57 protein-coding genes (1 of these 57 running past the window's edge) are annotated in these 57671 nt (G+C 34.9%); 21 read left to right on the top strand and 36 right to left on the bottom strand.

Going from position 1 to position 57671, the window contains the following annotated elements; all coding sequences use genetic code 11:
- Window positions 1–64: 64 nt before the first annotated feature.
- Both H510_RS0105640 and H510_RS19835 read right to left on the bottom strand, forming a co-directional pair.
- On the bottom strand, window positions 65–418 hold the full coding sequence (locus H510_RS0105640; protein ID WP_026903424.1) for a helix-turn-helix domain-containing protein: 354 nt from the start codon (window positions 416–418) through the stop codon (window positions 65–67).
- Between the two features lie 17 nt (window positions 419–435).
- Window positions 436–753: a helix-turn-helix domain-containing protein gene (locus tag H510_RS19835; protein ID WP_026903425.1), complete on the bottom strand. Its 318-nt coding sequence runs from the start codon at window positions 751–753 to the stop codon at window positions 436–438.
- Window positions 754–863: 110 nt separating this feature from the next.
- On the opposite strand from H510_RS19835, the gene H510_RS0105650 reads away from it, so the two are divergent.
- The 13 genes from H510_RS0105650 to H510_RS0105710 all read left to right on the top strand — a co-directional run bounded on the left by H510_RS0105650 (window position 864) and on the right by H510_RS0105710 (window position 10464).
- Window positions 864–1136, top strand: a complete 273-nt coding sequence (locus H510_RS0105650) for a hypothetical protein (RefSeq protein ID WP_211226546.1) — start codon at window positions 864–866, stop codon at window positions 1134–1136.
- Window positions 1137–1146: 10 nt separating this feature from the next.
- On the top strand, window positions 1147–1674 hold the full coding sequence (locus H510_RS0105655; RefSeq protein WP_026903427.1) for a hypothetical protein: 528 nt from the start codon (window positions 1147–1149) through the stop codon (window positions 1672–1674).
- Window positions 1675–1734: 60 nt separating this feature from the next.
- Window positions 1735–2970 (top strand): RHS repeat-associated core domain-containing protein, encoded by a 1236-nt coding sequence (locus H510_RS20480; RefSeq protein WP_026903428.1) that lies wholly within the window; start codon window positions 1735–1737, stop codon window positions 2968–2970.
- The gene (locus tag H510_RS0105665) at window positions 2970–3551 is read left to right on the top strand and encodes a hypothetical protein (RefSeq protein WP_026903429.1); all 582 of its coding nucleotides are present in this window, start codon (window positions 2970–2972) and stop codon (window positions 3549–3551) included. The genes H510_RS20480 and H510_RS0105665 overlap by 1 nt, the downstream gene beginning before the upstream one ends.
- A 153-nt stretch (window positions 3552–3704) precedes the next feature.
- On the top strand, window positions 3705–4988 hold the full coding sequence (locus H510_RS19525) for an RHS repeat-associated core domain-containing protein (protein ID WP_051291073.1): 1284 nt from the start codon (window positions 3705–3707) through the stop codon (window positions 4986–4988).
- Between the two features lie 6 nt (window positions 4989–4994).
- Window positions 4995–5510 carry a hypothetical protein gene (locus tag H510_RS0105675; RefSeq protein WP_026903430.1) on the top strand — a complete coding sequence of 172 codons (516 nt, stop codon included), beginning with the start codon at window positions 4995–4997 and terminating at the stop codon, window positions 5508–5510.
- A gap of 12 nt (window positions 5511–5522) precedes the next feature.
- The gene (locus H510_RS20485) at window positions 5523–6245 is read left to right on the top strand and encodes an RHS repeat-associated core domain-containing protein (protein ID WP_281168240.1); all 723 of its coding nucleotides are present in this window, start codon (window positions 5523–5525) and stop codon (window positions 6243–6245) included.
- Window positions 6242–6712, top strand: coding sequence for a hypothetical protein (locus tag H510_RS0105685; RefSeq protein WP_026903432.1), 471 nt, complete (start codon window positions 6242–6244; stop codon window positions 6710–6712). Before H510_RS20485 ends, H510_RS0105685 begins: the two co-directional genes overlap by 4 nt.
- A 343-nt stretch (window positions 6713–7055) precedes the next feature.
- Window positions 7056–8441 (top strand): RHS repeat domain-containing protein, encoded by a 1386-nt coding sequence (locus H510_RS19530; RefSeq protein ID WP_051291074.1) that lies wholly within the window; start codon window positions 7056–7058, stop codon window positions 8439–8441.
- Between the two features lie 6 nt (window positions 8442–8447).
- The gene (locus H510_RS0105695; RefSeq protein WP_155977864.1) at window positions 8448–8873 is read left to right on the top strand and encodes a hypothetical protein; all 426 of its coding nucleotides are present in this window, start codon (window positions 8448–8450) and stop codon (window positions 8871–8873) included.
- A 226-nt stretch (window positions 8874–9099) separates the two neighbouring features.
- A complete protein-coding gene (locus tag H510_RS0105700) occupies window positions 9100–9330 on the top strand; it encodes a hypothetical protein (protein ID WP_155977866.1) in 231 nt (76 codons plus the stop codon).
- Window positions 9331–9332: 2 nt separating this feature from the next.
- Window positions 9333–9824, top strand: a complete 492-nt coding sequence (locus H510_RS0105705) for a toxin-antitoxin system YwqK family antitoxin (RefSeq protein WP_026903435.1) — start codon at window positions 9333–9335, stop codon at window positions 9822–9824.
- Window positions 9825–10110: 286 nt separating this feature from the next.
- A complete protein-coding gene (locus H510_RS0105710) occupies window positions 10111–10464 on the top strand; it encodes a hypothetical protein (RefSeq protein WP_026903436.1) in 354 nt (117 codons plus the stop codon).
- Between the two features lie 261 nt (window positions 10465–10725).
- On the opposite strand, the gene H510_RS18340 is transcribed toward H510_RS0105710, so the two are convergent.
- The 14 genes from H510_RS18340 to H510_RS0105780 all read right to left on the bottom strand — a co-directional run bounded on the left by H510_RS18340 (window position 10726) and on the right by H510_RS0105780 (window position 25576).
- Window positions 10726–11034 carry a hypothetical protein gene (locus H510_RS18340; protein WP_036692078.1) on the bottom strand — a complete coding sequence of 103 codons (309 nt, stop codon included), beginning with the start codon at window positions 11032–11034 and terminating at the stop codon, window positions 10726–10728.
- Between the two features lie 6 nt (window positions 11035–11040).
- Window positions 11041–11631: a molybdenum cofactor guanylyltransferase gene (gene mobA / locus H510_RS18345; RefSeq protein ID WP_036692080.1), complete on the bottom strand. Its 591-nt coding sequence runs from the start codon at window positions 11629–11631 to the stop codon at window positions 11041–11043.
- A gap of 4 nt (window positions 11632–11635) precedes the next feature.
- Window positions 11636–11914: an Rdx family protein gene (locus H510_RS0105725; protein WP_026903437.1), complete on the bottom strand. Its 279-nt coding sequence runs from the start codon at window positions 11912–11914 to the stop codon at window positions 11636–11638.
- A 3-nt stretch (window positions 11915–11917) separates the two neighbouring features.
- Window positions 11918–12430, bottom strand: coding sequence for a molybdenum cofactor biosynthesis protein MoaE (locus tag H510_RS0105730; protein WP_051291075.1), 513 nt, complete (start codon window positions 12428–12430; stop codon window positions 11918–11920).
- Entirely contained in the window at window positions 12390–12623 is a 234-nt protein-coding gene (locus tag H510_RS0105735; protein WP_026903439.1) for a MoaD/ThiS family protein, read from the bottom strand. Before H510_RS0105735 ends, H510_RS0105730 begins: the two co-directional genes overlap by 41 nt.
- An 8-nt stretch (window positions 12624–12631) precedes the next feature.
- Window positions 12632–13576 carry a GTP 3',8-cyclase MoaA gene (locus tag H510_RS0105740; protein WP_026903440.1) on the bottom strand — a complete coding sequence of 315 codons (945 nt, stop codon included), beginning with the start codon at window positions 13574–13576 and terminating at the stop codon, window positions 12632–12634.
- Entirely contained in the window at window positions 13576–14310 is a 735-nt protein-coding gene (locus tag H510_RS0105745; protein WP_026903441.1) for a sulfite exporter TauE/SafE family protein, read from the bottom strand. The genes H510_RS0105740 and H510_RS0105745 overlap by 1 nt, the downstream gene beginning before the upstream one ends.
- Window positions 14307–15764, bottom strand: coding sequence for a rubredoxin domain-containing protein (locus H510_RS0105750; protein WP_036692082.1), 1458 nt, complete (start codon window positions 15762–15764; stop codon window positions 14307–14309). The genes H510_RS0105745 and H510_RS0105750 overlap by 4 nt, the downstream gene beginning before the upstream one ends.
- A gap of 5 nt (window positions 15765–15769) precedes the next feature.
- On the bottom strand, window positions 15770–19291 hold the full coding sequence (locus H510_RS0105755; RefSeq protein ID WP_026903443.1) for a nitrate reductase: 3522 nt from the start codon (window positions 19289–19291) through the stop codon (window positions 15770–15772).
- 8 nt (window positions 19292–19299) lie between these two features.
- Entirely contained in the window at window positions 19300–20607 is a 1308-nt protein-coding gene (locus H510_RS0105760; RefSeq protein WP_036692085.1) for an MFS transporter, read from the bottom strand.
- Window positions 20608–20990: 383 nt separating this feature from the next.
- Window positions 20991–21866 (bottom strand): ABC transporter ATP-binding protein, encoded by an 876-nt coding sequence (locus H510_RS0105765; RefSeq protein WP_081659202.1) that lies wholly within the window; start codon window positions 21864–21866, stop codon window positions 20991–20993.
- Between the two features lie 19 nt (window positions 21867–21885).
- A complete protein-coding gene (ntrB, locus tag H510_RS18350; protein WP_051291076.1) occupies window positions 21886–22674 on the bottom strand; it encodes a nitrate ABC transporter permease in 789 nt (262 codons plus the stop codon).
- 85 nt (window positions 22675–22759) lie between these two features.
- Window positions 22760–23956: a CmpA/NrtA family ABC transporter substrate-binding protein gene (locus H510_RS0105775; protein WP_036692087.1), complete on the bottom strand. Its 1197-nt coding sequence runs from the start codon at window positions 23954–23956 to the stop codon at window positions 22760–22762.
- A gap of 18 nt (window positions 23957–23974) precedes the next feature.
- Window positions 23975–25576 carry an alginate export family protein gene (locus tag H510_RS0105780; RefSeq protein ID WP_081659203.1) on the bottom strand — a complete coding sequence of 534 codons (1602 nt, stop codon included), beginning with the start codon at window positions 25574–25576 and terminating at the stop codon, window positions 23975–23977.
- 526 nt (window positions 25577–26102) lie between these two features.
- Between H510_RS0105780 and H510_RS0105785 the strand changes: the two genes are divergently transcribed.
- The gene (locus H510_RS0105785; protein WP_026903448.1) at window positions 26103–26795 is read left to right on the top strand and encodes a Crp/Fnr family transcriptional regulator; all 693 of its coding nucleotides are present in this window, start codon (window positions 26103–26105) and stop codon (window positions 26793–26795) included.
- Between the two features lie 3 nt (window positions 26796–26798).
- Here the strand turns inward: H510_RS0105785 and H510_RS0105790 are convergent, their stop codons facing one another.
- Genes H510_RS0105790 through nirB form a run of 5 tightly spaced genes read right to left on the bottom strand, consistent with a single transcriptional unit; the run spans window position 26799 to window position 32428 of the window.
- On the bottom strand, window positions 26799–27974 hold the full coding sequence (locus tag H510_RS0105790) for a molybdopterin molybdotransferase MoeA (protein WP_026903449.1): 1176 nt from the start codon (window positions 27972–27974) through the stop codon (window positions 26799–26801).
- A gap of 2 nt (window positions 27975–27976) precedes the next feature.
- Window positions 27977–28927 (bottom strand): bifunctional molybdenum cofactor biosynthesis protein MoaC/MoaB, encoded by a 951-nt coding sequence (gene moaCB, locus H510_RS0105795; RefSeq protein WP_026903450.1) that lies wholly within the window; start codon window positions 28925–28927, stop codon window positions 27977–27979.
- A 2-nt stretch (window positions 28928–28929) separates the two neighbouring features.
- A complete protein-coding gene (locus H510_RS18355) occupies window positions 28930–29466 on the bottom strand; it encodes a molybdopterin-dependent oxidoreductase (RefSeq protein WP_051291077.1) in 537 nt (178 codons plus the stop codon).
- A gap of 25 nt (window positions 29467–29491) precedes the next feature.
- Window positions 29492–29878 carry a nitrite reductase small subunit NirD gene (gene nirD / locus H510_RS0105805; protein WP_081659204.1) on the bottom strand — a complete coding sequence of 129 codons (387 nt, stop codon included), beginning with the start codon at window positions 29876–29878 and terminating at the stop codon, window positions 29492–29494.
- A 45-nt stretch (window positions 29879–29923) separates the two neighbouring features.
- Complete coding sequence (gene nirB / locus H510_RS0105810) at window positions 29924–32428, bottom strand: nitrite reductase large subunit NirB (protein WP_026903452.1); 2505 nt, start codon at window positions 32426–32428, stop codon at window positions 29924–29926.
- Between the two features lie 381 nt (window positions 32429–32809).
- Between nirB and cobA the strand changes: the two genes are divergently transcribed.
- Window positions 32810–33535 (top strand): uroporphyrinogen-III C-methyltransferase, encoded by a 726-nt coding sequence (gene cobA / locus H510_RS0105815; protein WP_026903453.1) that lies wholly within the window; start codon window positions 32810–32812, stop codon window positions 33533–33535.
- On the opposite strand, the gene H510_RS0105820 is transcribed toward cobA, so the two are convergent.
- Complete coding sequence (locus H510_RS0105820) at window positions 33528–34232, bottom strand: NUDIX hydrolase (RefSeq protein ID WP_026903454.1); 705 nt, start codon at window positions 34230–34232, stop codon at window positions 33528–33530. The genes cobA and H510_RS0105820 overlap by 8 nt on opposite strands.
- 113 nt (window positions 34233–34345) lie before the next feature.
- Here H510_RS0105820 and H510_RS0105825 point away from each other — a divergent pair, with 113 nt between their 5' ends.
- Together H510_RS0105825 and H510_RS0105830 are read left to right on the top strand one after the other, a co-directional pair.
- Window positions 34346–35503, top strand: a complete 1158-nt coding sequence (locus H510_RS0105825; RefSeq protein ID WP_026903455.1) for an aldose epimerase family protein — start codon at window positions 34346–34348, stop codon at window positions 35501–35503.
- 72 nt (window positions 35504–35575) lie between these two features.
- Window positions 35576–36634 (top strand): aldose epimerase family protein, encoded by a 1059-nt coding sequence (locus tag H510_RS0105830; RefSeq protein ID WP_051291078.1) that lies wholly within the window; start codon window positions 35576–35578, stop codon window positions 36632–36634.
- Here H510_RS0105830 and H510_RS0105835 read toward each other — a convergent pair.
- From H510_RS0105835 to H510_RS0105860, 6 genes are all read right to left on the bottom strand, one after another.
- Window positions 36631–37482 (bottom strand): N-acetylglucosamine kinase, encoded by an 852-nt coding sequence (locus H510_RS0105835; protein ID WP_026903457.1) that lies wholly within the window; start codon window positions 37480–37482, stop codon window positions 36631–36633. The two genes, H510_RS0105830 and H510_RS0105835, sit on opposite strands and share 4 nt — an antisense overlap.
- A 1-nt stretch (window position 37483) precedes the next feature.
- Window positions 37484–37876 (bottom strand): response regulator, encoded by a 393-nt coding sequence (locus tag H510_RS0105840; RefSeq protein ID WP_026903458.1) that lies wholly within the window; start codon window positions 37874–37876, stop codon window positions 37484–37486.
- A 75-nt stretch (window positions 37877–37951) separates the two neighbouring features.
- Window positions 37952–39262 carry a TolC family protein gene (locus H510_RS0105845; protein WP_036692089.1) on the bottom strand — a complete coding sequence of 437 codons (1311 nt, stop codon included), beginning with the start codon at window positions 39260–39262 and terminating at the stop codon, window positions 37952–37954.
- A 2-nt stretch (window positions 39263–39264) separates the two neighbouring features.
- A complete protein-coding gene (locus tag H510_RS0105850; protein ID WP_026903460.1) occupies window positions 39265–42363 on the bottom strand; it encodes an efflux RND transporter permease subunit in 3099 nt (1032 codons plus the stop codon).
- A 15-nt stretch (window positions 42364–42378) separates the two neighbouring features.
- Window positions 42379–43446, bottom strand: coding sequence for an efflux RND transporter periplasmic adaptor subunit (locus H510_RS0105855; protein ID WP_026903461.1), 1068 nt, complete (start codon window positions 43444–43446; stop codon window positions 42379–42381).
- Complete coding sequence (locus H510_RS0105860; protein WP_026903462.1) at window positions 43443–43916, bottom strand: MarR family winged helix-turn-helix transcriptional regulator; 474 nt, start codon at window positions 43914–43916, stop codon at window positions 43443–43445. Before H510_RS0105860 ends, H510_RS0105855 begins: the two co-directional genes overlap by 4 nt.
- A 173-nt stretch (window positions 43917–44089) precedes the next feature.
- Here H510_RS0105860 and H510_RS0105865 point away from each other — a divergent pair, with 173 nt between their 5' ends.
- Window positions 44090–45838, top strand: a complete 1749-nt coding sequence (locus H510_RS0105865) for a M61 family metallopeptidase (RefSeq protein WP_245584791.1) — start codon at window positions 44090–44092, stop codon at window positions 45836–45838.
- 51 nt (window positions 45839–45889) lie between these two features.
- Here H510_RS0105865 and H510_RS0105870 read toward each other — a convergent pair whose 3' ends face one another.
- Window positions 45890–46381: a hypothetical protein gene (locus tag H510_RS0105870; RefSeq protein WP_026903464.1), complete on the bottom strand. Its 492-nt coding sequence runs from the start codon at window positions 46379–46381 to the stop codon at window positions 45890–45892.
- A 179-nt stretch (window positions 46382–46560) separates the two neighbouring features.
- Between H510_RS0105870 and H510_RS0105875 the strand changes: the two genes are divergently transcribed.
- Complete coding sequence (locus H510_RS0105875; protein ID WP_026903465.1) at window positions 46561–48336, top strand: AMP-dependent synthetase/ligase; 1776 nt, start codon at window positions 46561–46563, stop codon at window positions 48334–48336.
- A 135-nt stretch (window positions 48337–48471) separates the two neighbouring features.
- Here the strand turns inward: H510_RS0105875 and H510_RS0105880 are convergent, their stop codons facing one another.
- The 7 genes from H510_RS0105880 to H510_RS0105910 all read right to left on the bottom strand — a co-directional run bounded on the left by H510_RS0105880 (window position 48472) and on the right by H510_RS0105910 (window position 56051).
- Complete coding sequence (locus H510_RS0105880; RefSeq protein ID WP_026903466.1) at window positions 48472–48657, bottom strand: hypothetical protein; 186 nt, start codon at window positions 48655–48657, stop codon at window positions 48472–48474.
- A gap of 99 nt (window positions 48658–48756) precedes the next feature.
- Window positions 48757–49134: a response regulator gene (locus H510_RS0105885; protein WP_026903467.1), complete on the bottom strand. Its 378-nt coding sequence runs from the start codon at window positions 49132–49134 to the stop codon at window positions 48757–48759.
- A 57-nt stretch (window positions 49135–49191) separates the two neighbouring features.
- A complete protein-coding gene (locus H510_RS0105890; RefSeq protein WP_026903468.1) occupies window positions 49192–49755 on the bottom strand; it encodes a chemotaxis protein CheB in 564 nt (187 codons plus the stop codon).
- Window position 49756: 1 nt separating this feature from the next.
- Window positions 49757–50614: a CheR family methyltransferase gene (locus H510_RS18360; RefSeq protein ID WP_051291079.1), complete on the bottom strand. Its 858-nt coding sequence runs from the start codon at window positions 50612–50614 to the stop codon at window positions 49757–49759.
- Window positions 50607–50984 carry a response regulator gene (locus H510_RS0105900; RefSeq protein ID WP_026903469.1) on the bottom strand — a complete coding sequence of 126 codons (378 nt, stop codon included), beginning with the start codon at window positions 50982–50984 and terminating at the stop codon, window positions 50607–50609. The genes H510_RS18360 and H510_RS0105900 overlap by 8 nt, the downstream gene beginning before the upstream one ends.
- A gap of 22 nt (window positions 50985–51006) precedes the next feature.
- A complete protein-coding gene (locus tag H510_RS0105905; RefSeq protein ID WP_026903470.1) occupies window positions 51007–54588 on the bottom strand; it encodes a response regulator in 3582 nt (1193 codons plus the stop codon).
- 2 nt (window positions 54589–54590) lie between these two features.
- Complete coding sequence (locus tag H510_RS0105910; RefSeq protein ID WP_026903471.1) at window positions 54591–56051, bottom strand: ATP-binding response regulator; 1461 nt, start codon at window positions 56049–56051, stop codon at window positions 54591–54593.
- 202 nt (window positions 56052–56253) lie between these two features.
- Here H510_RS0105910 and H510_RS0105915 point away from each other — a divergent pair, with 202 nt between their 5' ends.
- On the top strand, window positions 56254–56688 hold the full coding sequence (locus H510_RS0105915) for a MarR family winged helix-turn-helix transcriptional regulator (RefSeq protein WP_026903472.1): 435 nt from the start codon (window positions 56254–56256) through the stop codon (window positions 56686–56688).
- A 55-nt stretch (window positions 56689–56743) separates the two neighbouring features.
- Window positions 56744–57671, top strand: partial view of a 3-hydroxyacyl-CoA dehydrogenase/enoyl-CoA hydratase family protein gene (locus H510_RS0105920; RefSeq protein ID WP_026903473.1) — the 5' end (the start) only. 1478 nt of this gene lie beyond the right edge of the window; 928 of the gene's 2406 nt are visible here — the first part of the coding sequence; its start codon is at window positions 56744–56746; the stop codon falls past the right edge of the window.

Genomic DNA, 57671 nt, shown 5'->3' on the forward strand with positions numbered 1-57671 from the left:
AAAAAACAGGAACGCCAGGCTCGGTTTGAGCTGGGCGTTCCTGTATCAAAAAAATTCATCAGGGCTACTTTCCGTTCTTTTCAGCCTGCAGTAGCCTTTCATAAAGTTCCACGATCTTGTCGATGGGGTTGAAAGTAAAAGCTCCGTAAGGGCTGCAAGCACCTTGCCCGCTGTGGTCATGAAAGCTGTTGAAATAATTGAAAATAGCTTCCTCGTTAAAGTTTCTGAGTGCCTCGGTGCTGAGTCCAAGAGCAGTAGCAATCTTCTTGAGCACCTCTTCCTCAATTTCCTCACCCTGTTCCAAACGTGAAATCTGTTGCTGGGAAATGCTCAGCTCTTGAGCGATAGTTTCCTGTTTGATTCCTTTGATCTCTCTGATTCGGGAAATCTTTCTGCCGATGTGTGTGGTCTTGTCCATTTATAAAGGTTTGATGTTTATAGTGCCGCTACGTTGCTGTTAAAAAAATCTTTGAACTTCTTTTTGGTAAGCATGGTATCAATGATCTTGAAAACCACGTTCCTGTCCTCCTCGTCTAACTGACTGATGAGGTTGACCTGCTCAAAATTGGGTCTGTCCTGTATAGTAACCTCCACAGGTCGATCGTTAAAGTGCACTACCTGATCAATGGTCATCCCGAAAAATCCGGCAAAACGTTCCAGTTCGTCAATAGTGATTTCACGGGTACCGTTCTCCACCTTGTTGTAACTGGTGTAGGGGATATTAACTTCGCTAGCAATCTGCTTCTGCAGCAGACGCTCCTGTAGGAGGGAACTTGATAAGTCTAAATCCTAATCAAATTAATAGTTTTATTAATGGCGCAAATGGATTGGATTCCAGAACATTAGGGTTTGGCATGACCTTTATGCATGAATTAACTCATTCTGGATTAGGTGGGGGGTTAACTGACCCACCTCGCTCTGCTGGTTTTGGACCAACCGGTCCAACAGTTGATAGGATGAATATTATTAGGAGTGAGTTGAATGGTAAAGGGGGAAATTATGGTCAAAGATCTTCTTATCAGGCTGTAATGACTACCCCAGGAGGCCCTGCTTATTTACCATTTACTTCTAGTTCATTAAATTCATTACAAAGAGGGATTGTCCCTGCAATTACCGATAAGTTTATTAAATTCTAATATAAAGAGTATGAAAATTTTATCAAGCCTATTCTTTTTGAGTATCTCTTTTTTTGGATGCAACGCTTCAAAGGTAGAGTTATATACTTATAAGCATAAATCAAAGTATGCATTAGCATATAACTATTTAATTCAAGACCAAATAAATCAAAAAGTGGATTTTAATATTGCCGATTCTACAGTTAATATTGATTTGTCTCCTTTTTATGAAGAATTGAGTTTACTATCTCATAAGTCGAAAGAAAAGATGCTGTTTCTACTCGATAGTTTAAATCATTCTAGTTTACATGATCATAGTGTTAATGTAGGTCAGCTAATTCGACCTAAAAAAAATGTAAGAAACGAATCTAACTCTACTATATATTTTTCCAAAGTATATGATGATTTCTTAGGTGCTGAGATTTTAGATGATATAAGTAGTATAAAAGAGAACTATAAAAATGCTACGGTATTTAATAAAGGGATGCGTTACTTATTTTTATTTGATAAGTCGGGCGAAATCAAAAATGTCTATAAAAAAGAAATTCAATACGATTAAATTACCAGCCTAAACAGAGATGGAACAGGAGCAAAGACATATAACTACAGCGCTAACCAATTGCAGAGTGTAACAGGTGTAACAGCCACCAACTATATTTACGATGCCAATGGAAATGCTATAACAGACGGAAGAAACAATAAGACGATAAGTTATAACTATCTAAACCTACCCCAAACCGTAAGTGGAGGATTAAGTTATACCTATGACGCAACAGGTCAGAAACTCACGAAGAACAATAATGGCACATTACGCCATTACTTACAGGGTATAGAATACCAAGGAAGTACGATAGATATTATCCAGACAGAAGAGGGAATAGCCAGACACAATGGAAATAATGCATACAGTTATGAGTATAACTTAACAGACCATTTGGGTAATGTTCGAGTAAGTTTCTACAAGAACCCATCAACCAACAATCTGGACATCTTACAGAGAGATGATTACTATGCATTTGGTAAAAGAAAAGTTGTACAAGGCGGGACAAATAAATATCTTTACAATGGAAAGGAATTACAAGAGGAGTTAGGAGAGCAGTATGACTACGGCGCAAGGTTCTATGATCCGGTGATTGGGAGGTGGAATGTTGTTGATCCGTTGGCGGAGAAGGCATTTTCGTGGACACCTTATAGATATGCATTTGATAATCCATTAAGATATATTGATATTGATGGATTAATTGAGTGGCCTATTAAAGGAAATACCGCAGTAAATAAGGGTAGCGTTCCAAATGGAGGATTCGGACTAAAAAACACTATTGTAAGAACTTCGACATATTTGGATACAAATCGACCTCCTGGAGGGTCTAATCCGCATGTAGGAATTGACTATCGATCAAGTGTTGGAACTGAATTTTATTCTTTAGGAAATGGAGTAGTTTCAGCTATAGGGGAGACCAAGAAAGGTGCTCGTTACATTACAGTTGAATATGGAAATGGAGATAAAATTCGATTTTTACATATACAAATGCTCGATGGTAGTTTAGAGGTGGGGTCAAAAGTTTTTGAAGGGCAACCTTTGGGACTTACAGGTAAATCAGGTACTGAATTTGAACATCTACACGTTGATGGTGTTAATAAAGATGGTCAACAAATTAATCCAGAAAATCAAAATTATGGAACTGTGTCAAATGAAGAATTTTTTAATAAATATGGGGGAGACTACACTAAATTACCTGGTTTTCCAACTCAAAGTTCAGTTCCAATCCCAACATCTGAGTCTGAACCAATAAAGAGGGATAATACAAAAGTTGAATTACCAATATTAGAGCCGAAGAAAAAGGAGGATTTATAATGAAAAAAATCTTTGCAATATGCCTATTACCAATTGTTATTATCATTGCTTGTATAAATCAAAGTAAAAAAACAACTAAGCCTAATCAAGCTTATGTTCAAGATGATAGTATTACTTTGAAATGCAATTATACTATTAATGATCTACGAAGTGACTTTCTAGATAAAGAACTAAATAAAATCGTGAAGAATGATTCTTGTTATACGGTCAGAGATAGTATTCTCATAGGAGAAGATCTAGAATGGAATTCAAAAATTTTTTATAAAAATAACCAGATTTCATTTATGGTTGAAAATAATTGGAGAGACAAAAGAAAAATATCTAGAATCATTATTTTGGATGAAAATTTAAAAACATCTGACGGTTTGGGAATAGGAGAAAAATTTATAAATATTAGAAATTTTGTAAGTAAAAAAATTCCTTCTATGCCTGATGGGTACTTTGCGGTTATAGATGCCAATGAAAGTAAAATTTTTTATCACTTAGATGTAGAAAAATATCCTGATTTATCAAAAGGTCTGATAAATAATATTTATGAAATTCCCGATAGTGTTGAAGTCTCAAGTATCACAATACAATAGTCAATACGATTACCCCCCCCCACTGGTTTAAGTCTTATCGGTCTGAGAAAAAGAAGTGGATGACTTAAATCTTGAAAGTAGTAATTAACCCAAATCACCCATGACGGAACAGGAGCAAAGACATACAACTACAGTGCTAACCAATTGCAGAGTGTGACAGGCGTAACAGCCACCAACTATAGCTACGATGCCAATGGAAATGCCATAACAGACGGAAGAAATAATAAGACGATAAGTTATAACTATCTAAACTTACCACAAACCGTAAGTGGAGGATTAAGTTATACCTATGATGCAGCAGGCCAGAAACTCACGAAGAACAATAATGGCACATTACGCCATTACTTGCAGGGTATAGAATACCAAGGAAGTACGATAGACATCATTCAGACAGAGGAGGGAATAGCCAGACACAATGGAAATAATGCATACAGTTATGAGTACAACCTGACAGACCATTTGGGTAATGTTCGAGTAAGTTTCTACAAGAACCCATCAACCAATAATCTGGACATCTTACAGCGAGATGATTACTATGCTTTTGGTAAAAGAAAAGTTGTACAAGGCGGGACAAATAAATATCTTTACAATGGAAAGGAGTTACAGGAGGAGTTAGGGGAGCAATATGATTACGGGGCAAGGTTCTATGATCCGGTGATTGGGCGTTTTAACACCATAGACAGGTTTGCAGAGAAATATGTTGATATGAATCCTTATCAATATGGCGCAAATAATCCAATAAAAAACATAGACATTAATGGAGATTCAATTTGGGTTTCTATTACAACTACAGTTAATAATGCAGCCCAAACTGATAAATATTATTATGGTCAGGATGCTAAAGGTAATTATGGCTTTATAGATCAAAGTGGGTCAATGTATTCCGGTGGTAACAAATTTATAGGGCAAGTTGGAACTGCGCTTTCTGATTTGAGAAGTGGTAAAGTAGGGGCTGGTTTAGTTAATGATTTAATGACTTCAACTAATAATACAGAAATTGCGCAGCGTAGTTCAAATGCTGCTGATGAGAAAAATGGTGCGTACGTACTTTGGAATCCGAATGGGACAACAAGTGCTCCCGATCAGAATGGATCAACACAAAGACCATCATATATCGGTTTAGGTCACGAACTTGCCCATGTGCAAGATATTTGGAAGGGTACTGTTAATAGGAATACTTGGCAATCAGCAATAGATCCTAATGGAAATCCGATTAGTATTCCGAACGCTGAAATTTATTCGACACATATGGAAAATAGACTTAGAGCAGAACATGGGTTGCCTCTACGTACATCTTATGGCGTTGGGCCAAATGGCAGCTTAGATCCTGGTACGAGAATTATAAGATCAGGTACAAGTCAAAGCATTTACTATGATCAAAACGGGAATACTACTTTTAAAATGTTAAACAGAAAGCAGATACCTTTCACTTATTAATGAGAAATGAAAAAAATAATTGTTCCATTATGTCTTTTATTACTGTTTGGTTGCATAGTACAATCACAATCTTTTATCAATCTATCTAATGGTTTGAGTTCTTGTCAGTTAAAGAATGGAATTAGAAAAAGTGGAACAGACCGATTTAATGAAGTTCGTTTAAAACTTAATTCATTAAATAAACTGGGTTTTGTCGATTCAGCTAGTCAAACATTTTTCTTGGAAACTTATGATTTAGAAAGTGGAATGATTTATGGATTAATTTGGAATTCAAGAGGAAAGTTGATTTATAATTACCATCACGATAAATTTTCTTTTGATAAAAATCTAAGATTTTCTGAATACATGATTGAGCTTGTTGAAAATTGGGATATTGATGCTATAAGAAAAGAAGAAGAATTAAATGCACATAGTATCCCTAATCCTTCTATATATGCGACAAAGATTAATAGGAAAAGCAGTAAAGATGTGAATATAGAATGCATAATGTTTAAAGATTTTTTTAAATTAGGAAGGGATTAATAAAGTGATAGAATAGAGCACCTAGATTACGGAGCAAGGTTCTATGACCCGGTAATTGGAAGGTGGAATGTGATTGACCCATTGGCGGAAAAACACACGGGTATTACACCTTATAACTATGTTCTTAATAATCCATTACTGTATGCAGATGAATTTGGGATGGATACCACAAGGGTAGTTCAGCTAAAGGAAGTTGTTATAACCGCAAAGAAAACGACTGCCATGTTCAATGTTCTTACTCCTGGAGTTCCATTCAACTGGAATAATATCGATTATAGAGAGGCACAAAAGGCAGCTGGAGTTGGCACTAGGGAGGCTCTGAAGTTTGGTGGAGAACAACTTGCGTGGTCACTTTTTCCATGGGGGAGACTTGGAAAATGGGGAAAGACTGGATTTTCGCTTTTGGTACGTGGCGGGGAAGCAGTTCTCCCTGAAGTCGCTATACTAGGAACTCAAAAGATGGTGAAAATAATGAATTCGACACATGCTTGGAGTAAGGTAGCTTCTGGTGGAGAAGCCGAAATAAAATCTATAATGTCTAAAGCTTTATCTGAAGGAGTTGAAATGACGTATGGAAATACAGCAATGGGTTCCGGAAGTAAGATCTTAAATTATAACGGTGAAATAGTTCAGGTAGTTACAAATCAGGTAGGTGGTAAAACTGTAGTAAGCAACGCGTGGGTGATTACTGATCCTGCCTACAAATGGCAAGCGTTGAAACTTTTAAGCAAATGATAGTGATAGATATGAAGTATTACAAAGGTCTGTTAAATGACTTGAAGTTTACAGAGCTTGAGAGATTGTTGGCTGAGAAATCTTTTTCTGAGATGGAAGATATTCTTTATCAATTGGCCTATGATCCAACAACAGAAGAGGTAAACCTATTAGTATATGCTTTTCTGCAAACCCTTTTGTATAAGGGAGAAAGCGCCTCTATACACTTCTCCATTAGTAGATTGATGGGGACAATCCTGAATCATGTCTACAATGCAGAGATGTTAGGATTATTCCATGGGTTAAGGGCGGCTGAACTAGAACCTGAAAACGTGGATATATTAGAATACTTGTTATATTATAATCATATTCCCGAAAGGCTTCTGCAAGACACGCATGCTATTATTTTTGCCCGAAAGGTTATATCTGAGCGTCCTGATAGTAAAGCGGCACTCTTAACTTTGACAAAGGATCGAGGTAGAACTTAGTGGACAAAGCAAAAGTGCCGGAATGACTTAAATCTTTAACAATAACCAAAATCAAAGCCCGGTTCTTTAAAGTGAGCAGGGCTTTTGTTGTTAATGCGAATAAGCCTTCCCCGTTTTAGCATCCTTAAAAATAGTGTTAGCGAGAAACAGGAGTTTATCCTCAATTAAATAACTATAATCCAAGAGGTTGGTTAAAGAGCCAGACGAATACAGGTTTATCCTTCAATATGACTTTAAGTTATGAAGACGGCAGCAGCCCACAATACAATGGAAATATAGCAAATCAATATTGGGGACCATCAAGTAGCCACAATTACACAATTATACCTATCTTTATGATAAGTTGAACAGGTTAACGAGAGGAAGTTCGGATGAGAACTTTAATGAAACCCTAAGTTATGATGTAATTGGAAATATCAGTAGTTTAACCAGAAACCCTATGGGCACCAATACTTACAGCTATACAGGCAATCAGTTAAGTAGCATCAGTGGAGCGCTTAATAGCAGTTATGTATACGATGCAAATGGAAACCAAACATCAGACAGCCAGAAAGGTATAAATATCAGCTACAACTACTTAAACCTACCTCAAACGATAAACAAAGCCTCCACATCAGAAAGTATGCAAAATACGTGGCTATCTAATGGAGCTAAAATAAGGAAAACAGTAGGAAGCTTAATAAGAGATTATGCAGGAGGGATAGAGTATAATAATAGCAGTATAGAGTTTATCCAGACAGAAGAAGGTAGAGCTATCCCTAGTGGAAGCAGCTATAGCTATGAGTATATGATTAAAGACCATTTAGGTAATACCAGAGCGTTATTAAAACAAGACGGAAGTATCCTAGAGACGAATGACTATTATCCCTTTGGTTTACAAATATCCAGAGCAGGGCAAACAGTACCCTCACCAGAGAACCGATACAAATACAATGGTAAGGAGTTACAGACGGAGTTAGGCTTAATGCAATACGATTACGGGGCAAGGTTCTATGATCCGGTGATTGGTAGGTGGAATGTGATTGACCCACTTGCGGAGAAGAATAGAAGCTGGACACCTTACCATTATACAAAGAATAACCCTATAAGTAGAATTGATCCTGATGGGATGGATGATATTTATTATAATTCGAAGGGGGTAAAAACAAAAACAATCGAGCGCTCTTGGTTATTTGAACTTTTTGTAGGTGGGGATAGAAGCTATATAAATGACGATAAAGGAAAGTCTTTTAAATTAACAAATCAGGCGCTGGGGGTTATTAATAGTGGTAAGTTTAAAGGGTTTGAGTCTAATTGGGAAAACTCCGATAGCAAAACAGGCTTTAGTTCTCTTTTAAAAAAAGCAACGGAGCCTAAAGGAAGTGAAAATGCTTTTTTTTATGTTAAAAGGGAGTCTCAAGACGGGGGCGATTTAGATCAAAAGCAAAATCTTGATCCAAACAAGATATATGGTGCTTCAGGAAAGGCAATGAATAGAAATGAAGCCGGTAATTATCTTTGGGGAGCAGCATTAGCAAAGTTTGGTTTTTCCACTTCCGATGCTATAACTCTTGCACATGGCGGCACATTATACCTTGAAACAATATCGAGGCCAAATCGGGAAGGACGCGGTTGGAGTCCGGGCGATATCATTTATAGATTGGGTAGGGCAAGACTTGATGAGGCAGATGAAGTTGAAGCAATTGAAGCGGGATCTGTAAAAGTTCTAGGATATAAATTAGTCAAATAGATAATTATGAGGTTCATTTTAATGCTTTTAGCAATGTTCATTGGTTGTTTTTCTAATAACAACACATATAAGCTTTCCATCCCACAAGAAGCAGACTTGGTGCAGATAATTTCTGGATTAAAGAAACGGGAATTTGTAGGCTCGATTATTATTGATAGCAAAGAAATTAGAAATAGTAGTGCCGAAATTGTGAATTCACCTTTGTCAGATTCAATTTATAAAATTGCATCGAGGTATAGCTTTACGAGAATTGTAATGGAACCTGAGTTTACTTATTTTGTAATAAACGGTTTTAAAGGATCAAATTATGGATTGTTATTTACGAATGTTAAGGAAGAAGATATTAAGGGATTTTATGATGTGAAATTTATTAGACCTTCAAGAAAAGAGGCTATCGGTAAGTGGTACTTTGTAAGTTCTAAACTATATTAGTGTAATGATAATATATAAGTAAACTCGTAAGCTGATGCGTATGGGCTTAAAAGTAAGCTTCCTACTTCTTTTCTGAGCTAGGCTTTTGTTGTATTGTAGAACTCCTACATTCTTTTGAAAAGTTCATAAACCTCTTTTTATTAAGCAGTGTATCCCAGTATGGTGCAATGAGGGGTGAGAAAGAACGATAATCAACGGTTATGTAGATATTTTAAAGGATTTAGCTGTGGGAAAAGCAGCAGGTCCTTCAATGTTTGCAGAACTAAGAGATGTAATAGATTCGCCTCAGACTCTTAGTAGAATGACGGGAGGTAATACCATCGGCCAAAATATTGAAGCAGTTAGTAATCTAATGAAAAATATGATGAATTCTGTCAGTAAGACAGTTGAGGATATTAAGTATAAAACGTTAAGCGGAATACAATCATATCAGAATGGTAATTATAGAGGATTCTAATTATGTGTAAAATACTTTTGCTAACCTTTGTTTGTCTTTCACTTTCTTGTAGGGGTTATAAAACTACACATTATAGTACTGGCGGTAAGTTTGAAAAAGGACGGATGGTAAATGGTAAAAAAGAAGGGCTGTGGTTGGCTTGGCATGAAAATGGTGAAAAGTTGAGTGAATACCATTATAGAAATGGTGAACTTAACGGAGTTGGAAAGCAATGGTTTGTGAACGGGAATGTTCAAGTTATTGCAAAATATCAAAATGGTAAACTCATTGACACTATTAAACGCTACCATTCAAATGGTAAATTAAACTACCTTGCTTATTACAATAATAATGGTTTACGGGATGGTCGGTTTACTATTTGGTATGAGAATGGTAATGTTAGCCAAATCGGCAACTATACTATTGGGAAGAAGGATAGTATTTGGACAACATATTCTGAAACAGGTCAATTAGAATCTAGTTCTCGATTCAAAAACGGAGAAAATGCTGATTAGATGAAGTTTATTTTTAATAGTATAAAGTCTTTATTCAAACCAAATGAGAATGGTCATTATTATTATGGTCAAATATCGATGTGCATTGCGCTTATTGTTCTTGTTATAAAGTTAATTGTTTATTTATTTACGGGATCATGGTCATGGTGAATTGATAGCTTTAACTACGCTTTAAAAGTATAAAATTAAAACAAGAGTTCAACTTCAATCTCTTATAGATGCTAGTACTATATTATGGGAAAGTAGAAATAATGGTTTATACTTAGGCTATACAAATAATGTATACGTGGGTGATGATGATAATAACTTTATTCCTACAATTACAAATTATTATGATGATTATAGTTTTCCCGGTAATATTTTTGGTTTACCCATAAATCAGGAAAGCAACAATGTTAGGGGTCTTTTAACAGCAACAATTTTGGGTACAGCAACTTCAGGTGATGGGGTTTCAAATTATTTATCAGTAAATTACTACGATAGTAGAGGTAGGATAATAAGAATCAAAAGCCAAAACCATTTGAGCGGAACAGATCAAGTAGACAATACCTACAGTTTTGTGGGGGAGCTTTTAACCAGTACTAGAACTCACATCGTGGGAGGTCAATTACAGATTCTTCTAAGCATGAATGAAGCGTAGCAGAATGATGGACTAAAAATATGATGTTTATAAAAATTCAATTCAACCTCATTACAATAAGAGGTTGTTTACAAAATCATATTTGTTACATTGAGCGGACCTTTATTGTCATCCTAAGTGGAGTCGAGGGATAATAAAAGGCTTCGACTCCGCTCAGCCTGACACAAAATGTTGATTTGAGACAACCTTATGCACCTGCACAATTTCTGAGCTTCAAGAATTTAAATAAATTGAATTTACACCTAAGGTTAAACATCAAATTTATGGTGTTTTAGCAGGTTTTAAATCCGATGCTTTGATGTAAATTTTATTGCCTTTACCATCCACATAGTAAATGCGGTCTTTACCATCACGGTAAACGCTTTGTCCGGCTGGGCCAACTTTACCTTTTATTTGTTGGTCTAAGATTTTGGCTCCGCCTTTTACACCTAGCTCAGCAGTTTTATGACCGGCTTTTTTTACACCTTTTTTGATGTCGTTTACAACAGTATCTGTTTTGGTGTTTTTCTCTTGGGCAGATGCAACGCTTACCATGCCTGCAAATGCGATTGTTAAAATTAATTTATTCATAGTCGCTTATTTTCTGCTAGCATCATCCAAAAGAAATGCCAATGATGAAGGGTGGTTGTAGTTTATGAAACTTTCTGGCTGCTGTATATCCAATTTATAGGTTTTGCTTTGGTTTAACAATGCTTGAAAGCTGTGTTTAAATGATGCTTGATCGTGATAGTTTTTTAATGCTTTAGCCGTATAAATGGCACATAAAGGTTCCCAAAATTGTTGGTTATGGTAAGCGTAATAATCATAATCAGGAAACTGTTGATAGCTGTCTATCAGTTTAGTGATGGTCGCTGTTTGCAGATTTATCAAATCGCAAGCTAAAACGATAAAATCTGTTTTAGGGTATAGTTGATGTGCAGATAGTAAGCCGTTTAAAGGTCCTTCAACTTCATGCTGGTCTATGATAAAGCTGGCTGGGCTAAAATAAGCTTGATATTGCTCTAACTGTGTTTTATTGATAGAGATAAAGGCTTGAAGGGCAAAAGGTTTGACTTTATCGGCCATCAAGGTAAACCAAGGCTGTTTACCTTTTAAAATTAAGCCTTTATCGGTCCCCATTCTTTTGCTTTGACCTCCGCATAAAATTAATCCGCTTAAAGTTGGCATCAGCTTATTTTTTATCAGAATGACCTAAGCTTTTATCAGGATTTACCTGGTCTCTTATCAGTTGTTTCAGCTCTTTTACTTCTGGAAACCGACCTTCTTTTTTCCTATCAAACAGCTCTAGCTCATTAATGCTAATGGTATACTTACCACTTGTTTCGCTAGGTTTTAGGCTTACGGCAGCTACATCATCAGTAAAAGTTGATAAAATTTCTTGTGCCATGTAGGCTGCTCTTAACATCCAATTGCATTTTGGGCAATATTCTATGGTGATGGTTGGTTTCATAGCTTAGGCTTTATCTTCAAATTCATAAACGTGTTTATTAGCATCGCCAGTAATTTTTTGGCAAGAACAATTTCCTCCCCATTCTTTGGTTCCATCGGTAAAATATTCGCATTTCCAAATGGGCGCTTCGTGTTTTATCCTATCAATAATATATCTGTTTGCAGCGTAAGCTTCTTTTCTGTGTGGCGAGCAGGTAATCACCACCACGGCAGATTCTCCGGCCATCACTTTCCCCGTTCTATGTTGGGCTAGGGCTTTAGTTAAATGCCAACGTTTTGCGGCTTCTTCTACAATAGCGCAAATCATTTTACTAGCCATACTTTCATGTGCTTCATAGTCTAGATAGTCAACAGTTTTGCCAGTACTATTATCTCTTACTTCACCACTAAATAAAACCACAGCACCCGCTTTTGGGTCGTGGGCTAAACTTAGCAATTGAACCAAATCTAAATCTGTAGCACTCAAAGGGGTTATATCAACCTCCGCTACTTGGGGGAATAACGCTGATTTCATCATTTTCATGGATTAAATGGCTTAAAGCGACAAATTCATCATCTACGGCAAAGCGGCAAAGGTTTAGCAATGCCAAGGCTTTAGGTTGTTGTTGAGCTAAGTGAGCCTTTAAATCTGCAATGGTTTTAAGGTCTTCTTCTAAGAGAAAATCTTTATCGAAATAATCTTTAAGGGCGGCAAAAACTTTTATTTTCATGATGATGTTTATCCTCCAATTTCTAACATACTAAGGCTGCTTCCTGTAAATTTAAGGCTTTGTTTTTGTTTCATGGCATACTGCAATTTGTGCTTTAAAAGCTCTTCTGGCTCTTCATCGGCCATGTATACAGATTTATTGCTGCTTAAACAACCAAATAAATTTCCTTGTGCATCCATACGTAAGCGGTTACAATCATGGCAAAATGGTGTGCTTTCATTGGCTATAATTCCGAAGAAATAACCTTCCTGTGTTTGCCAGTAATTGGCTGTTGCCGATGCTTTTCTAATTACCCTTGTAAATTGATAGTGCTGAGCTATACTAGACAGAATTTCATCTTTAGTAAAAATTTGAGATACTGCTTGCTCATGCAAATGCCCCATGGACATCAATTCTAAAAACCTGATAGGGATATTTAACTTAAAGGCATATTGTAATAAAGGTAAAATCTCTTGCTCGTTTATCCCTTTCATGATGACGGCATTTAATTTAACATTTAAACCCACTTTAATAGCTGTTTCAATACCGTTTAATACTTCTTCCACCTTTTTTCTTTTGCTTATTTTTTGGAAAGTAAGTTCATCTATCGCATCTAAAGAAATATTAATACTATCTAAACCCGCATTTTTTAGTTTGGATGCTTGCTTGGCTAATAAAAAGCCGTTGGTGGTTAAGGTAATTTCTGGTATGTCTAGTTTATTAAGTTCATGAATAAGAATAGCAAGCTCGTGATAAAGTAAAGGTTCGCCTCCGGTAAGTCTTATGCTGTCTAATTGTAGGTATTGATGTAGTTTAGCTACTCTTTTCACAAAGAAATCTACTTTTTGTTGAGGTTTGCTAGCTACGTTATCGCTGCCCATAGTACAGTAAGAGCAATTAAAATTGCAATGGTCTAGCAGGCTAAGCCTTAGCTTTTTAAACTTTCTGTTGTAGATATCTTCAATCCCCTCCATTACATCAAAAATAAAAGTTTAAAAGAAGCAATCGCTAATACTACGGTTAATAAATATCTGATGGTAGAAATTTTAAAGTATCGACTACCAACGTATGCGCCTGCAAATCCTCCGGCTAAAGCCGAAAAAAACCAAAGCCATACCGATGAATCTTGTATTTCTAAAGCTTGTGTATAACCCAAAAGCCCTGCCATAGAGTTGCAAACAATAAATAAGGTTGAAACCGATGCCGATTCTTTACTATTTGCCCAGCCCATTAAAATAAGTAATGGACTTAAAAATATACCACCACCTATGTTTAACATACCCGATATTAAGCCCAATAATGCTCCCCAAATTAAAGCTTTTACTAAAGGAATAGCTTTTTTTATGTGTTTTTCTTGGCCGCCAAAACCTAACAACCTGATGACAGGAAACATTAAAGCTGCGCCCAAAAGGATATGATAGACTTTGGTGTCTAAGACGACTTTTGAGCCTAAAAATGCAAATGGGATAGAGCTTAGCAAGAAAGGCCAGCATAAATGCCATTTAAAAAATCCGGCTTTGTAAAACTGAATAAAACCTGCACCAGCTACCAAAATGTTAAGTAAAAGCACCATGGTTTTATATTGAGCCAGCGGAATAGAGAAAATAGACAGTACAGCTAAATAGCCACTAGCACCACCATGTCCAACAGATGCGTATAAAAATCCAACTGAAAATAAAGCTAATAACAATAAGATTTCTACACTCATAAAAATTGCTGTTTTGTTAAGTGAATTTCAACAAAATCTTGTTTTGGAGCATCACAAACAGGGCAAAAATAGGAATCTAAACTGTTAAAACTTGTTTTTGGAGCTATTTCTTGTGTAGGGTCTCCATAATGTTCATCATAAATGGTTAAACAGTTTTTACATTGGTAAACGCTGTGTTTTTGTACCTGCTTAGGTCGTTCTTTTTCTATTTCTGAGCTCTTACCCGTATTTTCTCTGAGGTGATAGTAAAGGTTGCATATTTCTATCAATTTGGGAGCCAGTTGCTCTAAGGTAATACCATCATGAAAAGTGATATATTCTTTTGAATTTGGATTGAAGTTTCGGGTATACAAAAGCTCGTATAATTCTTCTCCCTTATTGTTTTTACTATTTCTCTTTCTGATGACGATAGCACTAAATAAGCCTGTTTTAGGCTTGGTTTTTATGGCAAAACATAAACGATAGGTTCTTAAATCGACTTCTTCAAATTGTTTAACCAGTTCTATCTTCAGCTTTAAAGCTTCCTCGCATAAGTCTTCTACTTGCCAATTTAACTCGTTTGCAGCATGTCTAATATTAATTTTAAATTTATCTAATAGGCTACTCCAATAAGTCCTGTCTTTGATATTGATATTCTTGATAACTATAGATTTCCAGCTAGTGGTGTAAAGTTGTCCTATCCTTGTCGATTGACAAGTTTCGCAAATAGCTTTTAAAAACTTAATGCTGTATTCTTCATGTCTTCTGTAAATGCCTAGCCAAAGTTTATTCTCGCTATATTTATTTAAACCTTCATAATAGGGCAATTGAAAATCTGTATGGATTAAAGGTTTTTGAATCTCCTGCTGATGAAAATTATGGCTCTTGAGAACCTGAGCGTAAATATCTTCTCCGTTAATTTGTACTTCTTGCTTACTAACATCTTGATGGATATGATCTTCTAGAACCAAGCTTAAAGCAGCAATATCTTCAGAATAAATAAGAGAAGGCCAACAAAACATATTGTTGGTTTTAGGAAATCTGATGTACAAATACCAGAAATTATTGGTTTCTGAGGCTATAAAATTAAGGTTGCCCGTAAAAAAGGGAATTAAATTTTGATAATAATCTACAATATTGATTTTAAGCTTAGGCTGATGATTGAACCCATCTAATATGTCTTTATAAACACCTTCTGTTAACCATAAAGATGTTTGAAAAATTTCTTCTGTAACGTAAGAACTTACAATATTAGGAAACTCATCTTGGTCTATTTCATAGGGGATATCATGAACCATAAACCTATCTTTTAAGTCTTCCAGCGCAGTTTCTGCAATTTTAAATAAAATTTGTTGGCGGTTGCCAAATCTAATATTCTCAACATTGCACTGTTCTGCAATGGTTAAGATTTCATGCAAATCTCCGGTAGAAACAATGCCACCTGGTAAGTTTATTTTGACGATATGCTCTTCCATAGAAATTAGATTAGATTTAAAGCTACTTCCTCTTTTAGGGATGCTTCATCGAGGATTTTTTTAACTTCTGCTTTGCAAGAGCCACAACCTTGACCTGCACCTGTGGCAGTACATAAGGCGTTCAAATCTGTACAGCCCAAAGCTATTTTTTCTTCTAAATTACCTTTACCAACATTATTACAGCTACAAACCAATTTACCTTTAACTGCTTCTGCTTTTTTACCGCTTCTAAGCAGTTGCATTCTCTTTTCGCTTAGTTCTATTTTATTAGCAATAAGCTCTTTAAATTCTAGGAACTCAGTTTTATCTCCGATAAGGATAGCGCCAACCAGTTTATCTTGTTTAATAATACATTTCTTATAATATCGCTTAGCTTTATCGATAAAAACTATTTCTTCGTAAGTTTCGTCTGGGCATTCTGGTAAACCAATGCTGCACAAATCAAAACCATGAATTTTTATCAAGTTCATGCTGGTGCTTCCGCTATAATAGCTAGCAATATCTCCGTTTAAATAATTGGCAACAACGGTAGCTTGTTGTTCTGCCGCAGCGGTAATGCCGTATAAACTACCGTTAAACTCTGCAATTTCACCAATTGCATAAATGGCAGGGTCATTTGTTTGCAGATAATCATTAACCACAACACCTTTTTTGCAGTTTAAGTCGCTTGCTTTAGCCAGTTCTATATTGGGTGTAGTACCAATAGCTAAAATGATAGCATCACAGTTTATTTTTCTACCGCTTTTTAAACCAATGGCGGTAAGTTTAGATCTTCCGTAATACAATTGTACTTCATCATCATAATAAATATCGCAACCTAGGTCTACCATTTCCTCATGTAAAAGCTGACTGCCCAAAGCATCTAGCTGCCTACCCATAAACCTAGAACTTCTTTGGATGATGGTAATTTTAATACCTATCTCTCTTAAAGAAGCCGCCATTTCTAAGCCTAGCAATCCGCCGCCATAAATAGCAACATGGGCGTTTTTAGGGATATGATTTTTAAAGTTATCAGCATCTGTACGACTCCTCATGGTAAAAATGCCCTTTAAATTAGGTAAGTTTTTAGGAACCGACGCCCGACTACCTGTTGCCATGATGAGGATATCGTATGGGGTTTTTCTACCCAAACTATCTACCACAAATTTTTGCTCTCTGTCTATTTTTTCTACACTTACACCACGGTGAAGCCTAATTTTATAATCAGGTTCTTCTTCATCTGTCATCTTAACCAATTGTTCCCAGCCTTGTTCACCACTGATATAATCTGGTAGCATAACCCTATTATAAAAAGGAAAATTTTCTTTACTAAAAATGGTTATGGCATCTTCTTGGTTTATTTCTCTATAAGCCTTTACAAAGCCAAAAGCACCTGCCCCAGCACCAATAATAACTATCTTTTGTTCTGGTTTTTGATATTTGACAACCTTAACAGCACAATATTTAAAATCTGGCTCTTTAGAAATTGGGTCTAGCAAATCATTGGTGATATTATTTGCTCGGTTTAAATCATTTCCGAGGATTTTGCCCCAATGCATAGGCAAGAAAACAACACCAGGTTTTATGGTATTACCAATTTTAACTTTTGCTCTTACTTCTCCGCGGGCAGAAGTTATGATGGCGATATCATCTTCTTTCAGTTGTAATTGCTCTGCATCCTGAACATGAATTTCTAAATAAGCTTGCTTAATATGCTGATTTAGCTTATTTACTTTACCAGTTTTACTTCTGGTATGCCATTGGTCTCTAATACGGCCCGTGGTTAAGATAAAAGGAAAATCGGGATTTGGTTTTTCGCTAGTTAAAGTATCTGGTACGGCATGTAAGATGGCTTTTTGTGATGGTGTATAAAACTTTTTATCATCAAAGAGTCGCTTAGTGCCGTTTTGTTTATGCTTTTTATAAGGCCATTGAATACTTCTATGCGCTTTTAAAATAGTGTAGTTTAAGCCAAAAATATCTATGTTGGTGCCTTTGGTGAGTTTGGTATGTTCTATAAATATTTCTTCTACATTGTTATAGTTGAAGCTATTATAGCCCATTTTTTGAGCAAATTTGCAGATGATTTCAGCATCGGGCAAGGCTTCTCCGGGTGCATCTACAGCTTTATGTAAGTATGTAATTCTCCGCTCAGAATTTGTCATGGTACCTTCTTTCTCTGCCCAGGCTGCTGCGGGTAAAACAACATCAGCGTAAGCTAAAGTTTCTGGTTTATTGCTGATTTCTTGTACCACAACAAATTTTGCTTTTTTCAAAGCGGCTTCGGCTTGCCGGGTATTGGGTAAGCTGGTTAATGGGTTGGTACACAGTATCCAGATAGCTTTTAATTGCCCTGTTTCTAAGGCTTCAAACATTTCTGTTGCTGTTAAACCAGGCTTTTCTTGTATTTCTTTTCCACCCCAAAATGCTTGTACTTCTTGGCGGTGTAGTGGGTTGTTTAAGTTGCGGTGGGCAGGTAGAAGGTTTGATAAGCCTCCAACTTCTCTGCCGCCCATGGCGTTGGGTTGGCCAGTTAATGAAAACGGACCAGCTCCAGGTTTGCCAATTTGCCCAGTAATTAAGTTGAGGTTAATCAAACTTAAGTTCTTGTTGGTGCCAATAGCACTTTGGTTAAGCCCCATGGTCCACATACTGATAAAGCCTTTTGCTTCACCAATATATTGTGCGGCAAGTCTAATATCATTGGGGTTTAGGCCGCAAATATGAGCCGCTTCTTCTAAACTTTTTTCAAAAACTACGGCTTTGTAAGCTTCATAACCTTCTGCATGTTGTTGAATAAAATTGATGTCAATATAACCTTGCTCTATAAGAAGCCGGCCAATGGCGTGGTTAAGGGTAATATCTGTGCCAGGGTTTAACTGCAAATGTAAATCTGCTATGGCACAAGTATCGGTTACACGCGGATCAACAATAATGATTTTAACATCCGGATTAGCAGCTTTATGAGCTTCAACCCTTCTCCAAATGATAGGATGACACCAAGCTGGGTTAGCACCTGTAACATAAAAGCAGTCTGCCAGTTCTATATCATCATAGCAAATAGGTACGCTATCTTCGCCGATAGACATTTTGTAGCCTACAACAGCGCTACTCATGCATAATCTAGAATTGGTATCTATATTATTACTGCCTATAAAGCCTTTTATAAGCTTATTAATGACATAGTATTCTTCTGTTAAACACTGCCCCGATGCATAGAAAGCAACCGAATTTGGGCCGTATTTTTCTATAAAAGTTTTAAAAACTGCTGCGCTACGTTCTAAAGCATCATCCCAGCTTACCCTTTGTAAAGGCATACTTTTATTGTAGCGCATTTGCGGATACAGTAACCTGTCGCTTTTATCGTTTACAGTATGATGCAGGTTTAAGCCCTTGCTACAGAGCATTCCTTTGTTAGAAGGATGATGTTTATCTCCCTCAACTAAAATATTTCCGTTTTTTTCCTTTTGGATAAGCACACCACAACCCACTCCGCAATAGCTGCAGGTAGAAGTAAGTTGTTCTGTTGTTTTTTTAGTGTGCGACATATAAATTTTTATTTAGATGTTTTCAACGATAAGTTTTGAGTTTCAAGGCTTGCTGTTTTTGAGGTGGAAAATTTTGTAATGAGGATAATGATAGAAACGATAATGATGATGTAGCCTATATATTGAAATGCCTGAACATAGCTGATGGATTCTACTTTAAACAAGAAGCCAAAGGCCATACCGCCCAAATTTCCACCGGCACCTACTATACCGCTTACCATCCCTACATTTTTTTCATTAACAAAAGGCACAATGCCATAAGTAGCACCATTAGCCATTTTTAAAAATAATGCGAAGGTTAACATAGAAACAATGGCTAATACAAACGAGCCTGATAAAGCAAATAACAGTAAGCCAAAACCTTCTAACAACAACATAATAGCCAGTAAAATACCTTTACCTTTTAAGCCGTATTTTAATCCGGTTTTGTCTGATACGATGCCGCCCATCGCTCTGGCGAAAATATTCATGAAACCGAATACACCAGCCCAAAAGCCGGCACTACTTTGCGATAGGCCGAAAGAGTCTACAAAATGAAGAGCAGCTATGTTGTCAAAGGTTATTTCCATACCAAAGCACATGGCATAAGCTAAAGTTAAAGCCCAAACTCGCCAATCTGCCAAAATAGACCAATCTGTTTTAGCTGCGGCTGATTTCTCTTTGTTAATCTCATCAAAATTTCCTGCCGGTGTATCTTTGGTATATTTCCAATATAAAAAGGCAGCTACAAGCATCATTAATCCGGGTACAATCATAGCGTATCTCCAAGCTTGAGCATCAGTATAGCCAAAGCCTACGATAGCAGCAAAAATTAAGGGCATCACCATATTGGTTACACCGCCGCCTAAATTTCCCCATCCTCCGGTTATGGCATTGGCGGTTCCTTTAATTTTTGGTGCAAACATCATAGAAGTATGGTATTGCGTAATCACAAAAGATGCACCTATAACGCCTATTGCTAGCCTAAACAGTAAGAAAGTCTCGTAAGAATCGGCCAAACCAACTAAAAACACAGGTAAAGAACCCAAGCATAATAACCAAATAGCGGCTTTACGAGGACCTATAACATCGCATAGCCTACCTATTACTAACCTAGCTATGATGGTAGAGGCTACTGAGGCTATGATAAGGTTACCAACTTGGGCTTTGCTTAAACCAAGCTCTGTTCTGATGGTTGGCATTAAAGGAGCTAAACCAAACCATCCGAAGAAACAAACTAAAAACATGAGCCATGTAATATGGAATGTTCTCATTTGTATACCTTTTATGCTAAATAAGTTGAGCTTTTCTAGTGGTTTTTCGCTTGATTTTATCATAATTATTGTGTTTGACTAGTTTTAAATCTGTTTAATCGAAAAATTTTGAGTGATTTTTAAAATTCATTCAAAAAATAGATAATAAATATTCTTTTTATTGATATAAATTTATCATAAGTAATATTTTAAGACAAATTTTTAAGTCAAATACTTAAATTTATATGATTTTAGTAATATTTATATGTTATTTATGTTGGTTTTTGATGATTTTTTATGACTTATGTTTAATTATTGATGATTTTTTAATCGAAATACTCAAAAAAAGAGGCTTGTTTTTGTAAAAATTACTTTATTGGTTGTTTTATTTGGTCAATTATTCTTAAAAACCTTTTTTATTTGAGTTTTTATCGATGAAAAATCAGTTTATTACTTTGATTATTTGCCTAATAATCAGAAATAGAGAATTTATCTATCAATAAGCTCAATAATTTATCATGTATCTCCTTATATTTTGGATGATGAACGATTTCTTTCTTATTTCTAGGCCTTTCTAAAGGTATATCTACAATTTCTTTAATAGTTGATGCTGGGCCGTTGTTTAAAACCACTACCCTGTCTGATAAAAAGATGGCTTCTTCAATATCATGGGTAACCATTACAATAGTTTTATCTCTATTGTCTAAATTCCAAAGTTTTAGAAGTTCTATATGCATAGCGCTTTTGGTTAAGGCGTCTAAAGCACCAAAAGGTTCATCAAGCAATAAAATTTTAGGGTTAATAGCAAAAGCTCTTGCTATAGCAACACGTTGTTTCATTCCTCCAGATAAATGACCAGGTAATTTGTGTTGATGCTCCCAAAGGTTCACCATTTTAAGGTTCTTTTCAACGATAGCTTTTTTCTCTTCTTTAGAGATGTTTTTAAAAGAAGAGTCTACCGCTTCATAAATATTTTGAAACACCGTAAGCCATGGTAATAGCGAGTAGTTTTGGAAAACGATACCTCTGTCTGGTCCGGGTCCTTTTACTACTTGTTCGTTGGCAATTACCTCTCCACTTGTTGGGTTTACCATCCCAGAAATGGTATTCATTAAAGTTGATTTTCCGCAACCAGAATGCCCTATTAAAGAAATGATTTCTCCCTTTTTAATATCCAAACTAATATCCTCTAAAGCGGTATATAAGCCCTTTTTACTTTTAAAAGAAACGGTAACATTTTTAATTTTGATAGCTGTTGGTGCTAATAATTTAGCTATTTCTTCTTTGGTTTCAGCCTCTTCAGCCTGTAAAAGATCTAGTTCTTCTTGTGTTAAATTTTTCATCGTTAAAAGATTTAAAAGGTTATTTATTTTCCCAGGCAAAAGCCATTTTTAAAGTATTAAAGAATTTATCTAGTAATAAGCCTACGCTGCCTATAATTAGAATAGCAACTAAGATTTTTTCTAGCGAAAGGCCGTTCCAGCTATCCCAAACAAAAAATCCAATACCAGAGCCTCCAGAAAGCATTTCGCCAGCTACAATCACCATCCAAGCGATGCCAATAGAAAGTCTTAAACCTGTTATCATGTGGGGTAGGGTATAGGGGATTAAAATTTTAGTAAGGTATTTAAACTTAGAAAAGCCAAAAGCTTTGCTTACATTTTTATGGTCTTCTGGTATGTGCACTACACCAAAGGATGTATTAATTAAAGTTGGCCATAAAGAGGTAATGGTAATGATAAATATAGTAGCTCCGGCAGCAGCTTTAAAAGCCAATAAGCCTAAAGGGAACCATGCTAAAGGTGAAACCGGACGAAGAATCTGAACAATAGGATCAAAAAGGCGCATGATAAATTTAGAAGAGCCCATTAATATCCCTAAAGGAATAGCTATTAAACTACCAATACCGAAACCTAAAAATACTCTCCATAAAGATGCGGTAAGTTGCAATCCTATGCCTTTATCGTTGGGGCCGTAATCATAAAATGGCTCTGCAAACATTTCTTTGGCCACTTGCCAGGTAGCAATAGGGCCTGGTATCTCGCTTTCGGTAAGGATGGTAATGCCTTGCCAAATCAAACATAATAAGAGCATACTGGCTGCAAAAGATACGATTTGGCCGATGGTGTTTTTAATGAATGTATTTTTCATAATGTTGTTTTTAAAGAAACCCTTGTACTACACTTTAGGGGTTTAGGTAGTACAAAAGGGTTTCAAACCTAAACTAAATTGATATTTATTTTTTGGTAGTTTTTAGATAAGCGCCAATGTTTGCAGGGTCAAAACTTACATCGTAGGTTGTTTTGAAAGTAAGCATATCTGGTTGGATAGGTACTTTCATTTCTTTAGCTACTTCGGCAAATAAATCATCGAGTACTAATTTTTCTGCAATGGCTTTGTAGTTAGGTTCTGCTTTTAGCATTCCAAATCTTACATATTGAGCCATAAACCACATACCGTATGATTTTTTAGGAGTATTTACAAGGCCTCCCTTGTAAAAAGTCATAAAGTCACCTTTGTATCTTTGAACGCCTAAATCGCATCCCAAATCGCTAGAACCCATTAATCTGGCTTCAATCACGGCTAATGGTGCATTAACATAATAAGGTTTAGTTAACCAAGAAGCTGCTTTTTTTCTGTTGCTCAATACATCAAGCCATTTGCAAGCCTCAATAATGGCTTTCATTACTTGTTTGAGTTCTTGTTTGTTGGTGTTGGCAAATGCTGCATTTACAACTAAAGCTTTCTCTGGATGATCTTTCCAAATATCTTGCGATGCTATGTGTGTAAAACCAATGCCTTGTGATGCTGCAACGCCATTCCAAGGTTCGCCTACAGAAAAACCTTCCATATTATCAACCTTCATATTGGCAACCATTTGTGGTGGTGGAATGGTAATAATACCAACCGATTTTTGATTAACACCAGCTGCTGCAAGCCAGTTGCGTAGCCATATATCATGGGTTCCGCCTGGGAAAGTCATGGCAAAGGTTACTTCTTTTCTAGCCTGTATTTTCTTGATGGCGACACCAACTTTAGCTATTTCTTTATATCCTAATAGGTTACAAAAATCTTTAGATAGGGTTATGGCTTGTCCGTTATTGCTAAGCACCATAGCAATTTTCATTTCTGAACCAGCCTTGCCGCCAATACCAGTATAAACAGAAAAAGGCATAGAAAATAAGCAATGTGCGCCGTCTAGCTCACCGTTAAGGATTTTGTCTCTGATATTTGCCCAAGATGCTTCTTTAGATAATTCTACATCTAAACCATATTTAGCAAAAAGGCCAAGTTCTTTTGCGGCTACCAATGGAGCGCAATCTGTTAAAGGGATAAAACCTAGTTTTATTTTTTTTGCACTAACTGTTAAGGTGTTAAGTGCTAATATGAGGGCAAAAAATGCCCCTAAACGGTAGTTTTTAATACGTTTCATGATATAAAAAGATTAATGTTATTGTTTAATAGCTGATGGTTTGGTATATAAGAAATCTGGTTTGATGTTAATCATCAAATAGCCAAAATGCCCTGTTTTATTATAATCTGCAGGAGATCCAGGTTGAGCTTTTGCGATAACCATATTATCTTCTGCTTTCATGATAGAGTAGCCCAGTTCTACCGTAGTAAATTTATTGAGGGTATAATTGATGCCTAAATCTACTTCTTGCCCGAGTTTTTGAGAATTGCTATTAGCTAAAGCTTGAGCTGTTTCAAACAAATGGTAGTCTGCTATAACATAAAATTGATTGGCGGTAAATTTGGTTTTAAAGTAATAATCTTTTAAACCGGCAGCAGGTGAGCCTGTTGGAGCGTAAAAATAATCCATGGTGCCCCAGAACTTGTGTGGTGTGCCATATAAAGGATCAAACCTCTTACTTTCAGTTGTAGGCGTTGTTGTTTTATTGCCCGATAAATAGTCAAAACCGGGACCTAAAGTAAATTTGCCTTTACTGTAATTAGCGCTAATGGTATAATGGTAAGCATCTAGCTTCTTGCCATCTCTATCATGTCCGTTTTGATGATAGTAAGCCGCTTGTACAGCTACTTTGCCAAAGCCTGATGCATTGCCAAAAACAGGTGTAATCATAGCGCCGAAGGTATTTCTGTTATGCGTTCCGTTGATGTCAAAAAATCTTCCGTAAACTTTTCCTCCTCCGCTATTTACACTGTCTAGTCGGTATTTTCCAAATTCATCATGAAAATAAAGAGCCGAAATTCTAGTTTGACCAAATTTTCTGGCTACATAAATACTAGTAAAGTTTTTATAATCTTGGTTTCCGCCATTAGTATTGGGCGGGTTTGTGAATGTAGGGGTGCCTGTTTTAGCACTATTACCTGCAGCATTTACTAAAGGTATCATGTTGGCAGGTGTGGGTACCAAAACGCCATTATTATTTTTTACACTTGCCGGAATATTTGCAGGCACATAATTGGTTCTGGCAAAGTTTTCATTATTTTGGTTAAAAGCATAACCAATATCTACTTGCCACCCTTGGTGTACCACTTTTAACAGCGCCATATCAAACCTGCGTCCTTGTTGAAGCCAATCTAAATTACCTATCAATCGGGCATCATCATAAATTAATTCTTGTCGGCCAATTTTTAAAGATAGGTTATCAAAAAGCTTAAATTTAATGGTTGTATCAGTTTTATTTGCCAAAGTTAAATCGGCCCAACTTTCATGAAGCATAAAACGGCTGCCGTCTGCCTGAGATATGGTAGAAGCATCTTGCCCCCAAACCCTTACATCTTGTGCGCTTACACCAAAAGTTAGCTTATCCCATTTATAACCAAAATTTAGCCTTGTTCTTTGTGAAATAAAAGCTGCTGTTTTAGCACCATTGGGAACTAAGTTAGCAAAGCCTTTTCTTACTTCGCCACGAGGTCTTATTTGACCAGTTAAAGAAAATTGTGCATGCGCTTGCGCTGATGATAATGATAGGAGGAAGATGTATAAGAGTTTTTGAAAGATTACTTTCTTCCTTCGGAGGATGTTTTTTTGGGGTGTAAAATCTCTGCGACTAGACCTTACACGGTTTGATAAAAATTTATACATTTGTTTAAGTTTAATTTGTGTGAGCAAGTTGACTATTTTGCCCATTAGGAATTGCGACTTCCTGGTGGGCTTCTTTTTTTTCTGTTTAGTTTGATTTATTCATATTATATATTTTAAATTTTTTATTACGTTTTTATGTCATAAATATAATGTATATAATAAAAATGTGCTAAAAATTTTACATAAAACCATAAATTTTATGTTTTTTGCAATAAATAACCTCCTTAATCTTTCTAATTTTACTTTTTTACAATAAAAACATTAAAAATATCTAAATATTTTAATAAAATAATAGTGAATTTATTGTTTTTGTATAAAATATAGAACATTTTTTAATGAAAAATATCTTATAATTCACTTTTTTAAAAAATTAATTCGATTTTTATATAAAATTATTGTGTTTTATATTGATTTATATAAATACAGCTAATTATTTAATAGTATTTATATGTTTTTTAAGTTATTTTCGAAAATTACTTTTAAAAATTACAATAAAGCTCGATTTTTTATTTAGAATAAGAATAAAATGAAAAAAAGTAAAGTAGAATGTGATTTGCAGACTTGTTTTATGTGTAAAATGTGTTTAAAAGAATGGCACCCGGCTATTCATGCACATCGGAAAACATTTCAAGTAAAAAAGGGTGAAAAAATTATAGAAGAGGGAGAACGTGTAACGGGCGTCTACTTTGTTTTTGATGGGATAGTAAAAGTTCATAAAAAATGGGGTGATAAAGAGCTTATTGTAAGATTTGCTAATAAAGGTGCTGTTATTGGGCATAGAGGTTTGGGTACAAAGAGTTCTGTTTATCCTATTTCTGCAACTGCTTTGGAAACTTCTACTGTATGTTTTATTGGGTTAGAGTTTTTTAACGCTACTTTAAAAGTAAATAACGAGTTTACTTACCAATTGATGTTGTTTTTTGCTGATGAACTACAGGAATCTGAACGTAAAATGAGAAATCTGGCTCACATGTCTGTAAAAGGGAGGGTAGCACAAGCTTTATTTAATTTGGAAGAGCAATTTGGAAGTACCCCAAATGGCGGCTTAAATATTAGTTTAACCAGACAAGATTTAGCTTCTTATGCAGGAGCCACTTATGAAACGGTTTTTAGAACTATAAATGAATTGGTAGATCATAAAATACTACGTCTGGAAGGAAAGGATATCATCATTAATGATAGACCTAAATTAGCGGCTTTAACTCAAATTATTCTTTAAAGATTACGGAATAGACTTGAAAAAAACGAGCTTCCCTTTTTCTAAATCGGTAATTTCAGCTGGATGCCATGCAATAGCGTTTGCTTGTAATCCTAATCTAATATCTCCAGAACCATTAATAGGTAAATACTGAAGTTCTTTTTGGTTATTGAGAACAGGAAAAAACTCGTCTAATGCTGTTTTTCCTTTTCTTGTAAAGCTTATAGGTAGCTGCTCGTCAGCGTTAGGTATTCCTAAGCAAGAAAAAATAAAAGGCTCAACAAAAATCTTAAAAGTAACCAAACAAGAGAAAGGATTTCCTGGCAAGGCAAAAACCATTTTATTATACAAGTAACCACACCAAATTGGTTTTCCGGGCCTTATAGCTACTTTATGAAATAGCTTTTGTATACCTAATTCTTCTAAAATTTCTGGTATAAAATCGGCATCACCAGCTGAAACACCTCCGTTTAAAATGATGATATCAGCTTTAAGCGCATCTTCAAGTGCGGTTTTGATGGCTTTTTTATCATCTAAAAGATGTGCTGCTTTTATTGGGTGTATGTTCAGTTTTTTAAATAAAGCTTTTAATAAATGTAAGTTGCTGTTGTTAATTTGCGTTGCCGATGCAGTTTGATGGACAGGTACAACCTCATTCCCTGTAGTTAGTACAGCTACTTGAGGCAGTTTTTGTACTTTTAATATGTGTTTTCCTAAAGCAGCTAATAAGCCAATTCTTGCTGTATTGATTTGCTCTGCTTGCTTCAAGACCAATTCGCCTTTTTTTAAATCTTGTCCCTTTTCGGCAATATTTTGATGAACTTTATAACTGTTAATGTTCAGCTTTGCTGTTCCATTTTCAAACAAAATATCTTCATTGCGGATGACAATATTAGCACTTTCAGGAACAGCAGCACCGGTCATGATTTTATAGCATTCGCCACTGGCTAATTTTTTAAAGCTTTCATCTCCGGCATAAATGGTTTCTATTATATGGTATGATAAAATACCTTTTTCTAAATCTTGGATGTGGATGGCGATACCGTCCATAGCGGCTCTGTTAAAAGGAGGAAAATCTCTTGGGGCAAAAATATCTTCAGCTAAAATACGGTCTAAAGCATCGTCTAAATGTACTTCTTCTGTACCAAAAGATTTTACTTTTGACTGGGTAATTTCTAGCGCTTTTTGATAAGAAATCATGATTAATGACCTCCGCCTTTCATCATTTTTCGGGCATGGAAAACTGCGGGTAATATAGCTTCCAGAGATTCTCTTGCACCATCTGTACTTCCTGGTAAAGTTATAATTAAGCTGTGCGAGATGGAGCCCGCTACACCTCTGCTCATCATGGCTAATGGGGTGCGTTGCTGGCCAAAACTACGCATAGCCTCGGTGATACCATCGGCATCTCTTTCTAAAATTTCTTTAACAGCTTCAACGGTATTGTCGCGTGGGCCTAAGCCTGTTCCGCCTGTGGTAAATATAAAGTGGATGTCTTGCTTTACCCAAGCTAAAATAGTTTCTTGAATTTTGGTTTTATCATCAGCAACTATTTGATAATCTGTTACATTAGCGTTAACATTGGTAAGCATTTCCTTGATAAGGATGCCGCTTTTGTCTTCTCTTTTACCTGCTGCTGTACTGTCTGAGCATACTAAAATAGCACAAGTAGGAGAGGTAGCGAAGAACTTCTTCTTATCGCTTTTACCACCTTTTTTGTCTAGCAGTTTAATCCCTGATATTTCCAATGCTTTATCAACAGGCTTTAGCATATCGTAAATTTCTAATGCTGCTACAGAAACGGCAGTTAAGATTTCCATTTCTATGCCTGTTCTGCCAATGGATTTTGCTTCGCCATAGATGATGATGCCGCTTTTACCTGATAAAGATTGGTTAAACCAATCTTGATGAAGTTCTGGGTTTAAAAATTCAAATTTTAAATCCATACCATCAATAGCAACAGGGTGGCAATGTGGTAGCAATTGTGGGGTAAGTTTGGCGCCAATAAATCCAGCTGCTTTAGCAACATCAAATAAATTTCCTTTAGGAAGTTGTTCTTCTTTAATAAGTGCAATGGTTTCTTGGGAACAAAAAATAGCTCCAACTGCGGTTGCACTTCTTAAAGTGATTTGTTTGCTGCTAATGTCTCTCATGCTTACTCTGCGGTTTTTACACTAATCTCTTTAAGCCATTTTAAATGTCTTAATCCATTGATGTTATCATCCATAGTGATTAATGCAAATGCTCCATTTTCTTCTAATGGTTTTTCGTTTTCTTCAAAAATAACAAAAACCTTTTCTCCAGAAGGATGATTAAAAATTTCACTCCAAGAAAAAACAATAGTATAATTATCTGATGCTGTAAGTTTGATATACAGTTTAGTTGCTTCTTTGTTATTAGAAGTAATGCGGGCTTTGTTTAGAATATCTTTTAATAATACACCTTCAAAAGAATTGATACGCCTTTTTATCTTATTATCTTTACCTATCAGGTTGAAATTATTGATTTTAATAGTTTTCAATTGCTTTAAACTATCAACACTTAATGTTAACGGCTTACTTACTAAGCCGTTTATGGATATTGAAGTTGTAATTAGTGAATAACGACTATCAGAAAAGTTTTGGCCATAACATTGTGTAATTACAAAGCATATAGTTATTATTAATAGTATTATTTTTCTTAGATTATTCATTATTGCTAAATGATGAATCTGTAAACTATTTGTCTATTCTGATATAAACTTTGCCTTCTTCAATTAAAACTGGGTAGATTTTAATAGAATAGTCATCGCCGCTAAGGCAATCTCCACTTTTTAAAGAGAAAGTTTTTTTGTGGAAAGGGCAGGCAACCTTAGGTTCGCAATCATGTCCGGTGCTGCCAATCATCCCTCTAGATAATGCCATTTGCTGCTTATGCGGACAAAGGTTTTGTGTGGCGTACCATTCTCCTCGGCGTGTAAAATTGAAGATAGCTATTTGTGTGTCTTTATATTTTACACAAGCTCCGCCATTTTGAGGAACATCATCTGTATAACAAGCAAAAAATAAATTTTCAGAAACTGCTGTGGTTTCTATTTGATGGTTTAATTCTAAAATCTCGCTCATAATTCTGGTGTTTAAATCTTTGTTTTTTTAATCTGTTATTGAAAATTACCAGGCTTCTGCCTTCACCTGCTCTCGCATAGGAGCAAATTTTACAGTAGGATCTTTTTCTTCTGGTGCATTAACAAAGTGTGCAAATCTTTTTCTCATCTCTGGATTTTCTATGGCTGCTTTCCATTCGCATTTATAAGTATCAACATGGTAATGCATAGCAGCTTCAAGTTCTTCGGCAATGCCTAAACTATCGTTTATGATTACATTTTTGAGATAGGTAATGCCGCCTTCCATCTTGTTTAGCCAAGTTGCTGTTCTGGTTAATGGGTCGGCAGTTCTTACATAAAACATTAAAAATCTATCTAGGTATTTGATACAGGTTTCTTTATCAATATCTGCGGCAAGCAATAAAGCATGTTGAGGTTTAGAGCCTCCATTGCCACATACATATAAATTGTAGCCCTTTTCTGTAGCGATGATACCAAAGTCTTTAGATTGCGCTTCGGCACATTCTCTGATACAGCCAGAAACACCACCTTTAAGCTTATGTGGCGAGCGTAAGCCTTTGTATCTATCTTCTACTTCTATAGCAAAACTTACACTATCTTGAAGTCCGAAACGGCACCAAGTGCTTCCAACACAGCTTTTTACAGTTCTTAAGGATTTTCCGTAAGCATGGCCGCTTTCAAAACCAGCATCAATAAGTTCTTCCCAAATAGCGGGTAAATCACTCAAGTGGGCACCAAACAAATCTATCCTTTGGCCGCCAGTAATTTTAGTGTAGAGGTTGTATTTTTGAGCTACTTGCCCAATCACGATAAGTTTTTCCGGAGTAATTTCTCCACCCGGAATTCTAGGTACAACAGAATAGGTTCCTCCTTTTTGGATATTAGCCAAAAATCTATCGTTACTATCTTGTATGGTGTCTTGTTTAAGGATTAAATCATTCCAAACGCCAGCCAAAATATTAGCGATAGCTGGTTTGCAAACCTCGCATCCATCGCCTTTACCAAAATGGTCAAGGGCGGTATCATAATCTTTAATTTTATTGAGTTTGATAAGATCTAGCAGCTCTTGCCTCGAATAATCAAAATGTTCGCAAATAACGTTTTTGATGTAAACGCCATTTTCTTGCATGGTTCCGGTAATTAAATCTTTAACTAAAGGAACGCAACCACCACAGCCAGTACCCGCTTTGGTACATTTTTTTATATCGTCTATAGAACTTGCTGTTCCATCGCTTACGGCACTGCAAATCATGCCTTTTGTAACAGCTTCGCAAGAGCAAATTAAAGCATCGTCTGGCAAGCTCATAACACCAGCACCACCATCAGTTTCTCCGCCACGGCTACCCAGTATTAAATCTTCTGGGTTTGGTGGTAAAATAATTTTGTTGTTAATCGTTTGTAATAGGATGTTATAAGCATCAGCATCGCCAATAAGAATACCGCCAAGAAGATATTTTCCATCATTGGTAATATTTATTCGCTTATAAATACCTTTATGAGTGTCCTCGAAAACAATAGTTCTACCTTCCGGCTCAGTAACAAAGGCATCGCCAAAGCTGGCAACATCAACACCTATCAATTTAAGTTTGGTGCTCATGTCAAAGCCATAGAAATACTTTTCTTGCCGACAAATATTTGCAGCAACAACTTCGGCCATCTCATAGCCTGGGGCTACTAAGCCGTAAATCATGTCTTTGTATAAAGCGCATTCGCCAATAGCGAAAATATTAGGGTCGCTGGTTTGTAGTTTCTCGTTAACTAAAATTCCGCCTCTGGTACCAACTTCTAAGCCCGATAGTTTGGCAAGTTCGTCCCTTGGTCTTATACCGGCAGAGATAACCAGCATGTCTAACTCAAGTTGCGTATCATCATTAAAAGCAAGAGCTTCTATTTTGCCATCGCCAACAATTTCGCTAGTACTTTTATTGAGATGTATTTGAAGGCCTAAATCTTGAAGTTTATTTTGAAGAAGTTTACTTCCTGCGCTATCCACTTGCCTAGGCATTAAGCGTGGGGCAAATTCTATCACGTGGGTTTCTGCAATACCTAAATCTAGTAGTGCTTTTGCTGCTTCTAAACCTAGTAAACCGCCTCCCATAACTGCACCTTTTTTAGCTTTTAAAGCGTAGTTTTTCATCAGTTCTAGGTCTTCTATGGTGCGATAAACAAAAACACCTTCTTTTTCTACACCAGGGATATTAGGTACAAAAGCAGAAGACCCTGTTGCTAGAACGAGGTAATCATAAGGTTGTAAAATGCCTTTTTGAGAATGAACGGTTTTATTTTGTCTGTTGATTTCTAATACAGGGTCTGATAAATGTAGGGTGATATGGTTCTCTTGGTACCAGTTTGCTGGAGACATGCTGAGGTCTTCGGCAGTTTTTCCGTTAAAATATTCGCTAAGATGAACCCTATCATAAGCTCTTCTAGGCTCTTCTCCGAAAACGATGAGGTTAAAATCATCAGACTTGGCAATTATTTTCTCACAAAACTTATATCCAACCATTCCGTTGCCAATAATTACGATGTTTTTTTTGTTTTTTGCGACCATTTGTATGAGATTAGAATTTTTTAATCATAAATATGATTAAAATCATATATTTTACTAAAACAAGTATAAAAAATTAATATAAATGTTTTATAAATCATATAAAATTTAATAAAAGACTAAAAAAAGTATTAAAATTGCATTGTAAATTTTATGTTTTTTAAAATAATGTATCTTTTAGTGTGAAAATATTAAGTATAATGTCTTTAAAATGTTGCTTTTATCTGTTTTTTTAGGCTATTATTTGGAGTTTTTGGACTTTTTATGGTTGTTTTTATAAAAATATGATGTAAAAGGAGATGAATTTTTAGATTTTTAAAGTATTGATAATAATTTCTAGCAATACAATTTTATTTATAGTTTTAAACGTTTTTATTTTAGTAGATGAGTGTGTTACTTCCCCAATTGTATGTAGTAGGAGCTGGTCCGGGTGATCCCGAATTACTTACCATGAAAGCTTATAAGATATTACAAACAGCTCAGGTAATATTGTATGATAATTTAGCAAATAAGGCTTTATTAGAACTTGCCCCTCAAGATTGCGAATGTATTTACGTAGGTAAACAGCCTTATGGCGAGTATACACCGCAGGAACGTATTTTAGAATTGATCAAAGAAAAAGCTTTTGAAAAGGGAAGGGTTATCAGGCTAAAGGGAGGAGATCCCTATATTTTTGGAAGAGGTTTTGAGGAGATTTTATTTGCTAGAACATATGGAATAGAAACTTTTTATATTCCAGGAATAAGCAGCATGCAAGCAATTGGTTTTGAAGATATTCCACTTACGCATCGCTCGGTAAGTGAAAGTATTTGGGTAGTAACCGGAACCAAAAAAGACGGTAGTTTATCAGCAGATTTAAAACTAGCGATGCAAAGTAACGCTACGGTGGTTATTTATATGGGGATGAAAAAAACAGCTGATATAGCACTTACTTATCTAGAGGCAAATAAAGGAGATACCCCAGCAGCTATTGTACAGCATGCATCTTTACCACATAAAAAGACTGTGAAGGGTAAAGTAAAAGATTTGCAGACCATGGCAGAAGATGCAAAAATAACACATCCAGCATTAATTATTATTGGTCCTGTGGTTGCCTTAAATACTATTTAAGCTCTGTAGGGTTTGATATAAAATGGAAGAAATTTTCGAACTTACTTTTGTAAGTATCTTTATCTAGTTTATAATAAAAAGCTCCCTTTTTCGAATTTAACTTGTCTTTCTCTTGTTGTTTGATGATTAAGCCAGTAGAGAATAATTTTCTGCTAAAGTTTCTTTTATCTAATTCGGTATCAAATACCTGCTCGTAAAGGGCCAGAATTTGTGGGATAGTAAATTTTTCTGGTAATAGCTCAAATAAAATTGGATGTAAGGCAGCTTTATACCTGATTTTTTCTTTTGCTTTTTTAACCATCTGGTTATGGTCAAAAATTAAATCGGGTAGTTGATTAATCTCAAACCACTCGGCATGATAATCATTGCTCAGTTGTTTTTCATATTGATGAATGTCTACCAAAGTATGGTATGCAATGCTTAAAGTACGTTCGATAGGATCGCGGTTAATATCACCAAAAACCTCTGTTTGCTCTAAATAAACATTCTCTAATCCTGTAAGTTGTTTTAGAACTCTATAGGCAGCATTTTCTGGGGTTTCATCGGGTTTTAAAAAGCCTCCCATTAAACTCCATTTACCTTTTTTGGGTTCAAAATCACGCTGTATGAGTAAAAGTTTTAGCTTTTCTCCATCAAAACCAAAAATAATACAATCTACAGCTACAAGCAGACGGGTTTGTTTAGAATATTTTTGCATGTAAAGTATTTGAAGATATAAATCTACTAAGAGAAAATGGTTTCCTAAATAATTAATTATAATTGTGGAAATTACATTTAATATCTTAGATTTAAATTATAACCCTAAAATCAATGAAAAGAATATTCTATTTAAGTATGATTATTGGTCTAGCATTTGGTAGCTGTACTAATAATCAACAAAAAGGTAATCAGCAAGATACTATGCAAAATATGGTGAAAATTCCAGATTCGGTAAATTTTCAGAAAGATATTGCAGGTAAGCGAACTAACTTGTATGTGCTTAAAAATAAGAACAATATGCAAGTTGCTATTACTAATTATGGTGGTCGTATTGTAAGTATTATTGTACCTGATAAAAATGGGAAATTTATTGATGTTTCTTTAGGTTACGATTATGTAGAGACATTTCAGAAAGACGGAGAGCCATTTTTTGGAGCTTTAATAGGTCGTTACGGTAACAGAATTGGCAAAGCTAAATTTACCTTAGAAGGTAAAGAGTATAATTTAGATGCTAATGATGGTGTAAACACTTTACATGGTGGTAAAATGGGTTTTCATGCTCAGGTATGGGATGTTAAAGCAGTAAATGATAATAGTTTACAACTTCATTATACTTCTAAGGATGGTGAAGGCGGTTACGCTGGAACTTTAGAAGTTGAAGTAAAATATACTTTAACAGATGATAACAGTATTGATATCAGCTACCAAGCTAAAACGGATAAAGTAACGCCAGTTAATTTAACTAACCATGCTTATTTTAATTTAAATGGCGAAGGAGACTCAACCATATTAGATCATCTATTAACCATTAAAGCTGATGCTATAACTCCTGTAGATGAAGGCTTAATCCCTACCGGAGCTTTAATGGATGTTACTAATACCCCATTTGATTTTAGAAAAGCTACGCTAATAGGTGCTCGTATTGATGAAAACCATGAGCAACTAAAAAGAGGTAAAGGTTATGATCATAATTTCGTATTAAACAAAACAGCAGGTTTGCAACTTATAGCAAATTTATACAGCCCTAAAACCGGAATTTTGATGGAAGTTTTAACAGAGGAGCCTGGCTTACAATTTTATAGTGGTAACTTTTTAACAGGAGAAACCAAAGATGGTAAAGGCGGTAAAGCTTATCAATATAGATCTGCATTGTGTTTAGAAACCCAGCATTTCCCTGATTCGCCAAATCAGAAAAACTTTCCATCAACCATTTTAAAACCAGGTGATATATATAAAACCAAGACGGTTTATAAATTTTCTACAAAATAATTTTAACCATAAAGGATATAAAAAGGGTAGTCTAAAAGCTACCTTTTTGTATTTTTATGCTTTATTTGGATTATGACAAATCTTGAAACACTAAAAGAAGCCTTTATTACCTCTATTAAGGGCGCATCTACTACCTTGATAGTTCTAAAAAATCAGAAAGGCACACAAGTAGGAATTTGTAATTATGGTGCAAGAATTACCCATTTTATAGTTCAAGATGAACAAGAAAACTGGGTAGATGTGGTACTGGGTTTTAATAGTATTCAAGAATATTTAAACGCTGCGGAGCTTTATCATGGTGTAACAGCCGGTCCTTTTGCAAATCGTATAGCAAATGGAGCGTTTATGATAGGAAATACCCTTTATCAACTAGAGCAAAATGATGGTTTAAATAATTTGCATAGTGGTAAAGCTGGTTTTCATGCACAGGTTTGGGATGTAGTAGAACAAAATACTTCTTCTGTTCAACTGAGTATTTCTTATGCTGATGGAGAAGGCGGTTTTCCAGGTCCTATTACTGCAAGTGTTACTTTTACTTTAACAGATGATGATGAACTGGTGATGGATTATAAGGCCAGTTCTGGGAAAGATACCATCATTAATTTAACCAATCATGCTTATTTTAATTTGAATGGCGAAGGTAGTGGTACTATTCTCAATCATTCTGTAAAAATAAATGCAGATAGTTTTGTGGAGATAAACGAGGCATGTATACCAACGGGGAAATTCATCGAAGTAGAAAATACAGCTTTTGATTTTAGTGTATTAAAACCGATAGCTAAAGATATTGCAGAAAAAGATATACAGCTTGTGAACGGTAATGGCTACGATCATTCTTTTGTTTTGAATCAAAATGAAAATGGTTTAACACATGCTGCTACAGCTATTGGTGATATTTCTCATTTAAAGTTAGAAGTGTTTACAGAAGAGCCAGGGATGCAATTTTATACGGGTAATTTCTTAAATGCTAAAGATAAAGGGAAGGCTGGGAATTATTATGAGCGTAGAAGTGGCTTTTGTTTTGAAACGCAACATCATCCAGATTCCCCAAATCAGGCTCATTTTCCGTCTGTTATACTTAAAGAAGGAGAGCTGTTCGAATCAAAAACTGTGTATAAGGTGAGTTTTTAAAACCCTTCCTTGGTTTTTACAAATTCAAACAATTCATAAATTGGTTTTTCTAAAATTTTACCTACATGAATCTCGTACTTACGGCATAAAGGAATTAAGAAATCTTGAAAATGATAAGCTATATCGCCAACAAAATGGCAATAAAGTTCTTTATAATTGGGATAGGTACAAATACTTATTTTAATAAACTCTTCTAAGCCAGTAATGATAATTTTCTGGATATATGGATGATTGAAGTTTTCTTTAAGGAAACCTGCAAAAGCTGCTAAATAATGGTTAGGTAAAGGTTTTTGGTAGATGTTTTTGATAACGTCTTCCTTAGTAGGCTTGTATTTGGCATGAAATTTTTCAGCTAAATCATCAGGCATTTTTTTATAAAGAAAATCTGTAATAAGAATTTTTCCGAAATAAGTTTCAGAGCCTTCATCTCCTAAAATATAACCTAAACCATGTAAGCCGTCGTGTAAATTGCTACCATCAAAAAAAGAGATATTAGATCCTGTGCCTAAAATACAATTTAAACCAGGCGTGTTGCCACAAGTAGCATAGGCAGATCCTAATAAATCGCTTTCTACATTAACAAAAGCATTCTTAAACTTTGCAGATAAGGCATTAGAAATAATTTCACGTTTATCTGGGCTATTGCAACCGGCGCCAAAAAAATGAACTTCTTTAATATTTTGGGCTATATCTTGAAATAACTTGATATTATTGATAACCTTGATGATTTCTTTTTCTGCAACAAAAAAAGGATTTAGTCCTTTACTCTCTATGAAGTGTTTTTCTTGATTTGGTAATAGGCAAATCCAATCTGTAATGGTTGATCCACTATCAGCAACTATTAACATATCAAATGTCTTTTAATAAATCACTAGTTAATGGTTTTCCAAAGAAATCTGTTACGTTATTAAATTCTGTTACTTTTTTATGGTCGCTAGGGTCTAAAGAAGAAGAAAGCATGACAATTTTAACGGTATCTTTTTCTGTAGATGGCAATTGTTGAAACTCAACTAAGAAATCAAAACCTGTTTTAATAGGCATTCTGATGTCTAAGAATATAATTTGAGGTAATTCTTCTTGTTGGTTGATAAGTTCTTGTAGGTATTGTATAGCCGATTCACAAGATTGTTTGACCACAATATTCTCTGCAAAATCAGAGTTATTGAGTATCTTTTGATTAATCATATTATCAATGAAATTATCATCAACCAAAAGCGCTGTTTTATATTTGTAAGTTGGCATCTAAATTAAAATTGTAATAACAAATATATGAAAAGAATATTTTTTAATGGAATTATTTAAGTCTTATACGCTAGTTTATAATTGTATGTTACCAGCTAATTCTTTGATGGCAACTTCAGCTAACTTTGCCTGAAATTGTGCGTTGGCATATCTTACCGTAGCATCAACAAAATTTCTTTGTGCTTCTCTTAATTCTAAAGGTACAATACTTCCTAATCTGTATTTTTCTAATGTAATATTTAAATTTTCTTGCGCTACTTCAACATTATTTTCTTCTAAGGTAACCAAACGTAAATTGGTTTGGTAGTTTTGATAAGCAATTAATAATTGCGATGTAATTGCTTGTTGTGTACGCTCCAAATTAAACTGAGCATTCTCAATTTCTAATTTGGCATTAGTTTCTGCTCTATTTTGTTGTAAGCCATTGAAAATATTAATAGATGCTGTAAAGCCATAATTTAGTCCGCGAGTATTATTTCTAATGGCAAAGCCTGTGGGTGGCGATGTTGAATTAGAAAAATTATAACCCGATGTTACGGCAATAACCGGATACCTGTCTCCTTTAATTTCTTTTAAGCTAAGTTCTGCTATTTTTTGGTTTACTACTGCTGTTTGCAATTCTGGGTTTTGGGCTAAAACTAGCGATTTAGTATTTTCATAATTTAACTGTTTATCCAGAATAATTGTATCAGCAACAGTAAATTCAATTTCTGCGGATCTTCCTAAAATTTGGTTTAAATTAACTTTAGCAGCTTTTATCAGATCTTGTTGTACCAATAAAGAGCTGGTATCTGTACTTAAATCTACTTTGGCGGCTAAAAGTTCAAGTTTAGAACCTTTACCTATTGTATACCTGCTATTGGCATTTTTTAGCCTTACCCTTGAAACTTCTAATGCGGTTTGTGTAGCTTCTAATTGCTTGTTTAAGGCAATTAAGTTATAATAAGAAGTCAATACATTGGCAATGGTATTTTGTACATTAAGTTTAAAGTTTAACTCACCAAGTTTTTGTAATTCTTGTAACCTATCATAAGTTGCAAACATCCTAAAACCATCAAAAATGCGCCAGTTTAAGCTCGCTCCGTAGTTGATATTGGTATTTTTTGCGTTGCTTGCATTTCTACTACCTCCAGAGGCTAAATCAACTTCACTGGTTTCTACCCTGTTTATATCGTTTAAATTTCCGGTTACAACGGGTAACATACCGGCATTACCTGGCGTAACGTTGTTTTTGCTTATCTCTGTTACGTTTCTACTGATTTTTATATCGAAATTGTTTTCTAATGCAATTTGTATGGCATCTTCTAAACTTAACTTCTCTTGTGTAAATGCTGTATTTACGGATGATAAAAATGCTAGTATGATTAATAACCTATTAATTTTCATGCTTAAATAGATTTTTCTAGTTCAATTTCTTTAGCAGCTTTTTCTGCTTTACTTTCTTTATGTTCTTTAGACCAATACGAGTAAATGGCTGGTATAACAAATAGCGTTAACATTAATGAAAATAATGTGCCACCTATAATTACCGTACCCATGCCCATTCTACTTTTTGCTGCCGCACCCAATGCCATCGCAATAGGCAAAGCACCTAAAGCAATAGCCAAACTGGTCATTAAAATAGGTCTCAACCTAGACACTGATGCTTCTCTAATGGCATCGGCTACGCTCATGCCTTGCTCTTTCAATTGGTTGGCAAATTCTACAATGAGGATGCCGTTTTTAGTTACCAAGCCTATGAGCATAATGGTTCCTATTTGGCTAAAGATGTTCCAACTTTGACCTAGTAACCATAAGGAGAAGAAAGCTCCGGCAACGGCCATAGGTACAGTTAGGATGATGATAACTGGATCAATAAAACTTTCAAACTGTGCAGATAAAATAAGGTAAACCAACAACAATGCTAAGCCAAAGGCAAATAGCGTATTAGAATTACTCTCACTAAAATCTCTTGATTCTCCGGCTAAATCTGTACTAAAACTATCGTCTAGGATTTTTTCTTTTGCTCTTTCCATAGCTTCAATACCATCGCCAATGGTTTTGCCTGGAGCTAAACCACCAGAAACTGTTGCTGATGCAAACCTATTGTTACGATACCTTTGTGGAGGGCTGCTTCTTTCTTCAATTTTCACAAGATTATCTAACTGAATAAGCTCACCTCTGGTATTTCTTACAAATATGGATGTTAAATCATAAGGGTCGTTTCTTTTTTGCCTATCAAACTGGCCAATAACTTGATATTGCTTACCATTCATGGTAAAATAAGCAAACCTTTGTGCACTTAATGATAATTGTAGGGTTTGTGCAACATCTATAACCGATACACCTAAATTTTGTGCTTTATTTCTATCAATACTTACATTAAGTTCTGGTTTGTTAAATTTCAGGTTAACATCTGTATTAGTGAAAGTTGGATCTTGATTAATCTCATTCATAAAAGCAGGTATTTTCTCCTGCAATTGCTCAAAATTATTAGCCTGAATAACATATTGAACGGGTAAACCACGTACCCTACCAACAGAAATTGTTGGTTGCTGTACCACAAATGCTCTGGCTTCTGGCAGCTTCCTTACTACTCTGGTAAGCTGGTCTGCAATTTCCATTTGAGAACGTTCTCTATCTTCGGGTTCTCCTAATCTGATTCTGAAAAAGCCAGTATTTGCGGCTCCTGTACCGCTAAAGCCAGGCGATGTTACGGATATATTATTGATTTGCTCGGGTACAGAATCGTTAAGTTTTTGTTCAAGATTAAGAATAAAAGCATCAGTATAATCAAATGAAGCACCTTCTGGAGCTGTAATTTGAATGTTTACGCCACTTCTATCATCTAATGGGGCTGTTTCTTTTGGTAAGGCATTCCAAAACAAGAAAATGATACCAAAGCAAATGAGAATAATAGGAAAAGCCAGCCATCTTTTGTTTAAAAACTGCTCTAAAGATGTCTTGTAGCTATCGTTCATCTTCTCAAAATAAGGCTCTGTTTTGATGTAAAAATTAGACTTTTTATGTCCGCTTTTCATCAAATAAGCATTTAACATAGGTGTTAAGGTTAAAGAAACAAAAGCTGATATCAATACCGCAGCGCCAATAACAACTCCAAATTCTCTAAACAATCGGCCAACAAAACCTTCTAAGAAAATAACGGGTAAAAATACTGCAGCTAGCGTAATAGAAATTGAAATTACAGCAAAGAAAATCTCATTAGCTCCTTTTATCGCAGCTTCAAAAGGCGACATACCTTCTTCTACTTTTTTGAAGATATTTTCTGTTACCACAATTCCATCATCCACAACTAAACCTGTTGCCAAAACTATAGCCAATAAGGTTAATACATTGATAGAGAAGCCTAGTAAGTACATCACAAAGAAGGTAGCTATAAGCGATACCGGAATATCTATTAAAGGTCTAAAGGCGATGCTCCAATCTCTAAAAAACAGGTAAATGATGAATATCACCAATACCAAAGCAATAATCAGCGTTTCTGCAACCTCTAGTACAGATTTTTTGATGAAGATGGTATTGTCTAAAGCAATGTCTAACTTATAATCTTCGGGAAGTTCTTTTTTTAGCTGCTCGTAACGTTTATAAAATTCATTAGCAATATCTAAATAGTTAGCACCAGGTTGTGGAATTATAGCTGTAGCAACCATAGGCTTTCCTTTAGATCTTAAAACAGTTTCTTCGTTTTCCGGACCTAAAACAGCAGTACCAACATCTTTAAAACGGATGATATTAGTGCCATCATTTTTAATAATCAAATCATTAAAACCTTCTTCAGTACTTAAATTTCCTACGGTATTTACCGTAAGTTCTGTATTATCTCCTGATATTTTTCCGGATGGGAGTTCAACATTTTGCTGATCTAGGGCATTTCTAACATCTAGCGGCGTTAAAGCGTAGGCTGCTAGTTTATCTGGGTCTAGCCATAAACGCATGGCGTATTTTTTTTGTCCCCAAATTTGTACGCTGGAGACACCTGGTATGGTCTGAATTCTTTGAGCGATAACGTTCTCTGCAAAATCACTAATCTCTAAAATGCTTCTTTTATCGCTTTGGATGGTCATAGAAATAATTGCATCAGAGTTAGCATCAGCTTTTGAAACCACTGGGTTACCATCAATATCTTTTGGAAGGTAACGGCCAGCCTGTGATACTTTATCTCTAACATCATTAGCGGCTTCTTCTAAATTTTTATCCAGGTTAAACTCTATGGTAATAGAGCTTGAACCTTGGTTACTGGAAGAAGAGATATTTTTTATACCATCAATACTATTGATAGATTTTTCCAGAGGTTCTGTAATCTGAGATTCAACAATATCGGCATTAGCACCGGGGTAATTGGTTCTTACAGAAACTACCGGAGGGTCTATAGAAGGGAACTCTCTTACTCCTAAAAATGTAAATCCAATGATACCAAATAATACGAGTATCAGGTTCATAACGATGGCTAAAACTGGCCTTTTTATACTGGTGGTGGATATACTCATGATAATAAATCTGTATTATTTGTTTTTCACACTTACTTTAACAGGAGCATCAGGTTTTAAAGCCATCACTCCGGTTGTTAATACGGTATCACCGGCTTTTAAACCAGTTGATACTAATACTTCTTTATCTGTTCTAACATCAGATTCGATTTTTACAGCCTTGGCTTTTCCGTTTTCTGCAATAAATACTTGTTTTCCGTTCAAAATAGGTACTACAGCTTCTGTAGGTACTAAAATAGCATCGTTGATATTTTCTAAAGGCAAATTAACATTGGCAAAAGTTCCAGGCAGTAATATTCCTTTTGGATTTTCTGCTCTGGCTCTTAAAATTAAAGTTCTGGTAGCAATATCAATAGCGGGCTCTATAGCATATACTTTTGCCGAGAAAGTTTCTCTACTACCCGCAACGGTAAAGGTTATGCCCGAACCTTCTTTTACTCTTTTCGCATATTTCTCTGGAACAGAGAATGTAATTTTAACAGGGTTTATATTTACAAGGTTTACGATGTCTGTTGTTGGGGTGATATAAGCACCGTTAGAAATGCTTCTTAAACCTATCTTACCCGAGAAAGGCGCTCTGATTTCTGTTTTAGAAAGTTGCGCTCTTACCAATTGACTTTGCGCTTGTAAAGAGCGAAGCTCGGCAAGAGTATTATCATATTCTTCTTGGCTAATAGCTTCTGATTGAAGTAGTTTTTTTGAACGAGACTCTGTTTCTGAGGCTAATTTTTCTCTGGTTAAGGCTTGTGCTAATTGTGCTTGTAGCTCTCTGTCATCTATTTTTATTAATAAAGCACCTTTGTTTACAGTAGAGCCTTCTGTGAAATTAATAGACCTAATTAAGCCAGAAATCTCACTTCTTATCTGTACTTGTTCATTTGCTTCAATAGTACCTGAAACAGAAACTACATTAGAAAACTGGGTTGGCTTAACAATAATTCCACTAACACTTATAGGTGCATTACCACCTGTTGCTGCACCACCTTTTGGTCCTTTTGTTTCGGATGATTTATTTAAGCGGTTATAAATCATATAACCCAGTAAGCCAATAATTAAAATATAAATGATGTACTTGGTTTTCATGTTGTGTGTTTAAGTTTTTTAAAATCAAGGATAAGCTCGTGAGTATTTTCTGTATTTAAGTTTTGTTGCATTTGTGCCAACACGTCAAAAAAGTGCCCAATATTTTCTTTTGATACGTTTTTAAATGCCTTTTCATTAAGATTTTTAAAAATAAGATTTATTTCGGGTATTAATTTTTTAGCCTTGTCTGTAAGTTTTATCAGATGTTTACGTCTGTCATGTTGGTCTGCCTCACGTGTAACAAAATCATGAGCAGATAAATAATCTATCATGGTTACCATAAAAGATTTATCCACTTGTAAAATTTCTGCCAATTCTTTTTGTGTATAAAGTTCTTCTGCTTCGGCTAAAATAAGTAAAACATAATGGTAGCGCTCCATAGGTATATGGCAGGCAATTTTACCAAATTCGCTTAAATACTTTTTGGTTACTTGTATAAGTGGATGAGCTATAGGTTCTTCAAATTTCATTTCAGGTTTAATAACTTCAAATCTATTATTTAAGTTTACACAATAGTTGAAGGTATCAACTATATTACAAATCAATCATACAGCTTAAATTTTTGAATCCTGAATAATATTTTAGTTTTGTATAAAAACTTAAAATGCGCTCAATCAAAATCTTATTAAACACTCTAATATTCATGATGATGGTACAATCAACTGCTTGGGCAGATGATGCTTACAAAGTAGAATTTACGGTATCTTTTTCAGAACCTCAGGCACATTATGCTGATGTTGAAATGCGTATCAGCAACATCCGTAAAAAGGAAATTGAAGTAAATATGCCAGTATGGGCACCAGGTTCCTATCTGGTAAGAGAATTCTCTAAAAATGTTGAGGGTTTTACCGCAAGTACAAGTGCCGGAATGCCATTAATATCAGAAAAGATAAAAAAGAATAGCTGGAAAATTAAAACAAATGGCAATAAAACAGTGGTTGTAAACTATAAGGTTTATGCTTTTGAGGTTTCTGTTAGAACTAGCTTTATAGATGCTAGTCATGCTTTTTTATCACCAACCGGTATTTTTATGTTTGTAAAAGATAGGTTAAATGAGCCGGTACGAGTTAATATTACACCTTATAGTGATTGGAGTAAAGTTTCAACAGGATTAGAAAAAATTGAGGGAACTAAATTTTCTTACCACGTTCCGGATTTTGATTGGTTGTATGATTCTCCTATAGAAGTTGGTAATCAAGATATTTTTGAGTTTGATGCCGCTGGTGTTAAACATGAAGTTGCAATGGTAGGCGGTGGCAATTACGATAAAGACAGGTTGAAGGTGGATATGGCGAAGATTGTTGAAGAAGAGACTTTAATTTTTAGAGAAAACCCTAACAAACGCTATGTCTTTATTGTTCATCATTACCAAAATGGAGGCGGTGGTTTAGAACATTTAAACTCTACCGTTTTAGGTGCTAAAAGAACGGGATATACTGATCCTGCAATTTATACCAATTTTTTAAGTTTGGTAGCTCATGAGTATTTCCATTTATGGAATGTGAAAAGGTTAAGGCCTATTGCGCTTGGTCCTTTTGATTATGAAAACGAAAATTACACCACTGATTTATGGATAGCAGAAGGTTTTACGGCTTATTACGATAATCTTATTATACAAAGAACAGGCGCTATATCTCAGGCGGATTATCTTAAAATTCTACAGTCAGAAATTAACCTGATAGCTAATCAGAAAGGTGATAAAATACAGGCTGTAACAGAAGCTAGTTTTGATGCTTGGATTAAGTACTACAGACCAAATGAAAACAGCAGTAATGCTACTATTTCTTATTATAATAAAGGTGCTTTACTTGCCGCGATGCTTGATTTAGCTATCATTCATAAAACCAATGGCGAGAAAAGTTTAGATGATGTTTTAAGAAACACTTACATAGCTTATTACAAGAAAAAAGGAAGAGGTTTTACCAGTAAAGAATTTAAAGAGGCTTTAGAAAAAGAGTATGGGGAAAATTTAGATGATTTCTACAACCAATATGTGAACGGCACCCAAGAGGTAAATTGTGCTAAATATCTGGCTTATGCCGGCTTAGAGTTAGTTAACAGGGCTAACCCTAATATCCCTTCTTTGGGCGTTAGAACCAGAAAAAATATCATCAGTACAGTTGTTAGGGGTGGTGCAGCCTGGAATGGCGGCTTAAATGTTAACGATGAGATTATTGCAGTTAACGGAGAGAGAGTTGAAGATATTAATGATTATATTAAAACTAAAGCAGTTGGCGACAACTTGGAAATTGTCTTAAATAGAGATGGTATTATCCAAACGTTAAACATTAAATTGGCTGCTAGCTCAGATAAGTATTATCAAATAGATAAAATGAAGAAACAAACAGAGCAGCAAAAAGCTGTTTATAAGAAGTGGTTAAAGGTACAGTAACAAAAAAGGAGGTCTTATAAACCTCCTTTTTTGTTTTTTTATCCTTATAGCTTAAAAAACAAATCTTAACGAAAAACCAGGCTCAATATCTAAGAAAGGGCCTTTGGCTAATTCTAATCTAGGGTGTAAATCAACACCTAAAGTAAAAGGTATTTCGGGCATTTGCCATTCTAATCCTAAAATGGCGTCGGCACCAAGCAATAAGCCTCTATCGTAAAACTCATCATCGCCAAAGTATCTTCTGTATCTTCTTCCATCATCAATACCTCCAATGTGTGCACCGGCACCATAATACCATTTTAAAGATGGCTCACTAAAAGCTGTAGCATGTTTTTCATATAAACCGGTAACCACAAAAACGCCTGGTCTAAAACCTAAAATACCTTCAATGGCAGTGTCAGATTTTACAAAGTGTTTAATAGTTAAACCATTCTCAAAACCTCCGGCTCTAAAACCTACACCTGTATTATAACCTTGAGCGTTTACTTTGGTGAAAGTTAAGAGCAATAACGATAAGCTTAATAACAATAATTTTTGTTTCATTTTTTTATTTTATTTATCCAAAGCTGCATACTCAAATCAAATGCCAGAGATTAATGCTCGCCAAAAAACTTTAATCAACAAAATAATGTTATTCTAATATTTGTAATAATCCTATACTCTTTTTTGAGGTTAAGTATAGATTATCTATATTGAAACAACCAATTATAAATAGCATCATTATGGAAGCCATTAGCAGAGTGTTTGATTTACTTAAGCACAATAAAGAAAACTTTAATTGTGAGGATGTGTTGGCCACAAAAGTAAATGGTCAATGGAAAAAATATAGCAGTAAAGATTTTATTCAAATCTCTGAAGAAGTAAGTCGTGGGCTTATTAAGAAGGGAATTGGTAAGGATGATAAAGTGGCTATCATGTCTGAAAACAGACCTGAGTGGAATTTTTGCGATTTTGGAATTATGCAAATAGGAGCCACCCAGGTACCTATGTATCCCACTTTAGCAGAGGCAGATATTAAATTTATATTAATGGATGCCGAGGTGAAAATTGTTTTTGTTTCCTCAGAAGAACTTTATCATAAAATTAACAAAGTAAAGCAAGAAGCCGGGTTACAAACTCAGGTTTATACCTTTAATAAAATAGATGCACTGCCAAATTGGGAAGAAGTTGTAGCATTAGGTAAAGAAAATCAGGATATAGATTTAGAACCTTACAAACAACAAATATCAGAAGATGATTTACTTACGCTGATTTATACTTCTGGTACAACGGGTACACCCAAAGGCGTAATGCTTACACATAAAAATTTAATCAGTAATATACTATATTCTTCCAAACTATATCCTGATGAAGTAAAAAGAGCCTTAAGCTTTTTGCCATTGTCGCATATTTTTGAGCGTATGGTGGTTTACATGTATTTTTATTTAGGAGTGTCTGTTTACTATGCGGAAAGTTTAGATACCATAGTAGCCAATTTAGCAGAAGTTAAGCCACATTGTTTTACTACCGTACCAAGGTTATTAGAAAAGGTATATGATAGAATTGTTGCCAAAGGACAAGCTTTAACAGGAGTAAAAAAATCGTTGTTTTTTTGGGCTTTAAAGCTAGGGCACCAATATGAAATGGATGGTAAAAATGGCTTTTGGTATGAGTTACAGTTAAAAATAGCTCGGAAACTTATTTTTAGAAAATGGAGAGAAGCCTTGGGCGGAGAAATAATAGTCATCGTTTCTGGTGGTGCTGCCTTACAAGAGCGTTTAGCCCGTGTTTTTTGGGGCGCTAATATTAAAGTATTAGAAGGTTATGGTTTAACCGAAACTTCGCCAGTAATTGCAGTAAATGGTCCAAGAAAAGGAGAAACCATGTTTGGTACAGTTGGTAAGCCTTTAGGCAACGTTGAAGTAAAAATTGCTGAGGACGGCGAAATTTTGTGTAAAGGGCCTAGTGTGATGAAAGGTTATTACAAACGCCCTGATGCCACAGCAGAAGCTATTACTGATGGTGGGTGGTTCCATACAGGAGATATTGGAATGCTAAAAAATGGGTTTTTAGCTATAACTGATAGGAAGAAAGAAGTATTTAAAACCGCTGGTGGTAAATATGTTGCACCACAGGTTTTAGAAAATAAGTTTAAAGAGTCTGTTTATATAGAGCAAATTATGGTGGTTGGGGAGAATAAAAAATTCCCATCGGCATTGGTGGTACCAAATTTTGAAAAGCTTTTAGAATGGAGTTCTAGAAATGGTATTAGCGAACAAAAGCCAGTTGAGCTTATTAAGAATAAACAAGTTATTGATAAAATTTGGTCTGAAGTAGAACGGTTAAATGCGGGTTTTGGCAAGTGGGAGCAGGTTAAAAAGATAGCTTTATTACCTAAAGAGTTTACCATTGATGGTGGCGAGCTTACACCAAAATTAAGTTTAAAGCGTAAAGTGATTTTGAAAAATAACGAAGCTTTGGTAGAAAAGCTTTATGAAGAAATAGATAGGTTAGCATAACAAAGGGGGCTGTATCCAAAAAGAAATAGTTGTCGCATTAAAGCAGATTATTGTTGTCATGCTGAGGTCTAATATATTTCATATAAATCAATATGAAATGACGTGTTTAAGTAGTTCGATAGTCCTGCCCAAGCATTAACGACCGTTTACGCCCAATTCCGCCTTGGCGGTTGCGGCTTCTACAGGATTAGCCTTAGTAGAACCTTTAGAAGCAAGCGGCGCAGCGGAGAGTTTTTGGGTACTTTTTGCGGGAAAAAGTACCTTGACATGGCCGGTCAAGAGGCCGGAAAGCCAGCGGGTGAATGCCTGATTTTTAAACATTTATAAAAAACGTCAATGGTAGCGAAGTCAAAGAATTTAAAATAATTTCGAATCCGCTCAGCCCGGCACAAAATATCGGTTTTTAAACAGCCTTAATAGTTATTGATGTTTACGTTCTAAAACATCATTAACAATATTTTCTAATTCAGTTAAATCAAAAGGTTTAGGTAAATAAGCATCTGCACCAGCGGTTTCTGCCAGTATATGAATATCATTATTGGCAGAAAAATAAATAACCGGAATATGTTTAAAATCGGGATGTTGTTTTAATAATTGTGTAGCTTTTATACCACCAATATCAGGTATCCAATTATCCATTAAAATAACATCAGGTTTTACAGTAGTTACCTTTTCTATAATATCATGCGAAGTTTCAGAAATTTCTACTTGGTAACCAGATTCTGTTAAAATAATAGAACAAAGTTCTAAAATATTAACATCATCATCAAAAATTAATATAGTTTTATGCGTACTCATTTATATGTTAAAAGAAAGTAGTTTAAAAAATACACCCGATTTGTAATAGCGTAGCATTTATGATACATTAAGTTTATTTATAAATGCGGCAATTTCACTGGGGTTTAATACAAAATCAATTTTTGATTGTGTAATAGCCTGTAAAGGCATATAGTTAACTTCTGCCGTTATAGGATTTTGTGCAAGTGTTGTTCCATTATTTGCTTTTACTGCTTTTAAGCCTTCAACACCATCTGCATTTGCACCAGATAAAATTAATGCGAAGGTGTTTTCTTTAAAGATTTTTACTGCCGAGCTAAAGGTTATATCAATAGATGGTCTTGAGAAATTAAATTTCTCAGAAAAATCAAGAGAAATAGTTTTATCCTGTTCTAAGAGTAAATGATAGTCTGGTGGCGCTAAATAAATGTTTCCAGGGCTTAAAGGTTCTTTATCATCAGGTTCTATAACATTTAAGCTAGTTTTAGCATTTAACAAGTTTACTAATTGAGAATCTACATAGCCTTTTCTATGTAATATGATAATAATAGGAAAGGTTAAATTTGCTGAAAGTTCAGGTAAAACTTCAAGTAAAACTTTTAAGCTACCTGCCGAGCCTCCTATCAAAAAAATAGTATCCATGTTAAAAGTGGTTGCTTTTTATCAATCTTTTATCCTCCTTTTGTTTACGCCATATTTTTTCTGTCGATATTTGATGATAATGTTTATCTAGCTGAGAGAACCTAAGTGTTTCTTTAGAACCTAAACCCAGAAAACCTAAGTGTTCTAAGCTATCATCAAAAAGTTTAAAAACTTTTGCTTGTAAATCTTTATCAAAATAAATCAATACATTTCTGCAAATTATAAGCTGAAATTCGTTAAAGGAACGGTCTGAGACTAAATTATGTGTAGAAAAAATCATTTTTTGTTTTAAATCATCATTAAAACGGGCAAAATCATAATTCGCAGTGTAATAGTCTGAAAAATTTTTGAGGCCGCCAGAGTTGATATAATTTTCAGAGTATAGTTTCATCTGGCTGAGAGGGAAAATTCCGTCTCTGGCTTTTTCTAGTACACTAGGGTTAATATCTGTGGCATAAAAAAGTGTTTTTTGAATAAGATTAGTTTCTTTGGCTATAATAGCTAAAGAATATACTTCTTCACCGGTAGAGCATCCAGCTAACCAAATTCTAATGATTGGATAAGTACCTAATTGTGGGAATACATCATCTCTAAGAGCTTTATAAAAGGATGGGTCTCTAAACATTTCTGTTACGTTAACCGTAATTTCTTCTATAAACCTTTGCAAATAAGAGGGTTGTTTAATAAGTTGATAGCGTAACTCGGCAAAACTGGTAAATTTATCAATTACACAAATACGGTTTACTCTTCTTTTAATAGAAGCTTTACTGTACTGTGTAAAGTCGTAACCGTAAAGTTCTGCAATTTCAATCAGCAGCTTTTCTAGTTCTTCATCTCTTATTAAATCTGGCTCAATCATTTAAAATTTTTGCTATGATTATTAAAAGTTTATCAATATCAATAGGCTTAGATATATAATCTGCTGCACCTGCTGCTAAACATTTTTCTTTATCTCCTTGCATAGCTTGTGCCGTAACTGCAATAACAGGTAGTTTTTTTATTTTTTCTTGGTGTGTGATAACGCCAATTCCTTCATAGCCATCCATTTCTGGCATCATCATATCCATCAAAATAAGAGCAGTTTCTGGAAACTGTTTTAAAAGCGTAATACCTTCTGCTATGCTATTAGCTGCTATACAATCAAAACCTTTTGATTTAAGAACCATCTTTAAAGCGAAAATATTTCTATGGTCATCGTCTATAATCAGGATAAGGGTGTTTCTTGTCATAAATTTTCTCCATGTTGTGTTTTTAATATTGATACAACCAAACTCTTAACAAAGAAAGTAATTGGTCAATATCAACTGGTTTTGATATGTAATCAGAAGCTCCGGCAGTAATACACTTTTCTCTATCACCCATCATGGCTTTTGCAGTAACAGCCATAATAGGTATATTTTTAAATTTAGGATGTTTTCTAATTCTACTGGTAGTCTCATAGCCGTCCATTTCTGGCATCATCATATCCATTAATACAATAGCTATATCAGGGTGTTGTTCTAATTGTTCTAAAGCATCTTTACCATCTGTTGCAGAAATAACTTTCATCTGGTACTTTTCTAATGCTTTGGTAAGCGAGAAGATATTTCGCACATCATCATCAGCAATAAGTACGGTTTTGCCTTTGAGAACTTCATTTAAAGTGCCCAAAGTATTCGTTTTTTTCTTTTGGTTATCTGTTTTCTTTTCCTCTACCAAGTGTAAGAAAAGACCAACCTCATCTAATATTCTTTGATAAGAGTGTGCTGTTTTAATAACGATAGAATCTGCATATTGCTTAATTTTAATTTCTTCGGCTTTTGATAAATTTTTGCCTGTAAAAATAATAATAGGCAGATGTTCTAAACCTTCGTTTTTCTTGATAATTTCTAAAGCGGCATAGCCTGTTTGGTCTGGTATGCCCATATCCAAGATGATACAGTCTACTTTATCAGAAGTTAGGGCCTTTATGCTATCTTTTACATTGGTTTTTATCTCTGTGGATATTTCGTAACTACTTAAGAAGTAAGAAAGTGCTGTAGCATGTTTTGGGTTTTCTTCTATGATGAGTACTTTTTTGGGATGCCTGTTTAATGCATCTTCTATCTTATGAAAGATAGTTTGCATTTGTTCTAAAGCAATGGGTTTATTAATGAAATCTATAGCTCCTTTAAGTAAACTTTCTCTTTTTACTTCTAAAGAAGACATGATATGAACCGGTATTGGTTTAGTTTTAGGATTTGATTTTAACTCTTCCATCACCATCCAACCATCTTTAACGGGTAACTGTATATCTAACAAGATGGCCAAAGGCTGATATTTTTCTGCAAATTCTACCGCTAAATCTCCTCTTACAATGACAATTCCTTTGTATTGTTGTTTTCTGGTAAACTTCAATAGTAAAGATGCAAAGGCTGTATCATCTTCAACAATTAAAATGGTTTTGTCTCCGGGATTAATGTTATTTCTGTCATCGGCTATTTCATTGGGTATTGTTTGCGAAACATAAATACTCTCTGTGGTATTAAATAAGTTATCTTCATGGGGATAACTTACAGTAGGGATGGTGTTAGGCGTTACACTTTCTGTTTTACCATGAGCTGGTATTTCTAATATAAATTTGCTTCCTTTTTCTTCCTCACTGATTAAACAAATGCTACCACCTAATAATCTGGATAACTCTCTACTGATAGATAAACCAAGCCCTGTGCCCCCATATTTTCTTTTGGTAGAACCATCCGCTTGCTGAAATGCTTCAAAAATTAGTCTTTGTTGCTCTTTTGGAATTCCAATGCCTGTATCTTCTACAATAAATTGTAAGAAACCATTTTGTTTTGGATGATTTTGGATAGTTAAATTTACATAGCCCTCATGAGTAAACTTGATAGCATTTGAAATAAGATTTTTTAAAATCTGATCTAAACGTAACTTATCTGTAATGATTTTTTGAGGAGCTTCTTGGTCAAGTTTTAGGCGGAGAGCTATGTTTTTTTCTTTAGCTAAAGGATTAAAAATCGCTTCTAAACTACTCATCAACTCGATAATATCGGTTTCATGAAAATCTAAATTCATTTTACCAGCTTCAATTTTTGATAAGTCAAGAATCTCATCAATAAGTGTTAACAAACCAGTTCCCGAGCTCAGAATAACTTTTGCTGATTCTATTTGTTCTTCGGTAAGATTTTTCTCATTATTTTCTGTCAATAATCTAGACAAAAGCAGAATAGAGTTTAGTGGTGTTCTTAACTCATGAGACATATTTGCTAAAAACTCTGATTTGTATTTTGTACTTAAGGCAAGCTCTTCTGCTTTTTGCTGTATTTCGGAATTTCTTTCTACAATAAGCAGGTTTTTTTCTTCTAATAGTTTAGAGCGTTCTTCTAATTCTTGGTTAGCTTGCAAAAGCTCTTCTTGTTGTACTTTTAACTCTTCTTCTGAGGCCTGTAATTTTTGAGTTTGCGCTTCCAGTTCTGCATTTAGGTTTTCCAGTTCTGTATGCTGTGCCTGCATTTCTTCTGATTGTGCTTGGGTTTCTTCTAAAAGCCTTTGTACATGCTTACGTGTTGCAGCAGCAGCTATGGCAATACCCAAATTTTTTGTAGCATCTTTAAAGAAAGCAATCTCTATTTCATTAAAACTATGACAGCAGCCCAGTTCTATGACTCCAATGGCTTTATCATCATAAAGTATAGGAACAAGTAAAATATGTTGCACCTTTATTTTACCATTTGCAAAAGAAACAGTATAGTTTTCATCACTTATGTTAGAAAATAATTTTTCTTTCCCATTGGCAAAAACTTGACCAATCATGCCTTCACCAGATTTTACCGGTTTTAACATTCTTTCATCCAATCCATAAGCACTTTGTAAAGTAAGTAAGCCATTCTCCATCAGGTATAAAGCACCAGAATTGCACTCGCCGTAGCTAACCAAGTGGTTTAAAGTGTCATGAGCGATAAGTTCTAAAGTCTTATTGCCAACAAGTTTTTCATTTAAAGTGGCAATCCCTTTTTGTAGCCACTCGTTATCATTTAAAATAGTGAAAGCTTTTTGTAAAGCCTCTGCCATAATATTTAGCGAAGTAGCTAAGCTTCCTAATCCATCTTTTTCATCATCATTTAATCTTATATCATATTTACCTTCCGAAATTTGTGATGCAACGTCTTGTATCAAATGAATTCTTTTGGTTATATCTTCATCTTTCTTTTTAAGGGATAATCTTAAATTATCTCTTTCTACAAAATCATTACGCACTCTTAAATAAAAAAAGAATGTTATCAGTATCGCTATAATGGCCGCAGAAACAATTAAAATGGTAGTATAATTACTAAAACGATGTACAGAGGCTGTTCTCTCTATCAATAATGCATTCTCTGTATCCTTTATTTCGTTAATAATTTTTCTGGATTTCTCCATGGCTTGTCTGCCTATTTCCAAATCAGCCTCTACATAACTTCTACCAAATTTTTTATCCTCAACTAATTTTGTTAAAACATTAAGCCTGATATCAATGATGCTAGAAAGTTCTTCAAATCTTTGTGTTTGGACAGGATTATCTTGCGTTAAATCTATAGCTACTTTTAAAGAGCCGGGTAAAGATTTTAAACCACTATAATAAGGTTCAAGAAAGCTTTCTTTGCCAGTTAATAAATACCCTCTTTGTCCGGTTTCTGCATCTTTTAAATCAGATAAGATTTTGTCTGAAGCATCTAAAACGTCTTTAGTATGGGCAACCATAGCATTGCTATTTTGTAATTGCCTGATACTTATAAATGAAGCAACAGAACTGATGATTAAAACCACCAATGATAGGCTAAACCCAATTTGTAAATTGCGTAAAAATGTCTTTTGCATACTTATATAGGAATGGTAAAATAAAAAGAAGAGCCTTCGCCAGGTTTACTGATAACACCAAAACTTCCTTGGTGTTGTCTAATAATTTCTGAACAAATGTATAATCCAATACCTAAGCCTTGAAATCTTAGGGATGATTCTTCTACTCTGAAAAATTTATCGAAAATATTTTTTTGTTTTTCTGATGGTATGCCAATACCAAAATCAGTTACCGTTAATTTTAATTGATTTTCGTTGATCTCTGTTTCAATGATAACTTGCTTATTTTCTGGCGAATATTTTAATGCGTTGGTTAAATAGTTGATTAAAACTTGTTCAATCCTAACCTCATCAGCACAAATATGCAGATTTACCGCTTCTCCTTTTCTTACAATATCCACATGTTCATGTGTGTGATGTATAATATCTATTACGCTAGAGATTAAGTTCTCAACATGAAAAGGTCTTTTATTTAATTTTAGCTTCCCACTTTCTATTTTTGATATATCTAATAAATCAGCAATTAAATTATTGAGTTTGGAGAGTTGCAATTGTGCCCTATCCAGATAGGTATTAGCCGTCTCGTTAGGATTATTTTTTAGGCTCCTCTCTAGCAATTGGATATAAGCTTTTATACTGGTTAAAGGTGTTTTTAATTCATGACTGGCAATACTTAAAAACTCGTCTTTCTTCTTTTCAATTTGCTTTTGGTCTTCAATATCAGTAAAAGTACCTACCCATTTAACAATTTTATCTTTTTCTTTTATCGGGATAATCCTCAATAAATGAAAATGATATACGTCAGAATCAAGCTCTTTTAGACGTACTTCCAGTTCAAGCGGATTCTCTGTAAGCATACAAATTGTCCATTCTTCGTCAATATTTTTATCTTCTGGATGTGTAACAGGGAATGTTTTTGTAGATACAGAATACCTAAACCATTGCTTATTTACAAATTCTATATTACCTGATGGGTCTGATGTAAAAGCTACTTGCGGTAAAGATTCTAAAGTAGAATATAATTGCTCTACCCGCTCTTTAAGCTCGGCCTGTACTTTTTTTCTGATCTCAATCTCGGCTCTTAAAGCTGTTTGTATTTCATTTAGGGCATTAGTTTGTTCATACAAACGGTAAAAGGTTTTTACCTTTAACATTAAAATGTCAGGGTCTACAGGTTTTGTAATATAATCTATAGCACCAGAAGCATAGCCTTGTGTAATAAACTTTTTATCAGTGTTAACCGCAGAAAGAAAAATAATCGGAATGTCTTTTGATTTGCTAAAACCCGCTAAAGTTTCTGCTACTTCAAAACCATCCATATCAGGCATTTGCACATCTAAGATAATGAGTGCATAATTATTTTTTAATACTTTTTTCAAAGCCTCTTCGCCTGATAAAGCACTATCTACTTCAAACTTTTTAGACTCTAAAAGCCTTTTTAACGAATATATATTTTCTGGTTTATCGTCAACAATTAAAATCATATTGCTGTGATTGGTATTTTATACCAAGGCTTTTTTACTATTTATAAATGAAAACTTGTTGTGATTTCTTTTAGTGAAACTTTTTAAAATCAGTTTTCGATAGCAAAAACTAATCCAAAAGGAAAATCATAGAAAAATATTATTATGCTTGCATAATAAATGTTCACTTGTTATATTTGATACTCAATCACCTAAACATTTTATGAAACCACAAGAGACTATAGACTATCACCTTAAAGTAACCTGGCAGGCAATTGCAAACAAATATAATCAAATTGCAGCAGGGTTTGGTATTACGCAATCTGTTGGCTACTTGCTTATTAATATTCATGAGCATGAAGGTACCACAGTATCAGAGGTGGCATCTTTATTGGGGTTAAAGTCTACCAGTTTAAGCCGTACCTTAAGTAATCTAGAAAAAGATGGACTCATCATCAGGCAAATTCATCAAGATGATAAACGCTCTGTAAAAGTGTATTTAACCGAGAAAGGAAAAGAAAAAAGACATTTAGCGAGGGTAGTAGTAAGGAAGTTTAATGATTATTTAGATAGTCATTTATCAGAAAAGGAAAGAGATATTTTAATCAATTCCTTAGTTAAGATTAATACCTTAACCATGGAGTATGATGCTGATTAATTAAGTTTAATTTTAAAATGAGGCATTATCATATAAACATAAAGAGTATAAACAGATGAAAAGAATTATCAGAAAAGTTGCTGTTTTAGGATCAGGGATAATGGGCTCGCGTATAGCTTGCCATTTTGCCAACATAGGTGTAGAAGTGCTTTTACTTGATATTGTTCCTAAAGAATTATCAGCCGATGAGCAAGCTAAAGGTTTAACTTTAGAACATCCTAAAGTACGTAATCGTATTGTTGATACTGCTTTGCAAAATACCTTAAAAAGTAATCCTTCGCCGGTTTATAACAAAACGGTTATCAATAAAATAAAAACCGGAAACTTTACAGATCACATGAAGGATATTGCTTCCTGCGATTGGACGATAGAAGTAGTGGTTGAAAATCTTGAAATCAAAAAGAAAGTTTATGACCAAGTAGAGCAATACCGTAAACCAGGTACTTTAATTACCTCTAATACTTCTGGTATCCCAATCCACATGATGGCAGAAGGAAGAAGTGATGATTTTAAAAAGCATTTTTGTGGTACGCACTTTTTTAATCCGCCGCGTTACCTCAAATTACTCGAAATTATACCTACACCTGATACCGATAAAGCAATAGTTGATTTCTTGATGCACTATGGAGATTTATATCTAGGTAAAACAACCGTTTTATGTAAAGATACTCCGGCATTTATAGCCAATAGAGTTGGTGTTTACTCTATTATGGCATTGTTGCATTTGGTAGAAAAAATGGATTTAACGGTTGAAGAGGTAGATAAATTTACCGGACCTGCTTTGGGCAGGCCTAAGTCTGCAACCTTCCGTACAACAGATGTTGTAGGTTTAGACACCATGATTAATGTGGCTAATGGTTTATATCAAAATGCTCCTGATGATGAAGCCCGAGAGAAATTTGTACTTCCAGAATACGTAAAGCACATGCAAGCCAATAATTGGCTAGGCGATAAAACAAAGCAAGGCTTTTATAAAAAGACAA

It is taken from the genome of Pedobacter glucosidilyticus DSM 23534 (assembly GCF_000425145.1).
GTDB lineage: Bacteria > Bacteroidota > Bacteroidia > Sphingobacteriales > Sphingobacteriaceae > Pseudopedobacter > Pseudopedobacter glucosidilyticus.

Bases quoted from the DNA above. Each gene is read 5' to 3' on its own strand.
- H510_RS0105640 (WP_026903424.1), bottom strand. From the start codon at position 418: ATGGACAAGACCACACACATCGGCAGAAAGATTTCCCGAATCAGAGAG.
- H510_RS0105650 (WP_211226546.1), top strand. From the start codon at position 864: ATGCATGAATTAACTCATTCTGGATTAGGTGGGGGGTTAACTGACCCA.
- H510_RS0105655 (WP_026903427.1), top strand. From the start codon at position 1,147: ATGAAAATTTTATCAAGCCTATTCTTTTTGAGTATCTCTTTTTTTGGA.
- H510_RS0105665 (WP_026903429.1), top strand. From the start codon at position 2,970: ATGAAAAAAATCTTTGCAATATGCCTATTACCAATTGTTATTATCATT.
- H510_RS0105675 (WP_026903430.1), top strand. From the start codon at position 4,995: ATGAAAAAAATAATTGTTCCATTATGTCTTTTATTACTGTTTGGTTGC.
- H510_RS0105685 (WP_026903432.1), top strand. From the start codon at position 6,242: ATGATAGTGATAGATATGAAGTATTACAAAGGTCTGTTAAATGACTTG.
- H510_RS0105695 (WP_155977864.1), top strand. From the start codon at position 8,448: ATGAGGTTCATTTTAATGCTTTTAGCAATGTTCATTGGTTGTTTTTCT.
- H510_RS0105705 (WP_026903435.1), top strand. From the start codon at position 9,333: ATGTGTAAAATACTTTTGCTAACCTTTGTTTGTCTTTCACTTTCTTGT.
- H510_RS18340 (WP_036692078.1), bottom strand. From the start codon at position 11,034: ATGAATAAATTAATTTTAACAATCGCATTTGCAGGCATGGTAAGCGTT.
- mobA (WP_036692080.1), bottom strand. From the start codon at position 11,631: ATGCCAACTTTAAGCGGATTAATTTTATGCGGAGGTCAAAGCAAAAGA.
- H510_RS0105725 (WP_026903437.1), bottom strand. From the start codon at position 11,914: ATGAAACCAACCATCACCATAGAATATTGCCCAAAATGCAATTGGATG.
- H510_RS0105730 (WP_051291075.1), bottom strand. From the start codon at position 12,430: ATGATGAAATCAGCGTTATTCCCCCAAGTAGCGGAGGTTGATATAACC.
- H510_RS0105735 (WP_026903439.1), bottom strand. From the start codon at position 12,623: ATGAAAATAAAAGTTTTTGCCGCCCTTAAAGATTATTTCGATAAAGAT.
- H510_RS0105740 (WP_026903440.1), bottom strand. From the start codon at position 13,576: ATGGAGGGGATTGAAGATATCTACAACAGAAAGTTTAAAAAGCTAAGG.
- H510_RS0105745 (WP_026903441.1), bottom strand. From the start codon at position 14,310: ATGAGTGTAGAAATCTTATTGTTATTAGCTTTATTTTCAGTTGGATTT.
- H510_RS0105750 (WP_036692082.1), bottom strand. From the start codon at position 15,764: ATGGAAGAGCATATCGTCAAAATAAACTTACCAGGTGGCATTGTTTCT.
- H510_RS0105755 (WP_026903443.1), bottom strand. From the start codon at position 19,291: ATGTCGCACACTAAAAAAACAACAGAACAACTTACTTCTACCTGCAGC.
- H510_RS0105760 (WP_036692085.1), bottom strand. From the start codon at position 20,607: ATGATAAAATCAAGCGAAAAACCACTAGAAAAGCTCAACTTATTTAGC.
- H510_RS0105765 (WP_081659202.1), bottom strand. From the start codon at position 21,866: ATGAAAAATTTAACACAAGAAGAACTAGATCTTTTACAGGCTGAAGAG.
- ntrB (WP_051291076.1), bottom strand. From the start codon at position 22,674: ATGAAAAATACATTCATTAAAAACACCATCGGCCAAATCGTATCTTTT.
- H510_RS0105775 (WP_036692087.1), bottom strand. From the start codon at position 23,956: ATGAAACGTATTAAAAACTACCGTTTAGGGGCATTTTTTGCCCTCATA.
- H510_RS0105780 (WP_081659203.1), bottom strand. From the start codon at position 25,576: ATGTATAAATTTTTATCAAACCGTGTAAGGTCTAGTCGCAGAGATTTT.
- H510_RS0105785 (WP_026903448.1), top strand. From the start codon at position 26,103: ATGAAAAAAAGTAAAGTAGAATGTGATTTGCAGACTTGTTTTATGTGT.
- H510_RS0105790 (WP_026903449.1), bottom strand. From the start codon at position 27,974: ATGATTTCTTATCAAAAAGCGCTAGAAATTACCCAGTCAAAAGTAAAA.
- moaCB (WP_026903450.1), bottom strand. From the start codon at position 28,927: ATGAGAGACATTAGCAGCAAACAAATCACTTTAAGAAGTGCAACCGCA.
- H510_RS18355 (WP_051291077.1), bottom strand. From the start codon at position 29,466: ATGAATAATCTAAGAAAAATAATACTATTAATAATAACTATATGCTTT.
- nirD (WP_081659204.1), bottom strand. From the start codon at position 29,878: ATGAGCGAGATTTTAGAATTAAACCATCAAATAGAAACCACAGCAGTT.
- nirB (WP_026903452.1), bottom strand. From the start codon at position 32,428: ATGGTCGCAAAAAACAAAAAAAACATCGTAATTATTGGCAACGGAATG.
- cobA (WP_026903453.1), top strand. From the start codon at position 32,810: ATGAGTGTGTTACTTCCCCAATTGTATGTAGTAGGAGCTGGTCCGGGT.
- H510_RS0105820 (WP_026903454.1), bottom strand. From the start codon at position 34,232: ATGCAAAAATATTCTAAACAAACCCGTCTGCTTGTAGCTGTAGATTGT.
- H510_RS0105825 (WP_026903455.1), top strand. From the start codon at position 34,346: ATGAAAAGAATATTCTATTTAAGTATGATTATTGGTCTAGCATTTGGT.
- H510_RS0105830 (WP_051291078.1), top strand. From the start codon at position 35,576: ATGACAAATCTTGAAACACTAAAAGAAGCCTTTATTACCTCTATTAAG.
- H510_RS0105835 (WP_026903457.1), bottom strand. From the start codon at position 37,482: ATGTTAATAGTTGCTGATAGTGGATCAACCATTACAGATTGGATTTGC.
- H510_RS0105840 (WP_026903458.1), bottom strand. From the start codon at position 37,876: ATGCCAACTTACAAATATAAAACAGCGCTTTTGGTTGATGATAATTTC.
- H510_RS0105845 (WP_036692089.1), bottom strand. From the start codon at position 39,262: ATGAAAATTAATAGGTTATTAATCATACTAGCATTTTTATCATCCGTA.
- H510_RS0105850 (WP_026903460.1), bottom strand. From the start codon at position 42,363: ATGAGTATATCCACCACCAGTATAAAAAGGCCAGTTTTAGCCATCGTT.
- H510_RS0105855 (WP_026903461.1), bottom strand. From the start codon at position 43,446: ATGAAAACCAAGTACATCATTTATATTTTAATTATTGGCTTACTGGGT.
- H510_RS0105860 (WP_026903462.1), bottom strand. From the start codon at position 43,916: ATGAAATTTGAAGAACCTATAGCTCATCCACTTATACAAGTAACCAAA.
- H510_RS0105865 (WP_245584791.1), top strand. From the start codon at position 44,090: ATGATGATGGTACAATCAACTGCTTGGGCAGATGATGCTTACAAAGTA.
- H510_RS0105870 (WP_026903464.1), bottom strand. From the start codon at position 46,381: ATGAAACAAAAATTATTGTTATTAAGCTTATCGTTATTGCTCTTAACT.
- H510_RS0105875 (WP_026903465.1), top strand. From the start codon at position 46,561: ATGGAAGCCATTAGCAGAGTGTTTGATTTACTTAAGCACAATAAAGAA.
- H510_RS0105880 (WP_026903466.1), bottom strand. From the start codon at position 48,657: ATGTTTAAAAATCAGGCATTCACCCGCTGGCTTTCCGGCCTCTTGACC.
- H510_RS0105885 (WP_026903467.1), bottom strand. From the start codon at position 49,134: ATGAGTACGCATAAAACTATATTAATTTTTGATGATGATGTTAATATT.
- H510_RS0105890 (WP_026903468.1), bottom strand. From the start codon at position 49,755: ATGGATACTATTTTTTTGATAGGAGGCTCGGCAGGTAGCTTAAAAGTT.
- H510_RS18360 (WP_051291079.1), bottom strand. From the start codon at position 50,614: ATGATTGAGCCAGATTTAATAAGAGATGAAGAACTAGAAAAGCTGCTG.
- H510_RS0105900 (WP_026903469.1), bottom strand. From the start codon at position 50,984: ATGACAAGAAACACCCTTATCCTGATTATAGACGATGACCATAGAAAT.
- H510_RS0105905 (WP_026903470.1), bottom strand. From the start codon at position 54,588: ATGCAAAAGACATTTTTACGCAATTTACAAATTGGGTTTAGCCTATCA.
- H510_RS0105910 (WP_026903471.1), bottom strand. From the start codon at position 56,051: ATGATTTTAATTGTTGACGATAAACCAGAAAATATATATTCGTTAAAA.
- H510_RS0105915 (WP_026903472.1), top strand. From the start codon at position 56,254: ATGAAACCACAAGAGACTATAGACTATCACCTTAAAGTAACCTGGCAG.